This is a genomic window from Nannocystis pusilla, assembly GCF_026626665.1.
Lineage (GTDB): Bacteria > Myxococcota_A > Polyangia > Nannocystales > Nannocystaceae > Nannocystis > Nannocystis pusilla.
Genome location: NZ_JAPNKE010000002.1, coordinates 1,934,790 through 1,992,460, shown reverse-complemented (window position 1 = coordinate 1,992,460; position 57,671 = coordinate 1,934,790). Strand labels below are relative to the sequence as shown.

General features: G+C 73.1%; 40 protein-coding genes, 2 tRNA genes, 2 pseudogenes and 1 riboswitch (2 of these 45 cut by a window edge). Of the genes and pseudogenes, 26 read left to right on the top strand and 18 right to left on the bottom strand.

Going from position 1 to position 57,671, the window contains the following annotated elements; translation table 11 throughout:
* The 5 genes and pseudogenes from OV079_RS08810 to OV079_RS08790 form a co-directional block, all read left to right on the top strand.
* Positions 1–176, top strand: partial view of a RecQ family ATP-dependent DNA helicase gene (locus OV079_RS08810; protein WP_267767415.1) — the 3' portion only. 1,255 nt of this gene lie to the left of the window's left edge; only the last 176 of its 1,431 coding nucleotides appear in the window; its start codon lies beyond the left edge, outside the window; its stop codon occupies positions 174–176.
* Positions 65–403, top strand: a pseudogene (locus tag OV079_RS55675) (RQC domain-containing protein); the annotation flags it as partial. The gene OV079_RS08810 and the pseudogene OV079_RS55675, both read left to right, overlap by 112 nt.
* 94 nt (positions 404–497) lie before the next feature.
* Positions 498–800 (top strand): HRDC domain-containing protein, encoded by a 303-nt coding sequence (locus OV079_RS08800; protein WP_267767414.1) that lies wholly within the window; start codon positions 498–500, stop codon positions 798–800.
* 361 nt (positions 801–1,161) lie between these two features.
* Positions 1,162–1,398 carry a GIY-YIG nuclease family protein gene (locus OV079_RS08795; RefSeq protein ID WP_267767412.1) on the top strand — a complete coding sequence of 79 codons (237 nt, stop codon included), beginning with the start codon at positions 1,162–1,164 and terminating at the stop codon, positions 1,396–1,398.
* Positions 1,399–1,495: 97 nt separating this feature from the next.
* On the top strand, positions 1,496–2,119 hold the full coding sequence (locus OV079_RS08790; RefSeq protein WP_267778485.1) for a histidine phosphatase family protein: 624 nt from the start codon (positions 1,496–1,498) through the stop codon (positions 2,117–2,119).
* 51 nt (positions 2,120–2,170) lie between these two features.
* Here OV079_RS08790 and OV079_RS08785 read toward each other — a convergent pair whose 3' ends face one another.
* Both OV079_RS08785 and OV079_RS08780 read right to left on the bottom strand, forming a co-directional pair.
* Positions 2,171–3,295 (bottom strand): PAS domain S-box protein, encoded by a 1,125-nt coding sequence (locus OV079_RS08785; RefSeq protein WP_267767411.1) that lies wholly within the window; start codon positions 3,293–3,295, stop codon positions 2,171–2,173.
* 542 nt (positions 3,296–3,837) lie between these two features.
* The gene (locus OV079_RS08780) at positions 3,838–4,923 is read right to left on the bottom strand and encodes a hypothetical protein (protein WP_267767409.1); all 1,086 of its coding nucleotides are present in this window, start codon (positions 4,921–4,923) and stop codon (positions 3,838–3,840) included.
* A 364-nt stretch (positions 4,924–5,287) separates the two neighbouring features.
* Here OV079_RS08780 and OV079_RS08775 point away from each other — a divergent pair, with 364 nt between their 5' ends.
* Entirely contained in the window at positions 5,288–6,076 is a 789-nt protein-coding gene (locus OV079_RS08775; RefSeq protein ID WP_267767408.1) for a BtpA/SgcQ family protein, read from the top strand.
* A 37-nt stretch (positions 6,077–6,113) separates the two neighbouring features.
* Here OV079_RS08775 and OV079_RS08770 read toward each other — a convergent pair.
* The 5 genes from OV079_RS08770 to OV079_RS08750 form a co-directional block, all read right to left on the bottom strand.
* A tRNA-Arg gene (locus OV079_RS08770) sits at positions 6,114–6,187 on the bottom strand.
* A gap of 52 nt (positions 6,188–6,239) precedes the next feature.
* Positions 6,240–6,316: transfer RNA gene (locus OV079_RS08765), tRNA-Pro, on the bottom strand.
* Positions 6,317–6,588: 272 nt separating this feature from the next.
* Positions 6,589–7,239: a non-canonical purine NTP pyrophosphatase gene (locus OV079_RS08760; RefSeq protein WP_267767407.1), complete on the bottom strand. Its 651-nt coding sequence runs from the start codon at positions 7,237–7,239 to the stop codon at positions 6,589–6,591.
* A 32-nt stretch (positions 7,240–7,271) separates the two neighbouring features.
* Positions 7,272–8,018: a ribonuclease PH gene (rph, locus tag OV079_RS08755; protein WP_267767406.1), complete on the bottom strand. Its 747-nt coding sequence runs from the start codon at positions 8,016–8,018 to the stop codon at positions 7,272–7,274.
* 211 nt (positions 8,019–8,229) lie between these two features.
* Positions 8,230–8,562 carry a hypothetical protein gene (locus OV079_RS08750; protein WP_267767405.1) on the bottom strand — a complete coding sequence of 111 codons (333 nt, stop codon included), beginning with the start codon at positions 8,560–8,562 and terminating at the stop codon, positions 8,230–8,232.
* 282 nt (positions 8,563–8,844) lie between these two features.
* Between OV079_RS08750 and OV079_RS08745 the strand changes: the two genes are divergently transcribed.
* The 6 genes from OV079_RS08745 to OV079_RS08720 all read left to right on the top strand — a co-directional run bounded on the left by OV079_RS08745 (position 8,845) and on the right by OV079_RS08720 (position 16,019).
* Entirely contained in the window at positions 8,845–10,917 is a 2,073-nt protein-coding gene (locus OV079_RS08745) for an enoyl-CoA hydratase-related protein (RefSeq protein ID WP_267767404.1), read from the top strand.
* A gap of 403 nt (positions 10,918–11,320) precedes the next feature.
* On the top strand, positions 11,321–13,378 hold the full coding sequence (locus OV079_RS08740) for a TonB-dependent receptor (protein ID WP_267767403.1): 2,058 nt from the start codon (positions 11,321–11,323) through the stop codon (positions 13,376–13,378).
* 264 nt (positions 13,379–13,642) lie between these two features.
* On the top strand, positions 13,643–14,380 hold the full coding sequence (locus OV079_RS08735; protein ID WP_267767401.1) for a hypothetical protein: 738 nt from the start codon (positions 13,643–13,645) through the stop codon (positions 14,378–14,380).
* A 14-nt stretch (positions 14,381–14,394) separates the two neighbouring features.
* On the top strand, positions 14,395–15,165 hold the full coding sequence (locus OV079_RS08730) for a hypothetical protein (RefSeq protein WP_267767399.1): 771 nt from the start codon (positions 14,395–14,397) through the stop codon (positions 15,163–15,165).
* A gap of 336 nt (positions 15,166–15,501) precedes the next feature.
* The gene (locus OV079_RS08725; RefSeq protein ID WP_267767398.1) at positions 15,502–15,777 is read left to right on the top strand and encodes a hypothetical protein; all 276 of its coding nucleotides are present in this window, start codon (positions 15,502–15,504) and stop codon (positions 15,775–15,777) included.
* Positions 15,744–16,019: a hypothetical protein gene (locus tag OV079_RS08720; protein WP_267767396.1), complete on the top strand. Its 276-nt coding sequence runs from the start codon at positions 15,744–15,746 to the stop codon at positions 16,017–16,019. The genes OV079_RS08725 and OV079_RS08720 overlap by 34 nt, the downstream gene beginning before the upstream one ends.
* A 70-nt stretch (positions 16,020–16,089) precedes the next feature.
* On the opposite strand, the gene OV079_RS08715 is transcribed toward OV079_RS08720, so the two are convergent.
* Positions 16,090–17,154, bottom strand: coding sequence for a saccharopine dehydrogenase family protein (locus OV079_RS08715; protein WP_267767394.1), 1,065 nt, complete (start codon positions 17,152–17,154; stop codon positions 16,090–16,092).
* 138 nt (positions 17,155–17,292) lie between these two features.
* Between OV079_RS08715 and OV079_RS08710 the strand changes: the two genes are divergently transcribed.
* Positions 17,293–19,167: a GAF domain-containing protein gene (locus OV079_RS08710; RefSeq protein ID WP_267767391.1), complete on the top strand. Its 1,875-nt coding sequence runs from the start codon at positions 17,293–17,295 to the stop codon at positions 19,165–19,167.
* A 95-nt stretch (positions 19,168–19,262) separates the two neighbouring features.
* Here OV079_RS08710 and OV079_RS08705 read toward each other — a convergent pair whose 3' ends face one another.
* Complete coding sequence (locus tag OV079_RS08705) at positions 19,263–20,816, bottom strand: DUF4215 domain-containing protein (protein ID WP_267767390.1); 1,554 nt, start codon at positions 20,814–20,816, stop codon at positions 19,263–19,265.
* A gap of 366 nt (positions 20,817–21,182) precedes the next feature.
* Positions 21,183–21,275: riboswitch (TPP riboswitch) on the top strand.
* Between the two features lie 43 nt (positions 21,276–21,318).
* Here OV079_RS08705 and thiC point away from each other — a divergent pair.
* The 4 genes from thiC to OV079_RS08685 all read left to right on the top strand — a co-directional run bounded on the left by thiC (position 21,319) and on the right by OV079_RS08685 (position 30,073).
* Entirely contained in the window at positions 21,319–23,007 is a 1,689-nt protein-coding gene (gene thiC, locus OV079_RS08700; RefSeq protein WP_420829512.1) for a phosphomethylpyrimidine synthase ThiC, read from the top strand.
* Positions 23,004–25,418, top strand: a complete 2,415-nt coding sequence (locus OV079_RS08695; RefSeq protein ID WP_267767388.1) for a sulfatase-like hydrolase/transferase — start codon at positions 23,004–23,006, stop codon at positions 25,416–25,418. Before thiC ends, OV079_RS08695 begins: the two co-directional genes overlap by 4 nt.
* 566 nt (positions 25,419–25,984) lie before the next feature.
* Positions 25,985–26,749 carry a hypothetical protein gene (locus OV079_RS08690; protein WP_267767386.1) on the top strand — a complete coding sequence of 255 codons (765 nt, stop codon included), beginning with the start codon at positions 25,985–25,987 and terminating at the stop codon, positions 26,747–26,749.
* Between the two features lie 2,028 nt (positions 26,750–28,777).
* A complete protein-coding gene (locus OV079_RS08685) occupies positions 28,778–30,073 on the top strand; it encodes a hypothetical protein (RefSeq protein ID WP_267767384.1) in 1,296 nt (431 codons plus the stop codon).
* 327 nt (positions 30,074–30,400) lie between these two features.
* On the opposite strand, the gene OV079_RS08680 is transcribed toward OV079_RS08685, so the two are convergent.
* The 6 genes from OV079_RS08680 to OV079_RS08655 form a co-directional block, all read right to left on the bottom strand.
* Complete coding sequence (locus OV079_RS08680; protein ID WP_267767383.1) at positions 30,401–31,876, bottom strand: proton-conducting transporter transmembrane domain-containing protein; 1,476 nt, start codon at positions 31,874–31,876, stop codon at positions 30,401–30,403.
* On the bottom strand, positions 31,873–33,204 hold the full coding sequence (locus OV079_RS08675) for a proton-conducting transporter transmembrane domain-containing protein (RefSeq protein ID WP_267767381.1): 1,332 nt from the start codon (positions 33,202–33,204) through the stop codon (positions 31,873–31,875). The genes OV079_RS08680 and OV079_RS08675 overlap by 4 nt, the downstream gene beginning before the upstream one ends.
* Positions 33,205–33,227: 23 nt before the next feature.
* Entirely contained in the window at positions 33,228–35,822 is a 2,595-nt protein-coding gene (locus tag OV079_RS08670; RefSeq protein WP_267767378.1) for a DUF2309 domain-containing protein, read from the bottom strand.
* Positions 35,720–36,379: a putative inorganic carbon transporter subunit DabA gene (locus OV079_RS08665; RefSeq protein ID WP_267767376.1), complete on the bottom strand. Its 660-nt coding sequence runs from the start codon at positions 36,377–36,379 to the stop codon at positions 35,720–35,722. Before OV079_RS08665 ends, OV079_RS08670 begins: the two co-directional genes overlap by 103 nt.
* Before the next feature lie 243 nt (positions 36,380–36,622).
* Positions 36,623–37,516, bottom strand: coding sequence for a KPN_02809 family neutral zinc metallopeptidase (gene ypfJ / locus OV079_RS08660; protein WP_267767375.1), 894 nt, complete (start codon positions 37,514–37,516; stop codon positions 36,623–36,625).
* A 15-nt stretch (positions 37,517–37,531) separates the two neighbouring features.
* A complete protein-coding gene (locus OV079_RS08655; RefSeq protein ID WP_267767374.1) occupies positions 37,532–40,642 on the bottom strand; it encodes a hypothetical protein in 3,111 nt (1,036 codons plus the stop codon).
* A 211-nt stretch (positions 40,643–40,853) separates the two neighbouring features.
* On the opposite strand from OV079_RS08655, the gene OV079_RS08650 reads away from it, so the two are divergent.
* Positions 40,854–41,612 (top strand): NTP transferase domain-containing protein, encoded by a 759-nt coding sequence (locus tag OV079_RS08650; RefSeq protein WP_267767372.1) that lies wholly within the window; start codon positions 40,854–40,856, stop codon positions 41,610–41,612.
* 272 nt (positions 41,613–41,884) lie between these two features.
* Here the strand turns inward: OV079_RS08650 and OV079_RS08645 are convergent, their stop codons facing one another.
* Entirely contained in the window at positions 41,885–42,268 is a 384-nt protein-coding gene (locus tag OV079_RS08645; protein ID WP_267767371.1) for a response regulator, read from the bottom strand.
* A 61-nt stretch (positions 42,269–42,329) separates the two neighbouring features.
* On the opposite strand from OV079_RS08645, the gene OV079_RS08640 reads away from it, so the two are divergent.
* The 7 genes and pseudogenes from OV079_RS08640 to ggt all read left to right on the top strand — a co-directional run bounded on the left by OV079_RS08640 (position 42,330) and on the right by ggt (position 54,290).
* The gene (locus OV079_RS08640) at positions 42,330–43,901 is read left to right on the top strand and encodes a BamA/TamA family outer membrane protein (protein ID WP_267767369.1); all 1,572 of its coding nucleotides are present in this window, start codon (positions 42,330–42,332) and stop codon (positions 43,899–43,901) included.
* On the top strand, positions 43,898–44,542 hold the full coding sequence (locus OV079_RS08635; protein ID WP_267767366.1) for a DUF4390 domain-containing protein: 645 nt from the start codon (positions 43,898–43,900) through the stop codon (positions 44,540–44,542). The genes OV079_RS08640 and OV079_RS08635 overlap by 4 nt, the downstream gene beginning before the upstream one ends.
* A complete protein-coding gene (locus OV079_RS08630; RefSeq protein WP_267767364.1) occupies positions 44,539–46,668 on the top strand; it encodes a sensor histidine kinase in 2,130 nt (709 codons plus the stop codon). Before OV079_RS08635 ends, OV079_RS08630 begins: the two co-directional genes overlap by 4 nt.
* A 218-nt stretch (positions 46,669–46,886) precedes the next feature.
* Positions 46,887–47,363 (top strand): annotated as a pseudogene (locus tag OV079_RS57475) (DUF4388 domain-containing protein); the annotation flags it as partial.
* Between the two features lie 82 nt (positions 47,364–47,445).
* Positions 47,446–49,689 (top strand): tetratricopeptide repeat protein, encoded by a 2,244-nt coding sequence (locus OV079_RS08625; RefSeq protein ID WP_267767362.1) that lies wholly within the window; start codon positions 47,446–47,448, stop codon positions 49,687–49,689.
* Between the two features lie 719 nt (positions 49,690–50,408).
* Positions 50,409–51,878, top strand: a complete 1,470-nt coding sequence (locus tag OV079_RS08620) for a DUF1254 domain-containing protein (RefSeq protein ID WP_267767361.1) — start codon at positions 50,409–50,411, stop codon at positions 51,876–51,878.
* 567 nt (positions 51,879–52,445) lie between these two features.
* Positions 52,446–54,290, top strand: a complete 1,845-nt coding sequence (gene ggt, locus OV079_RS08615; RefSeq protein WP_267767359.1) for a gamma-glutamyltransferase — start codon at positions 52,446–52,448, stop codon at positions 54,288–54,290.
* A gap of 78 nt (positions 54,291–54,368) precedes the next feature.
* Here the strand turns inward: ggt and aac(3) are convergent, their stop codons facing one another.
* Positions 54,369–55,190, bottom strand: coding sequence for an aminoglycoside 3-N-acetyltransferase (aac(3), locus tag OV079_RS08610; protein ID WP_267767358.1), 822 nt, complete (start codon positions 55,188–55,190; stop codon positions 54,369–54,371).
* A 75-nt stretch (positions 55,191–55,265) separates the two neighbouring features.
* Here aac(3) and OV079_RS08605 point away from each other — a divergent pair, with 75 nt between their 5' ends.
* Positions 55,266–55,709: a hypothetical protein gene (locus tag OV079_RS08605; protein ID WP_267767356.1), complete on the top strand. Its 444-nt coding sequence runs from the start codon at positions 55,266–55,268 to the stop codon at positions 55,707–55,709.
* A gap of 62 nt (positions 55,710–55,771) precedes the next feature.
* Here the strand turns inward: OV079_RS08605 and OV079_RS08600 are convergent, their stop codons facing one another.
* On the bottom strand, positions 55,772–57,671 hold the 3' portion of the coding sequence (locus tag OV079_RS08600) for a S46 family peptidase (protein WP_267767355.1). It continues 374 nt past the right edge of the window; 1,900 of the gene's 2,274 nt are visible here — the last part of the coding sequence; its start codon lies off the right edge, out of view — the gene reads right to left on this strand; its stop codon occupies positions 55,772–55,774.

The following is a 57,671-nucleotide window of genomic DNA, read 5'->3' as shown; positions in this document are numbered from 1 at the left end:
ACAAGTGGAACACCTTCCTCGAGCTGATGCGCTGGGCCGAGGGGGCTCGTGCCGCCACGACGCGATCCTCCGCTACTTCGGCGACGAGGGCGAGGCGCTGGGCGGCTGCGGCCGCTGCGACGTGTGCCGCCAGCTCTCGGCCGACGCCGACGACGACCCCGAGGCCACCACCCTGATCGTCCGCAAGGCGCTCAGCGCGGTCGCCCGGATCCACCGCCGCTTCGGCCTGCAAGCGGCGGTCAGCCTGCTGCGCGGGGCCGCCGACGAGCGGCTCGAGCGCACCGGCCTCGTCAACACGCCCACCTTCGGCGCCCTGCGCGAGCACGACGGCACCTGGCTGCTCCGCCTGCTGCGCCGCTGCGTCGTCGCCGGCTGGGTCGACTTCACCGGCGACGACCGCCCCGTCGTGGTCCTCACCGACATCGGCCGCCGGGTGATGCGCGGCGAGCTGCCGGCGCGGCTGCTGCTGCCGCCGCGTCCGCCCTGCCTCCAAGGACATGCTCTCTGGGACAGGCTCTTCAGGACATGCCCCCAAAGCCAGCTCGCGCGCGAGCGCGCCCGAGGCCGTGCTCGACGCCGCCGCCCTGGCGCTGTTCGAGCGGCTCCGCGCCCACCGCATGCAGGTCGCCAGCCGCGAGGGGGTGCCGCCGTACGTCGTCGCCAGCGACCGCAGCCTGCGCGACCTCGCGCTGCTGCGCCCGCGGAACCGCGACCAGCTGCTCCTCGCCCACGGGATCGGCCCGGCCAAGGCCGACAAGTACGGCGCCGGCCTGCTCGAGGTGATCGCCGCCGCCGGCTGAGCCGCGAACGCCGAGGTCGGCGGTCGTCGCCGCGCGCCCGTGGCAGCAACCCGACCTCCCGCCGTGCTCACCGCAGGCCGCGCTCGTCCGTCCGCGGTGTGCGGCGACAGTCCCTGCTCACCACGGGGTCGCGCTCGTCCGCCGCGCCCCGCCGCTGCGAGCCGCGGCAGCCCCTGCTCTCGCCACGAGGCCGGTCTCGACCCTCCACTCTCCTCTGCGAGCAGCCTCCGTCACGCCCCGGTGAGCGAACCGGCGCGCCGGCCCGCCCGGCCTCGCGAGCGCCCGCTCGCCCGCGCGGCGCCCACGCCCGCTCGCGGCCTCGCTCCGCGCGCCGGGCGATTCGCGAGTATCGTCGGCGCCCGTGCCCGAGCGGCGCTACACCGTCTACCTCCTCCGCTGCGCCGACGGCTCGCTCTACGCCGGCATCACCGACGACCTCGCCCGGCGCCTGGCGACCCACAACGCCGGCAAGGGCGCCAAGTACACGCGGGCGCGGCTGCCGGTCGAGATCGCCTGGAAGCGCGGGCAGCTGCCGCGGCACGCCCGGCGCTGGAGTACGCCCTCAAGGCCCTCCGGCGGGCCGACAAGGAGCGGCTAGTGGCCGGGGACCTCGCCCTGTGGCGGCGGCTGCGGCGGCTCGCCGTGACTCCTTTGTGACCCTGCCGGCCCCGTGCTACAAAGCGCCGCCGCGCCCTATGAGCCTCGAAGTCGTCCACAGCCGGGTCATCCTCGTCCGGCACGGCCACTACGAGCGGATCGGCGACGAGGGCGACACCGTCTGGGGCCTCACGCCGCTGGGCCGGCGCCAGGCCGTGCGCACCGGTCGGCGCCTCGCGCAGATCCTCGACGCCGCCCAGGGCCGGTTCGAGGGCCTGTTCTCGAGCCCCTGGCCGCGCGCCCTGCAGACCGCCGAGATCGCCGCGCACGAGCTCCACATCGACCGGATCAAGGTCAAGCCGTACCTGCACGAGGTCCTGCCGATCGTCGACGCCAACCGGATCGCCGAGTTCGGCGTCCACCCCGGCCTGCCGTTCACCAGCGCCGAGGACCGGGCGATCACCGTCAAGCAGGTCGAGAAGGTCCGCGACCGCTTCTTCCGCACCCCGAAGCAGACGAACTTCGCGGTCATCTTCACCCACGGCAATTTGATCCGCTACCTCGTCGCCCACACCCTGCGCCTCCCCTACGAGGCCTGGAGCCGCTTCGACTGCTCGCACTGCGGGATCACGGAGCTCCGGATCTACCAGGAAGACTTCGAGGCGCTGATCAACTACAACGACACCGGCCACCTGCCGCCGTCGCTGATCACCACCGCCTGAGCGCGCCTGTCCGCTGGGACATGCCCGATCGAGCATGTCCCGGAGGCCATGTCACAGCCCCTTCCGGCCGAGGGCGTGGGCGATGCCGCTCTGCAGGGTCCCGCGGGTGATCAGGTTGGTGAAGTCGGCCTGGAGGTTCACCAGGGTCTGCGCGACCTCGGGGCGGATGCCGGTGAGGATGACCTCCGCGCCGAGCAAGCGGGCCGCCTGGGCCGCCCGCAGCAGCGCGTTGGCGACCGCGGTGTCGACCACCGGGACGCCGGTGATGTCGAGGATCACGAACTTGCCGCGCCCGTTCGCCAGCCCCGCGAGCATGCTCTGCATGACCTGCTGCGCGCGCATCGAGTCCAGCATCCCGATCAGCGGCATGACGAGGATCTCGTCGGTGATCGGGATCAGCGGCGTCGACAGCTCCGCGATGGCGACCGCCTGGGCGCGGATGATCTCGTCTTGCCGGCGCGCCTCGGCCTCCTCGGCCTGCTTGCGCGCGGTGATGTCGGTGTCGATCTTCAGCACCGCCAGGGCTCCGCCGGCGGGGTCGCGCTTGAGCACCCAGCGCGTCGCCACGATCACCTGCCGACCGTCGCGGCAGGTGTGCGTCAGCTCGCCGTCCCAGAAGCCGTCGGCCAGCAGCCGGCGCCGGCCCTCCTCCACCTCGCCGGCGGTGTGCAGGAGCGCGTGCAAGTCGCGACCGAGCGCCTCCTCGCGGGAGTAGCCGTAGGTCCGTTCGGCGCCGCGGTTCCAGTAGGTGATCGCGCCGTCGAGCCGCCGGACGATGATCGCGTCGTGGACCAGGTCCAGCAGCTCGGCCTGCTCGCGCAGCTCGGCCTGGCCGCGCAGGCGCTCGGTGATGTCGTGGGTCACGCCGATGACGCCGACCACGCCTTCGTCGGCGTCGCGGACCGGGACGAACCGCGACTCGAGGTCGTGGCCGTGATCGGAGTGTTGGACCACCAGCGTCTCGCCCGCGAGCGCCCGCTGCATGTTGTTCACCCCGTCGCTGCTCTCTCCGTACAGCGTGTAGAAGTTCTGTCCAACGATGGTGCCGGGCGGCAGACCCAGGGGCTTGAGCCCACCTCCCTCGGAGACGACGATCGTGCCGCCGCTGTCGACGGCCCAGACGATGACGTCCAGGTTGTTGAAGATCGCACGCACCGCATCGAGTCGCTCCAGCATCGCCATCGCTCGTCAGCCTTCGCGGCACGATACTGCGGAACGCGGTTACAACTGCGTTACGAGGCCCTTGCAGGCGCGCGCGCCAGAGCTCCGCGTCGTCCCTCGCGGCGCGTCGGAGCCGCCGACGCACGCGTGGACATGCCCCGCGATCGAGACCCGCGCTCACACGCCGATGCGTACAGGTGACCGGAGGTAAACGGCCTCGCAGGCGCACCTCGGCGGGCCATGGCGCGTCGACCGGAAAATCTTGCTGATGCGACAAACCTTCGACAGCCACCGCTCGCGCAGGCGAGCCCCGCGACGATCCTGGAGCACAGACGGGCCCCGCGAGAGCCCGCCATGACCGCAGGTGCAGGCGAGTCGACGAGGCCCGTCTGCGGCGAGATCGCAGCCTCGGGCGCCGTCGGCGGGCGTGGCGCGCGATGACTCGCGGCCCTGCCGCCGGGGACGAAGGCCGCGCCTGACGCGAGCATGTCCTTCGAGACAGCTCGCGCGCGTCGAGCAGCGACACGCGACCTGCCGCCGCGTCCCGACCGTATCGCCTAGAAGTGGTAGTCGAGGCGGTACGGCACGCAGGCCAGCATCTCCGGGTTGTCCACCTTGATCCACACCTTCGCCGAGTCGTCCAGGCCCGTGCAGTTCAGCCCCGGCGACACCGTCCCGAGCCCGCAGCAGCCCTTCTGACCCATCGGCGCGGTGTCGGGCGTGTCGTTGGCCCCGCACGTCACCGACGTCGTGCCGTTGTCGCACTGCATGTACACACACAGCCGACCGGCGTCGTTCTCGGCCACCAGAGTGCGCGACGGGTCGACCATGTTGAGGAACGCGTCGACCCCCGTGAACGTGAACCAGTCGACGTCGCCGGAGCCCTGGATCGTCCCGCACGCGAACGACCCGTTGGCGTCGGCGTCCGTGATCTCGCCCAGGCTGTGGGCGGTCGCCTGCGTCTCGTGCGGCTCCGCGCCGTAGTCCTCGCACGCGTCCGTGACCTCCTTGCACGCCTGGCAGCTCGCGTCGGAGTGGCAGAAGCTGGCGCCCATCGGTCCGCACGGGCTGTGCATCGGCTTGGCCGAGAACACCGGCTCGCCGGCCATGCACGTGTCGATCGTGCAGTCGTTGTCGTCGTTCGGCAGGTCGTCGTCGGCCGGCGTGTACTCGACCTGTCCCTGAAGACAGCCCGCCAGCTTGCAGTCCCCGGGCGCCTGCGGCGGCGGATCGTCGGTCGGGATCTCCTTCGTCCCGCCGCCGCCGTCGCACACCGTCGCCCGGCAGTCGCCCGGCAGATCGTCGACGGGTGTCCCTTCGGCCAGGTTCATCGTCCCGCACGTCCCGGCCTCGCAGGTCGGCGCCTGGCAGGTCGGCGCCTGGCAGTCTGCCGCCGTCTGGCACTCCGCCGGCGCGCCCGTCGTCGGCGACGTCGTCGTCGGCTCGCCCGTCGTCGGCGTCGCCGTCGTCCCGCTGGTCGGCTCCGGCGTCGTCGTCGTCGGCCCCGTCGTCATCGTCGCGCTCGCGTCGGTCGACGTCCCCGTCGTCGTCCCCTCGCTCGCTCCGCCGGTGCTCGCCCCCGGTCCGCTGTCGCCGCAACCTCCGAGCACCAGCGCCGCCGCGATCGTCCACGTCCCCCGCATGCCGAACACCTCCTGCGCCCGACGCTATCGCCGCCGCGTGTGCGCCTCGTGTGCGGGCGATCACCGGCGCCCCTCGGCGAACGCTTGCGCAGCACGCCGCGCTCGACCGCTCGCAGGCCCGCCACTTCGGCCGCGGCCTCGCGTGGAGGCGCCTCTGTCTCCATCACTGCGGCGCAGCTCGCTGCGCACGCGCACGATCGCCGCTCGTCGCCGTCCCGCGATGTCGCGCCGGCGCTCGTCGGATCCTCCGACCCGGCTCCCGCGCTCGCTTCGACCGTGAGCTCGCGGAGCACGTCGCAGATCGTTCCGCTCCTGCGGGCTCGCGGCTGCGCGCCCGCGGCGATCGCTGCTAACCTTCGCCGCCATGCGCAGCCTCGTCGGCGTCTTGCACCTCCCGCCGCTCCCCGGCAGCCCGCGCAGCAGCGAGCCCGTCGCCGCGCTCGCCCGCGCAGTCGCCCGCGACGCCCGGGCCCTCGCCGCGGCCGGCTTCGATCTCGCCGTCGTCGAGAACTTCGGCGACGTCCCCTTCTTCAAGGGACATGTCCCTCCGGTCAGCATCGCCGGCATCACCGCCTGCGCCCTCGCGGTGCGCGACGCCTGCCCCGACCTCGCGCTCGGCATCAACGTCCTGCGCAACGACGGCCTCGCCGCGGTCGCCATCGCCGTCGTCGTCGGCGCCGCGAGCGTGCGGATCAACGTCCTCTCCGGCGCGCGCGTCACCGATCAGGGCGTCGTCGAGGGTCAGGCCGCCGACGTCCTCCGTCTCCGCCGCGAGCTCGGGCGGCCCGACCTCCAGATCTGGGCCGACGTCGCGGTCAAGCACTCCGCCCCGCTCGCCGCCCGCGACCTCGCCGACGAGACCCGCGACCTCGTCCAGCGCAGCCTCGCCGACGCCGTCCTCGTCACCGGCAGCGGCACCGGCGAGGCCGTCGATCCCGACCACCTGCGCAGCGTACGGGCGGCCGCCGGCGGCGTCCCGCTCTACGTCGCCAGCGGCGCCACCGAGGCCGCCCTGCCCGTCCTCGCCGAGCTGTGCGACGGCGTCATCGTCGGCAGCGCTCTGCGAGCCGACGGCCGCGCCGGCGGCCCCGTCGACCCCGAGCGCGCCCGTCGCTTCGCCGACGCCTACCGGGCCGCCTGCGCCCGCGCCTGAGCTCTGCGGGCCTCGTCCCGACCGGGCGCGAACGCGGCGCGCCCACCAGGATTCGAACCTGGGACCCTCGGCTTAGAAGGCCGATGCTCTATCCAACTGAGCTATGGGCGCAGGGCCTCGGGAGGCCGTGGAACAGGCCGCGAACGGCCGTGGAACAAGAAATTGGTCGGGGCGAGAGGATTCGAACCTCCGGCATCCTGCACCCAAAGCAGGCGCGCTACCAGACTGCGCTACGCCCCGAGCGGCCCCGGACCATACACGACCCCTGGGCCGCGATCCAGCGCCACGACACCTCTTCGCCGCCCGCCCGCCGGCCTTCTGGACGCCGTCCTCTGCGCGCCCTCTCCCCGCCCTCGCGCTCAGGATCGGGCCGACACGGCCGCGCCGGCGCCACTGCACCCTCTCCGCAGCTCGCCCGGCCGCTCGGTCCTCGGCCCGCCGCCTGCCGGCCCTCGTGCCCCCGACCGTGCCCGTGCGGCCGCGATCCGCCGCCTCGCGGCCTCGCCGCCCGCTCAGCCCAGCACCGCCGGAAGCGCCGCCAGCAGCTCCGCCGTCGCCCGCCCGCGGTGGGACAGCGCGTTCTTCTCGGCCGGCGCCAGCTCGGCGGACGAGCGGGCGCTGCCGGTCGGCCAGAAGTACGGGTCGTAGCCGAACCCGCCCGAGCCGCGCGGCGACGTCCGCACCTCCCCGTCCCAGCGGCCCGTGAACAGCCGCACTCCCGCCTCCGCGCCCGCGATCGGCCCGCCGTCGACCCGCGTCAGCGCCAGCACGCACAGGTAATGCGCCGGCGAGCCCTCGAGCTTGCGGGCGCCCAGCTCGGCCACCAGGCGGGCGTTGTTGGCCGCGTCGTCCGCCTGCGGCCCCGCGAAGTACGCCGAATCGACCCCTGGCGCCCCGTCCAGCGCTTCCACGCAGATCCCCGAGTCGTCCGCCAGCACCAGCGTCGTCCCCGGCTCCCCGCGGCCTTTCAGCCAGCCTGCGATCCCCAGCGCCTTGAGGCGCGCGTGCGCCTCGAAGCTGCCCTGGTCCTCCGGGATCTCCGGCGCCGGCCCGAGCGAGCGCGCCGAGCAGACCGTCAGCGGCAGCCCGGCCGCGCGCACCATCGCCGCCAGCTCCGTCACCTTGTGCGGGTTGCCGGTCGCCAGCACCAGCCTTCGGGACATGTCCGAACCGTCCTGCGCGATCATCTACGAACTCACAATCCTGCCTGTTCAGACACCTTCGCCAGCGCCGCCCGCTGGCCGGCGAACAGCGACGCGATGCCCGACTCGGCCAGGTCGAGCATGCGCGACAGCGTCGGGCGGTCGAACCCGCCGCGCTCGCCGGTGCCCTGGACCTCCACCAGCCCGCCGCGCTCGAGCATCACCACGTTGCAGTCGACCACCGCCTGGCTGTCCTCCACATAAGCCAGGTCGAGCATCGGCACCTCGGCCCCGGCGGCCGGCAGCGGGCACACGCCGACCGAGACCGCCGCCACCAGCGCGCGCACCGGGTCCGCGGTCAGCACCCCCTCGCGCTGCAGCGCCCGCACGGCCAGCGCCAGCGCCACCATCCCGCCGGTGATCGCCGCCGTGCGCGTCCCGCCGTCGGCCTCGATCACGTCGCAGTCGACCGTCAGCGCCACCGGACCTTGCGGACCGACCAGCTTCTCGAGGTCGATCGCCGCCCGCAGCGAGCGGCCGATGAGCCGCTGGATCTCCTTCGCGCGGCCGTCCGGCTCGCGACGCCCGCGGGGCCGCACCGCGCCGGGCAGCATTGCGTACTCGGCCGTCACCCAGCCGCCCTGGGTCAGCCAGCCGGGCGCTTTGGCCTCGCGGCTGGCGGTGCAGATCACCCGCGTTCGGCCGGTCGCCACCAGCACCGAGCCGAGGGCCGAGCCGATGAAGCCGGGCTCGAGGGAGAAGGGTCGCAATTGATCGAGAGCACGGCCGTCGTGGCGCATGCCTCACCCTAGCAAAACCGAGCCGCGCCTCGCTGTGCAGTCGTCGACGCGGTCCCGTGTCGCGACGCGAGCGACCGAGGGCAAAACACCGGGCCTCGTCGTGGCGGGTGGCTCGCCGCGCTCGAGGGCAGAGCCCCGCGGATGACTCGCCTGCAAGTCGCCCCGCGAACGAGGGCAAAGACCCAGGCGGCCGGAGGACGAAGCGCCCTGATTAAAAAAACAAGGCGAGGTGCCATCGTGGCGCCTCGCCGTGTCTTGCTTGGTGGCTGAGAAGAGGACCGCTTACTTGCCGGCCTCGGGGGCGGGCGGCGGGCCGCGGCGCCACCGGGGGCGGGGCGGCCGGATCGGCCGGCTTGGCGTCCTCGGGCTTCACCTCGGGCTTCGCCTCGACCGGCTTCGGGGTCTCGACCGTCTTGGTAACCTCGGTCTTGGTCTCGACCTTCTTCTCTTCCTTCTTCTCTTCCTTCTTGGCGTCCCCGCCGCAAGCCGGGAGGGACAGGGACATCGCGGCGAGGGCCGCAAGGACGATCTTGGTGTGCTTCATGACGGGTTCTCCTACGTGCCTTGATCGTGGGTCGATCGAGTCGTGAACGGCACTGTAGTCCGAACGCCGCCAATTCGGCAACGATCGAGAGAAAACCGCGGCGCCTGCTGCGCAAGCGGGCGAACACCCGCTATATAGAAGGATCCATGGCGATCGCGGTGGATCGCCGCGAAGCGGCCGGCAGATGGCAGATGACGGCGAATACACATTCGCCCCGGTCGTGGGGAAGCTCAATCTGGGCCGCGTTCGGGCGGTCGCTGTCGCCTTTTATCCTCCCGGCCCATGGAAAACGCGCGCGATCCCTCGGTAGCAGCCATCTTTCAGCCTGACGGGGGTCCGCCGCGGGCCCTGCTCGTCGCCGGGTGTTGCGGCAACGTCGGCTTCGGCAAGCTCGGGCAGCTCGCGCGCATCCTCGCCCGCCACGGCGTCCCCGTGATCGCGCTCGATCTGTCGCCGGCCGTCGACCAGGTCGCCGCCAAGCTCGCCGAGCAGTTCGCCCCGCGCGTCTCGCCGGCCGAGATCGAGGCCATCACGAAGGCCATCATCCCGATCCGGGGCGGCATCGCCGACATCCCGGCCGAGCTCAAGATCGGCCTCGTGTTCGAGGCCGTCCCCGAGAGCCTCGCCATCAAGAAGCCGCTCTACGCCGCCATTCGCGCCCGCGACCCCGAGGCCCTGATCTTCTCGGCTACCAGCGGCTTCACCACCCGGCACCTCTTCGACGGCCTCCCCGGCGCCGACCGCTGCGGCGTCCTGCACCCCTTCTTCCCCCACCTCACCAACAAGCTGTGGAAGCTGCCCGAGCAGGGCGCCGTCACCGGCGCCGCCACGCTCAAGCAGATCAAGGCCTTCCTCGGCCGCGCCGGCATGACCCTGATCTCCGTCGGCGACGTGCCGAGCTTCGCCGCCGACCGCCTGTTCTGCGGGATGATGCTCGAGGCCGTGCGGATCCACGAGAGCACCGGCCTCAGCCCCGCGCAGATCGACGACGCCTGCAAGCAGCTGCTCGGCACCTCCCCCTTCTTCGTCCACAACCTGATCCGCGGCGCCAACGGCCTGTCGGCCCACTGCATGGAGCTCATGCGCGAGGAGGTCGACAGCAGCCTCTACGCCATCCCCGACGCCTGGAAGCCCTACATCGCCGACCCCGGCAAGCAGTGGCCCTACGAGCGCGGCCAGAAGTGCCCGCCGGAGGGCGTCGCGGTCGTCCGCGCGCGCATGTACGGCATGTTGTTCGCCCTCACCGCGCGCATGCTCGCCCACGAGATCGTCGCCGCCGACGCCCTCAACTACCTGGCCGAGAAAGCCCTCGCCTTCCGCGACGGCCCGCCCGCGCTGATCGCCGCCATGGGCCTCGAGCAGGCCGCCGCCCTGACCCGCGCCTTCCTCGTCGAGCAGCAGATCACCCGCGCCGACGAGGTCGCCCCGCTGGACGTGTTCTCGCGGACAGGTCTCGGCGAACATGTCGGATGGGACAGCATCTACGTCGGCCGCGGCGTCAGCGGCGGCGTCGGCCTGATCTCGCTCAAGCGCTCGACCCTCGGCCACACCTTGCTCGCCGAGTTCGGGCGGGCCGTCGACGCCCTGCAGGCCGACCCCGCGGTCGAGGCGATCGTCGTCGCCCCCGACGGCCTCTACAACCGCGACTTCGGCCACGGCGCCGACATCGGCGCCTTCGTCCCGGTCCTCGGCAAGCGGGACGCCGCGCTCGCCCTGATCCAGGGCTGGAAGGCCGCCCTGGCCAAGCTGCGGGCCGGCAAGCCGACCGTCGCCGCGATCGTCGGCCGCGCCCTCGGCGGCGGCATGGAGCTCGCGAGCTCCTGCCACGCCCGGATCGCCGGCGAGGGCGCCGTCATCGCCCAGCCCGAGCCCACCGTCGGCGTGATCCCCGGCCTCGGCGGCTGCCACCTGCTCCACCGCAGCAGCGCCCCCGAGCACTACGCCGCCCTCAACGAGCTGCTGCTGACCGGCAAGAGCATCCACGCCGCGCGCGCGCGCGAGCTCGGCCTCGTCAGCGGCGTCGTCCCGGTGCGCGACCTCCCGCGCGCCAGCGGCGAGCTCGCGCTCGGCCTGGCCCGAGGGACAGCTCCGTTCCCGCCCTTCCGCACCGGCCCCGCCGAGGTCGCCGTCGACCGCGCCGTCGATCCGCGCAACGAGCAGGGCGTCGTCCTCGACGCCGAGCTGCGCGACCTCCTCGCCCGCACCATCGAGGACGCCAACGCCCTCGACGTCGCCGCCGGCGGCGCCCTCGAGGAGCAGCGCGCCGCCGACAGCCTGAGCCAGTCGGCCGCCCGCGTCGGCGTCACCGCCATGAGCCGCGGCAAGCCGCCGGTGTTCGAGCACCCGCTCGCCTGACCGCTCGCGGAGCGCCCCGCCTCCGCGTCCTCCGTTGCACATGCACCGCCGCGAGCGCCCCTGCGCTCGCGGAGGCGACGCTACGACTGCAGCTCGCAGTCGACCTCGCTCGTGCACCTGCGACCGCGCCACGGACACGGAGCGCCCCTACGCTCGCGAAAGCGACGCTACGACCGCAGCTCGCAGTCGACCTCGCTCGTGCACCTGCGACCTCGCCACGGACACGGAGACCGGCCGCGCATGCACATGCACGCCGGGCGCCGCAGAAACTCGAGCCCCGCCGCGCGCGTGCATGACATGCGCACGAACCGGCCCGCGCGCTCGTGAGCGCCCGTGCGCCCGGCCTCGCCCCCGCCTTCGCCTCGATCCGCCGCCGGGCGCCTCGCGTATCCTGGCCCGACGCGTGCGCCGACCGAGCGAGCCCCTGCTGCGCGCCTTTGCGCTCCTCGCCGTCCTGGCGGCCCCTGCGGGCGCGGCGGCGCATGATGTCCCCAAGGACAGGCGGTACGCCACCGTCGTCGTCAGCGATCGCAGCCCGCGCACCGCCTCGCAGCGGACCGTCGGCCCGGCCGAGATCGCCGCCAGCCCGCGCCGGCGCAGCGCCGACGATCTCTTGCGGCTCATCCCCGGCGTCCTCCTGATCCAGCACGGCGCCGAGGGCAAGGGCCAGCAGATGTTCATGCGCGGCTTCGACGCGGCCCACGGCGCCGACATCGAGGTCAAGGTCGCCGGCGTCACCGTCAACGAGCTGTCCAACATCCACGGCCAGGGCTACGTCGACCTCGGCTTCGTCATCCCCGAGGTCGTCCGCCGCGTCACCGCCAACAAGGGCCCGTTCCTGCTCGACCAGGGCAACTTCGCCAACGCCGGCACGATCCGCTTCGACCTCGGCGTCGAGCCGGACGCCCGCGGCAGCCGGGTCGGCTACGAGTTCGGCAGCACCCTGCGCCACCGCGGCGTCTTCGTACATGCCCCGAAGAACATGGCCAAAGAGACATTCTTCGCCGTCGAGGCCATGACCGACAAGGGCTTCGCCGCCGCGCGCGCCGCCCGGCGGGCGACCTTCCTCGGCCAGATCCGCCTTCTCGACAGCAAGACCCATGGCGCCCTCGACCTGACCGCCGGCGTCTACGCGGCCAGGTTCGACGCCCCCGGGGCCGTGCGCGCCGACGACGTCGCCGCCGGGCGCGTCGACTTCGCCGGCGTCTACCGCGACGACGGCGGCGGCCGCTCGGGCCGCCTCTTCACCGCCCTGCGCCACCAGCTCGACCTCGGCGCCGGCAAGCTCGAGCAGCGGCTGCACGGCCAGCTGCGCGCCCTCGACCTCGTCGAGGACTTCACCGGCTACCTCCTCGATCCGCTCGCCGGCGATCGCCGCAACCAGCGGCACCGCTTCGCCAGCCTCGGCTATCAGCTCGAGTACCGGCGCCCGCTCCACCGCACCCTCGAGCTGCTGGCCGGCGGCGCCTGGCAGGGCGACGTCCTGCGCCTGCACGACGTCCGCGCCAGTGTCCGGCATGAGGTCGTCAGCCGCAACTGGGACCTCGGCGCCGGCCAGCACCAGGCCCACGCGCGCGCCGGCCTGCGCTGGCGACCCGTCGATCGCTTCGTCCTCGAGGCCGGCGCCCGCCTCGACCTCATGGCCTACAACGTCCGCGACCGCATCGATCCCGACCGGCGCGCGCGCAAGGTCCTCGCCCTGCCCTCGCCGCGGATCAACGCCAGCGTGCGCCTGGCCCCGTTCGCCACCCTCTTCCTCGCCTACGGCCGCGGCTTGCGGGCGCCCGAGGCCCGCGCCGTGCTCGGCGGCGGCGCCACCCCCGAGGACACCGCGCTCGATCGCTACCGCGGCGGCCCGGCGCGGATCGTCGCCTCCGACAGCGTCGAGGTCGGCACGCGGTTCCAGCACCGCGAGCTGGTCAGCGCCGGCCTGTCGCTGTTCGGCACGTGGATCGATCGTGAGCTCGTCTTCGATCACGTGTCCGCGGTCAACATCGAGCTCAACCGCACGCGCCGGCTCGGCGTCGACTTCGACCTCGCCGTGTGGCCGCGGCGATGGTTGCAGCTGCGCCAGGACGTGAGCCTCGTGCAGGCCCGCTTCGTCGACTCGGGCGCCCCCGTCCCGCTCGCGCCGCCCTTCATGTCGGCGACCGGCCTCACCCTCGTCCACCCCTCGGGCTTCCGCGCCGGCGCTCGCTTCCTCGTCGTCGGCAGCCGCGCCCTCCCGCACGGCGCCCGCACCTCGGCCTACGCCCTCCTCGACCTCAGCCTCGGCTACCGCGTCGGTCCGCTGCAGCTCGACCTGCAGATCGACAACGTCACCAACGCCCGGTGGAAAGAGGGCGAGTACCACTTCGCCTCGTGGTGGGATCGCAGCGAGCCGCGCAGCACGATCCCCACCCTGCACTTCCTCGCCGGCCCGCCGCTGACCGCCCGGATCGGCGCGACCCTGTGGCTGTGACGTCATGAAGCTACCTGTCCTGAACGACCTGTCCTCTCCGACCTGTCTGTCCGATCCTCTCCAGGGCGGTGACCCGTACGCCGGCGCCGCGCGAGGCTCCGTCGGACCGCGCGTGTCTCGACCTGCTCTTTCCACGATGTTTCAGCCGACCTGTCCCGTGGAGCGCCGCGAGGAGACCCTCCGTGGTGCCCCCCGCGGTCCGCCGGTCCCAGGCAGACCCGCGGTTCGGTCGGTCCGGGCACATCACGGCATGTCCTCTCCGCCATGTCCCTTGCGACATGTCTCGCGCTCGCCTGCGCGCCCAGCCAGGAGGCGGCCCGGGTCGAGCTCCCGGTCGTCGTCGATGCCAGCCGGCTCGTCGACGCCACCACCGACCTCGGCTGGAGCATCCACCTCGAGACCGCGCGGATCGCCACGGGAGACCTCGAATTCACGATTCAGGGCGAGATGCACGCCCTCGCGCGGCTGTGGGATCTGCTCGTCCCGCCGGCCGTCGCCCACCCTGGCCACTACGCCGGCGGCGACGTCACCGGCGCCTTGCCGGGCAGCTTCGTGCTCGACTGGATCGTCGGCGACGGCGACGAGCTCGGGCGCGCCGAGCTGCTCGCCGGCAACTACCACGGCTGCAACATCGCCTTCCGCCGCGCCGACGAGTTGCCGGCCGACGACCCGCTCGCCGGGCACACCGCGCAGTTCGTCGGCACCGCCAGCAAGGACGGCCAGGAGCTCGCCTTCGCGGCGGTCCTCGACCTCGACCTCGGCGCCGCGGTCATCGGCGCCCCGTTCGACCTCGACATCGACGAGGCCAGCGCCGGCACGCTCGGCGTGCAGCTGCGGCTCCGCGACGACACCAGCGGCGCCGCCTTGTTCGACGGCGTCGACTTTGCCGCCCTCGATCCGGGCGCCGGCACCCCGGTGAGCATCGGCCCCGGCGACCCCGCGCACAACCTCGTCCGGCGCGCATTGCAGTCGCACGTGTTCTACACTGTCGCTCCTCTCTGATCCCGAGAACCGCCATGCGTACCGTCCTGCTCCCGCTCCTGCTCGCCTGCGCCTGCACAGGCGCCCCCGAGCGCACCTACGAGGCCTCCATCTACGGCGAAGAGTTCATCGAGGAGGGCATCCCCGCCACGATCTTCGCCGACAACTGGGCCGTCAGCTTCGACAAGTTCTTGATCAGCGTCGGCGGCATCGAGGTCGACGGCCAGGCGCTCGGCGAGGACGGTGAGTCGTACCGGATCTTCGACCTCGCCCAGGCCAGCGACGGCGACGGCTTCCCGATCTCGGCGGGTCCGATCGCCGCCGAGAACCCGCTGGCCACGTACGTCGTCGGCCCGAGCAGCGACGCGGTCGCCGGCAACGCGACCGACGAGGACGTCGCGCTGATGAAGGACGGCGGCCACTCGATCTACGTCCAGGGCACCGCCACCCGCGGCGGCGAGGCGCTCACCTTCATCTGGGGCTTCTCCACCCGCACGATCTACAGCGACTGCGAGCTGGCCGGCGACACCGACGTGCAGCTCACGATCCACGCCGATCACCTGTTCTACGACGACCTGTTCTCCGAGAACCCGAAGGTCACGTTCGACCTGATCGCCGCCAGCGACGACGGCGACGGCGAGCTCACGGCCGACGACCTGCGCGCCGTCGACATCACCACCCAGGAGCGCTACCAGGTCGGCGACCTGACGAACATCACCGACCTGTGGTCGTTCGTCGAGCAGCTCACCACCACCCTCGGCCACATCAACGGCGAGGGCCACTGCACGGCCGTCCGCACCGACTGACGCCCCCGCTTGCGCCCGCCCTTCCCCTCGGGGCATGCCCTGAAAAACATGTTTTGAAGAGCATGCTCGATAGGGCATGCTCTTCGGGCCATGTCGGTGAAGACGCCCCGCGCCGGCCTCCGCTCGTGGGTCCCGGCGCGCTCGCAGGGGCGTTGCCTGCCCGGGAGCCGACCGCCTGCCGTCGCTCGAAGGCCCCCACCCAGCGTCCCGCCGCGGGATCCTCGAGCATCGGCCAGCCCCCGGGCGCGCGCCGTCCTTGGGGCCGGCGCCTCGTGTCCGGCGCTCGACGACGCGCGCGACGTGCACGGCCCTCACCGCCGCGCTAGGCTCGGCGCCATGTTCACCCGCCCCGTCCTCGCGTTCGCGGCGCTGCTTCTCGTGTCACCCGGTTGTGGTCCCGAGGACGAGGCGCTCCCGCCGAGCGGCATCTACCGCATGACCGCCGTCACCCTCGAGAACGACTGCCATCCGAAGCTCGACGATGATCACACCGGCGAGGAAGTCGTCCACGTCACGCCCGAGTGGATCAAGGTGCCCCTCGTCCAATCCTCGGCATCTCCGAGACCTGTGAGGCGTGCGTGGCCCTCACCGGCTACCTCTTCATGCAGGTGAACCTCGACCCGGAGGCCGGCGGGTACGCCCTCGAGTGGCAAGGAAGCGGGTGCTTGCAGAGCGAGCGCATCGAGGTCGAGCCCGTCGACGGCGAGTCGGTGCGCAGCCGGATCACCGACGACTGGCGCGACGACGGCAACTGCGCCTGGGCCGGCGAGGGCTGCACCGTGGTCCGCGAGTACACCTACGAGCTCGTCGAGCCCTGCGACGACTGCGAGTTCCCGCTGCACCTCGACGAGTGAACCGTCGCGCCGCTCCAATCTACCTGCCCTCTCGGGCATGTCCTCGGGGACATGCCCGAGCGCCCATGTCCTAAGCGCCAGCCGTGTCGGGCACCGTGAGCGAGCAGCCCGGCAGCGTGGCCACGAAGTCGCCGCCGAACGCCGTCGCCGGCGTCTGGTAGCCGGCCGCAGGGGGCGCTTCGAGCATGCGGCGGACGATCGCCAGCGACGCGATCACCGTGAACTTGTAGCCCTCGGGCGCGCGCACGCGGCCCTCGACCGCGCGGCCGTCGGGCGCCTCGACGCGGCCCCAGATCTCGCTCGACCCGGCCTCGCGGACCTGTTCGTTCGGCCCGGTGACGCGACGGTCGACCAGCGTCTGCAGGGCCCGGATCACGGCCTTGCGGCGCAGGAGCGGCCCCAGCAGGCCGAGCAGCCGCATCCCGCGGACCTGCGCCTTCGGGAAGCTCATCCAGGTGGTGATGTTCTCGATCCCGGTCGACGCGTACGCGGTCGCCAGGTCGCCCCACGGCACCGCCACCACCAAACGCTCGCGCCCGCCGAGGCGGACGGTGCGGGTGCGCGAGCCGGCGGGGATCCGCACCAGGCGGCCGCGCTCGCGCACGGCGCCGCCCTCGCCGAGGTGCTCGATCATCGTTTTGGTGGTGCCACGGCTGAGCTCGCCGAGCGCCAGGATCGCCAGCTCGAGCCGCGTCGCGCCCGGCAGCGCCTCGGCCAGGGACTTCGCCAGGCAGTCCGACGGCACCACGTCGAAGCCGACCCCGGGCATCAGGACCACGCCGCGCTCGCGCGCGCTGGCGCCTTGCGCCCGACAGGCCTCGAACACCGGGATCTCGCCGGTGATGTCGAGATAATGAATTTTGCTTTCGAGACAGGCCGCGACCATCGGCGCGCTGGTCCGCGAGAACGGGCCGGCGGCGTGGAGCACCAGGGCGGCGCCCGCGATCCCGTCTGTCAGCGCGGCCGGGTCGTCGAGCCCGAACACCCGCGATTCGAGCCCGAGCTCCGCGGCGAGGCGCCGGATCGCCGACGCGTCGCGGCCCGCCAAGATCGGGCGTAGACCCTCGGAGACCGCCTGACGGGCGATGAGCTCGCCGGTGTAGCCGTTCGCACCGTACAGCACCCATTCGCGCATGGCCGGCGCTATAGCGCGGGTGCGGGGGTCCCCGCCACAGAAAGCGCTTGTACTCGGCGGCCGCTCGGCTCATCGTCTCTAGCGGCTCTCATGATCCCAGACCCGCGCGCCGAAGCAGGTTTCCACGGCCCCCAGGGCGTGGAACTGGCCACGACCTTCGCCCGGGCCCTCCTCGCCCTCGTCGAGGCCGACACCGACGACGCCGTCCTGCGCGCGGTGGCCTCCGCGGTGAGCAGCTACGGCCCGTCGCTGATCCGCTTCTACACCCTGCGCGACGACCCGGGCGACCTCGGCTCGCACGATCCGCGCTTCATCGATCGGAGCGGCCCGCGCCCGGCCCAGACCGACGCCAGCGTCCCGACCCACGCCGAGCTGTCGAGCGTGTGGCAGGCCGGCATCTGCCCCGCCACCGACCCGCTGCTCGGCCGGCCGTTCGCGCTCGCCGATCACCCGGTGCTGGCGCGCTGGCTGGCGGCGCCGCGGCAGGCCCTCGTGGTGCACGACCTCTCGGCCGACCCGCGGCCGGCGGCGCACCCGAGCGAGCGCAGCGCCCAGGCCCTGGTCGTCCTGCCGCTCACCACCGGCGGCCCGGACGCGCGCTGGCCCGGCGTTTTGGTGCTGTCGTGGAAGATCGTCCACATCCCGAGCCCGCGCGAGCGGCTCGTCTACGACATGCTCGGCGCCGCCGTCGCCTCGCAGTTGGTCGCCCGCGACGCCCTGCGCGACCACCAGCGCGCCATCGACGAGGCCAACACCATGTACGTCGCCGCGCTCGCGCTGGCCGAGGCCGCGACGCTCGAGGAGACGCTGGCGGCCCTCGCCGAGCCCGCCCAGGCGATCGAGGCCTCGACCGCCGCGCTGTGGCTGCGCGACCCGACCGACCCGACGCGCCTGGTGCTGCGCGCCGGCGGCGAGCCGGCCACCCGCCCGCTCGCCGACCTGGCTGGCCTGTTCGCCAGGCCCAACGAGCCATGGCTGTTCGAACAGGTCCGTTCGGACACCCCGACCGAGATCGAGCCCGGCGCGCCCACGCCGCGGCTGGCGGAGCCCACCGGTCCCGACGGGTCGGCCCACGGGGCCACCCTGCTGCTGCCGCTCGCCTGGGGCGGCCGCGAGGTCGCCCTGCTCGAGCTCGGCTGGTCCTCGCCGCGCCCGCTGCCGACCGCCCTGCGCCGCCTCTACGCCGCGCTCGCCGGCCCCGCCGCGGTCAGCCTGGCCGGCCGCGCCCTGCTCGCCGACGCCGCCGCGGCCGCGCCCACGGGCGAGCCGACCGGCCTCGAGGCCCTGCCCGTCGCCGCCGTGGTCGGCACCGGCGAAGCCCTGCGCGGCAACTCGCGCTGGACGGCGCTCGGCCTGACGGGCGGCGCCCACCTCCCGGTCGCCTGCGCCCTCGCCGACGCCCTCAGCGCCGGCGTCGAGCTGCGGCGCGACCTCGTCGGCGAGCCCGCGCTGGCCGTGTTCGCCGCCCCGCTGGTCGGCGCCGCCGGCACCGCCGTCGGCGTCCTGCTCGACACCTCCGAGGACGCCCGCGCCGAGCGCCAGCGCCTCGAGGGCCGCGACGTCCTGCTCGAGCGCCAGGGCGCCCTGCTGGCCCGCCGCGCCGTGCCCGTGCTGGCGATCGTCGACGAGCTCGCGGTCATCCCGGTGACCGGCGCCCTCGACGACGCGCGCGCAGCAGCTGCTCGAGGTCGTCGCCGAGGTCCCTCGCGGCCCGCGGACCCTGATCCTCGACTTCACCGGCGTCACCGGCGTCGACCCCGGCACCGCCACCGTCGTCCACGAGGCCGCCCGCGCCCTGGTCGCCCGCGGCGCCAGCGTCATCTTCTCCGCCGCCCCGGCGACCCTGGCCGACGCCCTGGCCGGCGAGCACATCGACGCCCTCGGCGACGCCCTCGCCAGCGCCCTCGTCAACCCGCGCGCCTGAGCGCCCGTGCTCGCGCCCGGTCGGCCCCCGGGGCCGGCTGCTCGGGGGGACATGTCGCGCAGCACATGTCCCCCGGCACATGTCGCTGAAGACATGTCCTCGAGATCCACGCCGCGCGGCTCGGCTATCCCTTGGGGCATGTCCGAACAGACATGCCCTCAAGCTCCTCCGCCAGGCGCCCGGCTCAGCGCACGTAGATCGTGTAGCGCCAGCCCGGCACCTCGATCGCCTCGACGTTGCCGGCCTTGCAGCACATGTTCTGGTCGTTCCAGTTGGCCCAGTTGCTGAAGATCGACGCCTGGCGGTCGTAGCCCCACACCATGATCTGCTCGTCGTAGCCGAGGCCGACGTGGGGGAAGTCGTCGCCGTCGCCGGTGCGGAGCGTGCGGGTGTTGCCGGTGGGCACGATGTCGAACTCGCCGACCTCGATCCCCGCGCCGCAGTAGCCGTCGAGGTAGCACACCCCGGCCAGGCCGGCGGGTGACTCGAGGCGGCCGTAGCGGGCCACGTCGCTGCCGCTGGTCGGCGCCCAGCCGAACACCACCTCGGTGAAGTCGGCCAGCACGAGGCCCTCGGTGAGGACCGCCGGGCTGTTCGAGTCGGGCAGCACCGGGCCGGCCGGGCCGTTGGCGCTCAGGCTGTCGAGCATCGCCTGGGCCGCGGCCTCGCCGATCGGCTTGTCCATCATGTTGTACACGGCCTGCCAGCCGCCGCCGTTGAACGTCATCTCGCAGAACACCTGCGCCGGCGGTAGCGGCCCGTCCGGGCCGTCGGGGTCGACGCCGTACACCCCGTCCTCCGTCTCGAGGCCGAAGTCGCGGAGGTCGCGGCAGTGGCGGGGCGTCACGCACAGGCCCTCGTGACAGTAGCTCGACATGCAGTCGGCGTTGTTGTCGCAGACCTGCGCGTCGAGGCAGCCGAAGCAGTGCAGGCCGCCGCAGTCGACGTCGCTCTCGCCGCCGTTCTGCTCGCCGTCGACGCAGCTGGCCGGCGCGCTGCAGTCGTTTTTGCACAGGTCGTTGTCGATCTCGTTGCCGTCGTCGCAGGCCTCGGCGCCCTCCTGCACGAAGCCGTCGCCGCAGCGGGCCTGCTGACAGTTGTTGAGGCACTCGTCGCCGTTGTCGCTGTCGCCGTCGTCGCAGATCTCGACCTCCTCGTGGAGGAAGCCGTCGCCGCACTTGGCGACCTCGCAGGTGTCGAGGCAGCCGTCGCCGTTGTCGTCGTCGCCGTCGTCGCACGGCTCGGTGCCGCTGTAGACGTAGCCGTCGCCGCAGCTGGCCAGCTGACAGCTGTTGAGGCAGCCGTCGCTGTTGTCGGTGTTCATGTCGTCGCACTCTTCGCCGACGCTGACCACCCCGTCGCCGCAGCCGGGGGCCTGGCACGCGCTCGTACACGAGTCGCCGTCGAGCGAGTTGCCGTCGTCGCAGCCCTCGCCCGGGCCCTGGAAGCCGTCGCCGCAGGCCACCTTCGTGCACTTCGGGGTGCAGGGGCGATCGGCCCCGTTGTCCGCGCCGTCGTCGCACTCCTCGCCGGCGTCCTGCACGCCGTCGCCGCAGGAGGCCGGGCCGCCTTCGGTCACGCCGCTCGTGCCGGTCGGCGCGTCGGTGGTCGCGCCGGTCGACGTCGACGGGTCGCCGTCGGTGTCTTGACCCGGCGCGTCGGCGGTGCCGCACCCGAGGAGGGCGAGGGCCACGGCGGTCGCGCAGAAGGGGATGAGAGCGGGCTTGTGGAAGTGCATAAAGGTCCTGCGTGGTGCGAGTTCGGTGGCGCGAGCCCCGACCGGCGTACGTGCCGGGCGAGGCGTTCGCGTCGCGTCGCTCAGGGCCGGCGCGAACGGGGGAGACGCGCGGGCGGAGTGCCGATTTGCAACGGGAAATGCTCCGATCCCCGAGGCTGTGATCCAACCCCTCGCGGGCGGACCATGAGCGGACGAAACGCACAATAAACGGTGTTCTGCGCGATTTTGTGCCCTCCGGGGCGAGCCGCGCCGAAGCCGGGGTCTACAGACCTCGGCCTTGCCGTTCGTTGCGCAGAAACACTAGCGCACGGGCTTTTTCTCGCGCAGATCACGTGCCGGCCGCCGCCAACTGCCGTATCGTCCCCGTCTCTCGCCTGGGGGTGGCCATACGGCCTGAGAACATACCCCTCGAACCTGATCCGGATAATTCCGGCGGAGGAAAGTGCGAATGGACCGTCAAGACGACACATCCGACAGCTCTGCGCGGCGCGCAGGATTGCCCATCGCGGGCCCCGACGTACACCCGCTGCGTCCCGTCCCTCCCCTTCAAGCCAGCTTCCCGAGCTCGACCAAGATCGAGGTCGGCGACCTCAAGGTCCCGTTCCGCAGCATCCAGCAGACCGGCGACAACCCGGACGTGGTCGTCTACGACACCACCGGTCCTCAGGGACATGACCCGAGAGACGGGTTGCCCCCGCGGCGCAAGGACTGGATCGCGGCCCGCCTCGCCAAGAGCGACGGCAACCACACCCAGATGCACTACGCCCGCCAGGGCGTCGTCACCGAGGAGATGCGGTTCGTCGCCATCCGCGAGCAGGTCGACCCCGAGTTCGTGCGCAGCGAGGTCGCGCGCGGGCGGGCCATCATCCCCGCCAACATCAAGCACCCCGAGCTCGAGCCGATGATCATCGGCCGCAATTTCCTGGTCAAGATCAACGCCAACATCGGCAACAGCGCCGTGTCGAGCAAGATCGAGGACGAGGTCGAGAAGCTGCAGTGGTCGACGCGCTGGGGCGCCGACACGGTGATGGACCTGTCGACCGGCAAGCAGATCAAGGAGACGCGGGAGTGGATCCTGCGCAACGCGCCGGTCCCGATCGGCACGGTGCCGATCTATCAGGCGCTCGAGAAGGTCAAGGGCAAGGCCGAGGACCTCGACATCGACATCTTCATGGAGACGCTGCAGGAGCAGGCCGAGCAGGGCGTCGACTACTTCACGATCCACGCCGGCGTGCTGCTGCGCTACGTCCCGCTGACGGCGCGGCGCGTCACCGGCATCGTCTCGCGCGGCGGCTCGATCATGGCCAAGTGGTGCCTGCACCACCACAAGGAGAACTTCCTCTACACCGAGTTCGAGCGGATCTGCGAGCTGATGAAGAAGTACGACATCAGCTTCTCGCTCGGCGACGGCCTGCGCCCCGGGTGCATCGCCGACGCCAACGACGCGGCCCAGTTCGGCGAGCTGAAGACCCTCGGCGAGCTGACGGAGATCGCGTGGCGCCACGACGTCCAGGTCATGATCGAGGGGCCCGGCCACGTGCCGATGCACAAGATCAAGGAGAACATGGACGAGCAGCTGCGCCTGTGCCACGAGGCGCCGTTCTACACGCTCGGCCCGCTGACCACCGACATCGCGCCCGGCTACGACCACATCACCTCGGCGATCGGCGCGGCGATGATCGGCTGGTACGGCACGGCGATGCTCTGCTACGTCACCCCGAAGGAGCACCTCGGCCTGCCCGACCGCGACGACGTCAAGGCCGGCGTCATCGCCTACAAGATCGCCGCCCACGCCGCCGACCTGGCCAAGGGCCATCCCGGCGCCCAGGCCCGCGACGACGCGCTCAGCAAGGCCCGCTTCGAGTTCCGCTGGCGCGATCAGTTCCACCTCTCGCTCGACCCCGAGACCGCGCAGAGCTTCCACGACGAGACCTTGCCGGCCGAGCCGGCCAAGGACGCCCACTTCTGCTCGATGTGCGGCCCGCACTTCTGCTCGATGAAGCTGACCCAGGACCTGCGCGACCTCAGCGAGGCCGCTGACGTGTCCTCGGGGACAGGTCTCGACGAGGCCGCGATCGCCCGCGGCATGCAGGAGAAGGCCGAGGAGTTCCGCGCCGGCGGCGGCGACCTGTACGTCCGCGTGCGCGAGGACCTGCTGCCCGGCCAGGCCACCACCCAGGGCGCGGATTGAGCGACGACGATCGCATCACGCCCCTGCCTGACGGCGACGAGGACCTCTCGTCGCCTGCGGCCGCGCCGCCCGCGGCCGACCAAGAGGCCCTGCGCGCCACCGTGCGCGACCTGCCCGAGGTGCGCAGCGGCCTGCGGGCCCGGCGTCCGCGCGTCCAGCCGTCACGCGGCGTGATCGCGGGCCTCGCCGTCGGTCTGCTCGGCGCCGTCGCCGTCGCCCCGATCGAGCACCGCGCGCTCGGGGGCAGCGCCGACCTCGGCGCGATCTGGGCCGCGTGGTCGCTGCTCCTCGCGCTCGGGGCCGCCATCGGCTGCGTCCTCGCGCTCGCCGAGTGGCTGGTCGCCCGCCTGCGCTCGCGCCCGCTGGTGACCGCCGCGGTGCGGGCCGCCTGCTGCCTGCCGGTGCTGATTCCGGTCGCGCGCCACCTGTTCGACGGCGCCTTCGCCAGCACCTTGCCCGGCGCGAGCACGGCCTTCATCTGGGTCCCGCTGCTCGGCTGGGCCGGCCTCACTCTGGCCTTTTGGCCAGGTGGCAGATGGCTGCAGTACCCGCGGCCCGACACCGTCGGGCGGGCCCCGCCGAAGGGCGCCGCGCTGCCGCTGTTCATCCGCCGCCGGCGCGTGATCGCCTTCGCCCTGGGCCTCGGCGCCGTCGCCTGCGAGTACGTCAACCGCACCTTCCTGCGCAGCGAGTACCCCGACCTCCACACCATGCTGGTCGTCGGCGCCTGCGGGGCCGCCGGCCTGTCGCTGTGGCTCGGCTTCACCCGCCCCTGGCGTTACGACCAGGTCGAGCGCCGCGCCCCGGTCGCCCAGGGCCGCGCGCTCGCGCTGGCCGGCCTCATCAGCGCCGTCATGGCCGTGGTCGCCAACCTCGTCGCCTGCGTCCAGCTCGGCCTGCGCGACCCCGACACCCGCTTCGTCGTCGCCACCCAGGGCATGCACACCCGCCTGCTCGCGCGGGTCGTCCGCGGCCTCGTCGACGGCGACGGCGACGGCCACTCGCCCGCGCTCGGCGGCGCCGACTGCGACGACACCGACCCGCAGGTCCACCCCGAGGCGCGCGAGATCATCGGCAACGACGTCGACGAGGACTGCGACGGCTACGTCGCCCGCGAGGATCTCGCGGCCGCGCTGGCCCAGGCCGACGAGGTCGCCGCGCGCAAGCAGGGCCAGTGGCGCGACGAGCCCGAGGTGCGCGAGTTCCTGCGCCGCACCGCGCCGATGAACCTCGTCCTGATCAGCATCGACGCCCTGCGCGCGGATGTCCTCGCGGACAGCCCCGAGAACCGCGCCGAGTACCCGCGGCTGTTCCAGCTGTTCGGCGAGTCGACCGTGTTCACCCGCGCCTTCGCGCCGTCGGCCGGCACCGACCTGTCGCTCTCGGGCATCCTCACCGGCCGCATCGACCCGTTCACCCACGTCGACAAGACCCTCGCCGAGGCCTTGCACGACGCCGGCCGCGTCGCCCACGGCGTCATCCCCAGCGAGGTGCTGCGCTACGCCGGCAAGACCCTGCTGACCCGCGGCCTGCACAGCCACGATCGCCTGGTCAACGACGCCGGCCAGCGCGACATCGGCTCGTACAGCACCTCCGCGCGGACCACCAGCCTCGGCCTCGCCTTCCTCGACCAGCGCCAGCAGGCCGCCGACCAGGGCGGCGCGTCCCCGTTCTACCTGTGGCTGCACTACTTCGACGTCCACGAGCACGACGAGGTCGACGGCGGCGACCGCAGCCTGCGGCGCGTGCTCGCCAACCCGAACCCGCGGCTCGGCCGGCGCGAGAAGTACCGCGCCATGCTGCGCCTCGTCGACGAGCAGATCGGCGCTCTCGTCGACGATCTCGTCCGGCGCCAGCTGTGGGACAAGACCCTCGTCGTCATCGTCAGCGATCACGGCGAGGGCCTCGGCGAAGATCCGCGCCTGCCCGACAACCACGGCCGCGTCCTCTACAACCCGCTGATCCACGTCCCGCTGGTCATCCGGATCCCCGGCGCCCCCGGCGGCCTCGCCACCGACCCCGTCTCGGTCCTCGACGTCACCCCCACCCTCCTCGACCTCGCCGGCGCCGAGCCGCTCGCCGGCGCCGACGGCCGCAGCCTCCTGCCGCACCTCGTGCCCGGCGCCCCCGACGAGCTGCGCCCGCGCGGCCGCCCGCTGATCCTCAACGAGAGCGACCAGTACGGCGTCATCGCCTGGCCCTACAAGCTGCTCGTCCGCCCGGGCGACAACCTCACCGAGCTGTACGACCTCAGCGGCGACTTCGGCGAGCGCAACAACCTCGCCGAGTCGGCGCCCCGCCGCGTCGGCGAGCTGATGCAGTACTACCACGCCGCGCCTCACGTCGAGCTCGACCGCTCCAGCCGCGGCCGCCGCCTCCGCGAGCGCAACGCCGCCACGCCCGGCGAGTGAACCTGTTCGCCGGGACATGCCCGCAGAGGCATGTTCTACCACACATGCTCCTCGAGACATGTGCGAAAGGACTTCTCGCGCGGCCTCGTCCGACGACGCGAGCCTGCTCGGCGCGTCACGTGCTGCGAGTCGACCTCGGCGACGCCGCCGCGGGCTCAGAGCGACGCGCGCAGCCGACCTCTCGATGTGCGTCGACCGGAGCGACGGCGCCGCGCTCGTGGCTCGCGGGCTTGAAGCGTCGCGCGCAGCCGACCTCTCGATGTGCGTCGACGCGGAGCGACGGCGCGACGCTCCTGGCTCCCGCGCCTGATGCACCGGCGCTCGCCAGCCACCCGCCCGACCGGACGAAGCGCCTGCGTCGCCTGCACGCCCGGCGGCCCCCCTGACGTCGTCGCCGCTCCTGCGCGAAAAAATGAGCCGTCGCCCGGCGCCCGTGCGACCTCTTCACATGCGCCTTTCATCGCGATCACCCCTCGTCCTCGCCCTCTCTCGCCGGCTGCGACCTCCTCGATCCGCTCCTCACCAGCGGCCACTCCGGCGACGACTCGGAGTCCGGCCCGCCGGCCATGACCTCGACCGGCACCTCCGGCACCTCCGACACGACCGGCTTCTCCAGCGAGACCTGCACCACCTGCGACAGCGCCACCGAGGCGGTGTTCGTCATCCCGCCCGATCCGCCGCCCGCCTGCGACGTCTACGCGCAGGACTGCCCCAGCGGCTTCAAGTGCAGCGCCGAGGGTCCACCGCCGCTCGGCAGCGACAACATCACCTGCTCGCCCATCGTCCCCGAGCCCGACCAGGCCGGCGAATCGTGCCAGCGTCTCGTCCAGGGTCACCTCGGCCCCGACACCTGCGACCTCGGTCTCTTCTGCGACGACGTCGACCCGCAGACCGCCATCGGCACTTGCGCGGTGATCTGCCAGGGCAGCGACCAGCAGCCGATCTGCGGCGCCGGCGAGGAGTGCCTCGGCTACCACCAGATGCCGCTGTGCGTGCCGCACTGCGATCCGCTGGTGCAGGACTGCCCCGCCGGCGACAGCTGCCAGTACGCCGGCGTCGACTTCGTGTGCCTGGAGGTCTCCGGCTTGCCCGCCAACCAGCTGTTCGAGGGCTGCGGCGACGACCGGTCCTGCGCGCCCGGCCTGAGCTGCGTCGACGGCGGCGCGGCCACGGAGTGCGTGATGGGCGACGACGGCCCGGGCTGCTGCTCGCCGTACTGCGACCTGAGCGCGCCTGCGTGCCCGGGCGTCGGTCAGCAGTGCCGGCCCTACTACGAGCCCGGCGAAGCCCCGTCCGGGCTCGAGAACGTCGGTGTCTGCGCCCTGCCGTGAACGGCCAGCAGCGCCGGCCCCACGACGAGCCCGGCGAAGCTCCGTCCGGGCTCGAGAACATCGATGCCTGCGCCTTGCTCGCGCGGCGACGATGACTGCATGTTGCGAGACATCGCGGAGCCTCGCGCCCGTTCTCCGCTCGCATACGAGCCCATCAACGTCCTCCGCAGCGACGCCGCGGCCGCGGAACTCCGGTGCCACGCCGAGCTCGGCCTCCTCCGAATGCCGAGTCGCACGCCCCCGCTCACGCTTCTCCGCGCCGCGAGATGCCATGCCGCCGACAGCCGAGAAAATCGGCGCTGTGGCAGCCCCACAGCCCTGCTGAGCGACTTCTGCCGCCTGTCCCGACCCGAGACCCACGACGCGCGGAGAGCTCCGTGGAGGCCGTCTCGACGCCGAGGACGCTCATGCATGCGCAGCCCATTCGAGCGCTCCTCGGCGCGTTGCGACGCGTCCCGAAGGACTTCCATGGCGCGAGTGCATCGACGATCATGCATGGCGATGCAGTCCCGACGCCGCGTAGTCGTCGTTCACGCCTCCGAACCTGCGCGTTCCGCCGTCTTCGACGCCGCATGGCGCTCGGGACATGTCCCAATGGACCCGTCCGAAGAGACAGCGCATGGCGAGGACGTCCTGGTCGTCCGCGTGGGCGTCGACCCCGGCCCCGCCGACCTGCGCCTCCCGGACGACGCAAACGTCGGCCCCGCCGCCTACGCCGAGCTACGCCTGCTCGCGCTGCCCGCCGAAGAGGACGACGAGGAGGACGACAAGGGAAAGACACCGACAAGGGCGAAGCCGAGCTCGACGAAAAAGACCACGACGCCCTCCCCGTCCCGCCGGCCCTGCCCGCCCCTTACCTCGTCCACCCGTACTTCCAGCCGCGGATCTTCACCGGCCGCGCCGCCGACCTCGCCGAGCTCGACGCCTGGCTCGCGCACGGCCAGCCCGCGCGGGTGCTCGCAGCGCTCGGCGGCATCGGCAAGAGCGCCCTCGCCTGGGCCTGGGTGCAACGGCGGCTCACCGACCCCCGTGGGCCGGCTGCATGTGGTGGAGCTTCTACGAGGGAGGCGCCACTTTCGACCTCATGCTCCGCCACCTCGCCGCCTACGCGACCGGGATGGCGCCCGCGGAGGCCATGCGCGCCGATCGACTCGATCTCGAGCGGCGGATCCTCGCGGCCCTGCGAGCGCGCCCGTTCCTGCTCATGCTCGACGGCCTCGAGCGCGTCCTCGTCGCCTACCACCGACTCGACGCCGCGCGCCTGCCGGACGACCTCGCCGACGCCGCCATCGACCTGCAAGCCTGCACCGATCCACGAGACGGCCGGTTCCTGCGCGCGCTCGTGCGAGCGAGCCCGTCGCGGCTGCTGGCGACCTCGCGGATCTTCCCCAGCGACCTGCGCGACGGCGACGCGCTGGTGCCCGGCGTCGAGCTGTCCGCCGCGCAGGGCCTCGACCCCGCCGACATCCCCGAGCTCCTGCGCGCCGTCGGCCTCGACCCCGAGGCCTGGTGGGTCGCACCGACCACGCACGCCATGGCCAAGCTCGGTCACTCCAGCCTGCTGTGGCGCCTGATCGCCGGCTGCGCGCACGACCACGCCAGGCCCTCGACCTTCACCGGCCACGACGACCCCGAGCCCGCAGCCCTGCGCGCGCACATCCTCACCACCGCCTTCGAGCACTTGCCGGCCCGCGCCGCGCGACTGCTGTCGCGGATCGCCGCCCTGCGCTCGCCCGTCGGCATCGACACCGTGCTCGCGCTGGCCGATCCGCCCCCGCTCGGCCTGCGACGCCCGCCCCACCAGCCCCTCGCGCCGCTACGCCAGCTCGAGCAGATCCTCGCTGAAGATCACTATCCGAGCACCCGCACGCACTTGCAGGACAACTACGACAAGCTCCGCGCCCGCCGCGACGCCTGGGACGTCTATCGCGCGCTCGCGGGCCCGTACGCCCGCCTGCCCGAGGTCCTCGCCCACTACGCCCGCATCCACGTCGACCTGTGCCTGCTCGAGGCTCGCGGCTTCCTGCTGTGGGACCGCGGCAGCAACCGCCACGACCTCCACCCGGTCGTCCGCGCCTACGCCTTCGAGCGCCTCGAGGGCGAAGGCCGCACCGCCGCGTTCGTGGCGATCCGCGACCACTTCGAGCAGCTCCGCCCGAGCCCGCGGCCCCCGTCCGCAGCATCGCCGACCTCCAGCGCACCATCGAGGTCTACAGCGCCCTCGTCGGTGCCGGCGACTTCTACGCCGCCTTCCGCCTGTACTGCGACCGCCTGGCCGACCCGCTCTACGGCCGCCTCTCGGCGTACACGACGATCGTCGAGCTCCTGATCCCGCTGTTCCCCGCCGGCCTGCGCGAGCTCCCGCGCCTGTCCGACCCTTACGACCAGAGCAGGGCGCTCACCAGCCTGGCGAACGCGCTCGCGCTGGTCGGCCGGGGCGACGACGCCGCCGCCTTGCGCGAGCTCGACATCCGCCTCGGCCTCCAGCAACGCGATCCGAGCGGCCTGGTGATCAGCCTCGTCAACTGGGCCCTGTCGATCGAGGCCGAGGACCACAACTACACCGCGCTGCGGACCTTCACCCTCGCCCACCGCCTCGCCGTCGCCGCCGGCGGCAGGCAGACCCTACCGCTGCGCCACCGCGCCCGGCTGGCGATCGAGCTCGGCCGGTGGGACGAGGCCGAGGCCGACCACGCGGCGATCGCCGCGCGCGAGCTCGACGCGCACGACCGCCTCACCCTCGCCCGCGACCGCGTCACCCTCGCCATCTACCGCGACGCGGATCCGGCGCCGTGGCTCGCCGCCGCGTGGCGCGAGCACCAGCGGACGCCGCGCCTGTTCGACCTCGCCGAGCTGCACGCCCTCGAGGCCCGCGTCGCCGCCGCCGCCGGTGCCTGGGCCGCCGCCGAGACCCACCTGTGCGAGGCGCTGCAGCTCGCGCGCCGCATGGGCGCGAGCGTCGCCCGCTTCTCCGCCAGGCTCGCCACCTGCCTCGCGCACCTCGATCGACCTGACGAAGCCCGCCGGGCGCTCGCCGACGCCCGCGACGCCTCCGATCGGAGCCTCGCCGACGCCCACCTCGCCCTCGGCGAGCGCGACCTCGCCGGGCCGCTGGCGCTCGCCGCCTACCGCGACGCCTGGGGCGAGGGCCCGCCGTGGGCCTGCGTCGACGGGCTGCGCGAGTGCGCTGGCCTGCTCGATCGGCTCGGCCTGCCGCCCCCGGAGCTGCCGCCGTTCGACCCGGCTCGCTCGCCGCAGATCGCCTGCGAGGCCGAGATCGAGGCCTTCATCGCCGAGCTCGCGGCCGGCCGCGCCGACCCATGACCCGCCCGCTCCGCAGAAGAGAGCATGTCTTCTCGAACATGCCCCTCATCACATGTCCATAAGAACATTCTCTGGAGGACATGTCGCCAAGTTCTCGGCCGGCCGCGCCGGCCTCTGAGCCGCCCGAATGCCGCTCCCGGCGGACACGAAGCATGTCTTCACGGACATGCCCATCAGGACATGCATGAAAGGACATTCCCCGGAGGACATGCTCCGAAGGCGTCCTCCGACGGTCCGCGCCCACGCCGCTCGCGCCGCGTCGCTGCGCCCCCGCCGGCGCGGCGGCCTCGACCGTCGCCCGCCCTGCGCGCTCGTTCGTCGCGGGCCTCAGTGCCGCTCGACGCTCGCCGGCGCCTCGACGCGGCCGATCTTGTCGACCACCCCGCGGCGGACCGCCAGCAGCGGCTCCGGCAGGAACCCGCCGAGCAGCAGCGTCCCTACCATCCCCCAGATCGCGTACGACTCCCAGCGGCGCAGGTCTTCGAACCCGCGCAGGTCGTCCGCGTGGGGCGACGGCGGCCCGAGGAACGTGCGCTTGAACGCCCGCCACAGCGTGATCCCGTTGACCGCGGTGACGATGAACAGGAGCCCCACCACGAACGGGTGCTCGCGCAGGAGCCCCTGCCCGACCAGGTCCTCGGCCACGAACGAGATCGTGCCGGGGAAGCCGACCGCCGCGGCCGCCAGGATCAGGTACGCGGTCGCCATGCGCGGCGCGTTGTGGGCCAGCCCGCCGAGCTTGCGCAGGTCCGTCGTGTTCGCGCGCACCTCGACCGCCAGCGTCAGCAGCATCAGCCCGCCGCACTCGACCACCGTCGACATCGCCTGCAGCAGCGCCCCCGACACGCTCGCGTCGTCGAGCCCGGCGAAGCCGGCCAGCACCAGGCCCGACTGGCTGACCCAGAACCACGCCACGATCCGGCGCAGGTCGAATTGCCCGACCGCCAGGAACGCCCCGTACAGCGCCGTGAACACCCCCACCGCCATCAGCAGCGGCGCCGCCGGCCCGAGCACCCGCGGGAAGATCGCCAGCGCCAGGCGAGCCAGCATGAACGACCCGAGCGGCGTCAGACACGTCACCAGGGCCAGGTGCGGCGTGCTGTGCTGCGCCGTCGCCGGGAACCACAGGTGCAGCGGCACGATGCCCATGCGCAGCAGCGCCACCGCCAACACCAGCGTCCCGATCCACGGCGACGGCGAGTAGGCGCTCTTCGTCAGCTCGACCAGGTCGAGCGGGTTTTGCACCCCCGCCGCCGACGCCTCGAACGCCAGCCCGATCATCGCCACCGCCAGCGCCAGCCCCGTCGCCACCACCAGCGACTTCATGATCACCTGCAGCGGCCGCGACCCGCGGTGCCTGGCGTCGAACCACAGCGGCAGCAGCGACAGCACCACGAAGCTCGACAGCACCCCGGCGTCGAGCGCGAGGAAGCTGCCCATCAGCGCCCCCTCGACCACCATGATCTTGGCCGCCAGGCCCGCGCGCATGTCGGCGCGCGGCGTCATCAGCAGCGCCACCAACACCAGGCCGGCCGTCAACGGCAGCAGCACCGCGTTGAGGCCGTCGACCGCGAAGTGGCTGTGCAACCAGCCCAGGCCCTGCTCGAGGTGGTCCTCCTTGTACGCGTGGCGCGTGCCCTCGTGGACGAACAGCGCGCACGCGACCAGGAAGATCGGCAGCGCGAAGCCCAGCGCCAGCGCCCGCTGCTTGGTCGCCCCGCGCACGCCCCAGCGCAGCGCCGCGGCCGCCAGCAGCGGCGTCAGCCACAGGAAGATCAGCGAGTACTGCACCCACGCGCTCATCGCCGGCCTCCCTTCGCGCGCCGCTCCGACTCGCCGTGCAGCGCCAGCAGCCGCGACTCGAGGCGGTCGAGCCGGCGCGACAGCGCCATCACCGGGCGCACCACGTAGCGCTCGAGCGCGATCTCGACGTCGAAGCGCTCGATCGCCATGCGGTACACGTACCGGCGCGTGCGCAGGCCGAGCTCCTCCCAGCGGACCGCGCCCTCGTCGGCCTCGGTGCGGCCGAGCGCCGCGCGGCGGGCCAGCGCGTCCTGCAGCGCCGACGGCGTGCGCAGGAACTGGTAGTAGCGCAGCACCGCGTGGGCCACGAGGTGCACGGTGGCCAGCGTGTACAGCCCGAACCCGATCTCGACGAACATCAGGCCGACCTGGCTGGCCGTCGCGTACGACAGCGCCGACTTGGCGTCCGGGCTGGCCTGGCTGCTCATCGCCGAGATGACCGCGGTGATCGCCCCGACCGCGATCATCATCGTCTGCGCCGCCAGCGAGTGCTCGAGCAGCGGCGCCGCGCGCAGCAGCAGGTACACCCCGGCGTGCACCGACAGGCTGCCGTAGAACACCGCGGACGAGGCCGTCGGCCCCTCCATCGCCCGCGGCAGCCAGCCGCCGAGGGGGAACTGGGCCGACTTGCCCATCGCCGCGAACACCAGCGACAGGCCGACGAACGTCGACGGCCACGGGCTCGTCAGCGCCGCCTGCTCCGCCGCCAGCCAGTCGCTCGTGTGCAGCCAGCGGTGCAGCGACACCCCGGCGGTGAGCAGCCCGATGTCGCACAGGCGGTACGTCACCAGCACGCGGGTCGCCGCCTTCACCGGCCCCAGGCGCTCGTGGAAGAACCCGACCAGCAGCACCGACGTCATGCCGACGATCTCCCAGCCGACGAACAGCAGCTCCAAGTTGCCGGCCAGCACCAGCGCCTGCATGCCGGCGCCGAACAGCAGCATCAGCAGGAAGAACCGGTTGAAGCCGGGCTCGCGGTGCAGGTACGCGATCGAGAACTGACTGGTCGCCGCCAGCAGCAGCGACACCAGGGCCGACACCGCCGCCGAGCGGCCGTCGACGAGCAGGTCGATGCGGAAGTCGTAGCCCGCGCCCGAGTACCACGAGCCGAAGCCGAGCTGGAGCGGCCCCGCGGGCCCCGCCGCCCAGCCGACGAGGCCGACCAACAGGCCGAGGAAGCCGAGGCCGATCGCCGTCTGGGCCACGGACGCCACCACGCGCTCGCTGGCCAGCCGGGCCGCCAGCAGCAGCGCGATGATGACGGCCCCCAGCGCCGGCGCGGCCGGGGCCAGCGCGATCACGTGAGCGAGCGAGTTCGAGTCGAGCATGACGCGAAGACCATGTCCGAAGGTCAGGGCCGGATCAGCGCCGGCGGCAGGAATTGATCGCGCCCGGCGTACCAGTCGCTCGAGCTGCGCACGCGCGGCAGCCCGGCGCTGAGCGGGGTGTAGGGGCGGAAGCCGAAGCGCGCGTCGAAGGTCTGGATCGCCCGGGTCTCGGGATCGACCGAGACCAGCCGCAGCCACTCGTTGGTCACCAGCTCGGCGACGGCCGGCTGGCGCCCGGCGATCGCCAGCAGCGTCGCCGGCGACGCCTCGACCACCAGGTGCAGGCGCACCGGCTCGTGGACCTCCGTCATCTGCTTGGGCAAGCCGGTCCGCAGGTCGCTGCTGGCCCCGTTCATCACCCCGAACAGGCCGGTGACGTTGTGCGGCAGCTTGGTGCCGGCGCCGAGGCGCTCCATGTCGACGGTGGAGAAGAAGTACTCGAGGTTGATGCCGGCGCCGACCGGGCCGACGGCGAGCAAGATCCGCTCGAGGATCGCGCCCTTCGGATCTTGCTCCGGATCGTACGAGACGAGGAAGGCCCGCCGGTCGAGGAACAGGCCCGCGGTCAGCTCGCGCCGACCGACGAAGCAGGCCGCGTTGGTCGCGTGGCCGAGCTCCGGCCGCGCCTGCGCCAGGTCGAACGCGCGCCCCTCGACGTGCCGCAAGGCCCGCTCCGACGTCGACCGCCGCGGCGCCGACGCGAACCGGCGGCAGCGCTCGTGCGCGTTGCGGCGGCACATCTCCTCGAGCTGCGGCGACAGCACGCGCAGCTCGTGCAGCGCCGCGTCGGGCAGGTCCTCGGCGTCGTAGAGGCGGATCATGTCGTTGGCGGTGTCGTACAGCCCGCCGACGAACACGGTGTCCTCGGGGATGACGATTCCGCGGGCCACCAGTCGCTCGCGCACCCCCGGTTGATTGGCCATGCGCGCGAACAGGCGCGCGTTGGGCCCGCCCGAGCGCCCGCCGCACGCGCCGCACGAGTACGCCGGGAAGTACGGGTTGTTGACGCTCGACGAGTCGTGGCCGAGCACCACCACCAGCTTCCCGAAGCGCTGGACGATGCCCATGTTCTCGAGCAGCGCCGCCACCCGCGTCGCCATCTCGTCGAGGGTGAAGCCCGACATCACCTGCGCCGTGCGGGTGCCGTCCTGCTCGGCGCGCAGCTCCGTCAGCCGCGTCATCGGCTCGGGCAGCCACCAGCGCGCGATCGCCTTGCGCACCCGCCCGGCCGCGCGCGGCGAGAACACGTTGGCCAGCAGCGGGATCGCGGCGAAGAACCCGGCGATGGCCGTCACGATCGATCCGAGCAGCAGCGAGCGCGACATCCGGCCCCACGCCGTCTCGATCTCGCCGAGCTGACGGCGCCGGCTCGCGCGCAGCTCGGCGACGCTGAACTGGCGCGTCAGCGCCTGCTCCTCGATCCGGTGCTGCGGCTCGACCACCACCGGGCACAGCGGGAACGTGCTCGGATCGTCGATGCCCTGGTACGCGATCGCCAGGCCGAAGAACCCCGCCGCGCCGAGGGTCTCGCACTCGGGCGCGAGCTCCTCGAGGTGGCGGCGCGACGACTCGAAGCGGTCGTCGATGCAGAACACCACCTGATGCCGCGGCCGCGACGCCACCGGCGGCGGCGCGGCCAGGTTGGCCGCCAGCGCGTCGAGCAGCTCGATCCGGTAGCGGCGCTCGTAGGCCTCGTGCAGCACCCGCAGGCGCGTCCCCTCGTCGAGCTCGTCGAGGAACGAAAGCACCGCCTCGACGTCGGCGCGGCTGGCCGAATCGATCGTCGCCGCCGACACCCCCGCGAGCTGACACAGACGGAACAGCGGCCACGACGTGTCGTGACGGCCGCGCTGCTGCGGCCCCGCGATCTGCGGCAGCGCGGCGCAGGCCGCCCGGATCGCGCCGGCCCGGCCGCGGACGCCGAGGCGCGCCGCGACGTCGCGGTACGCGAACAGGTCGAGCACGAGCCGCACCGCCAGGTAGTCGATCAGGCGGACCTGCGCGCGCGTGCGGCCGATCGGCCCCGGCGCGCGCTCGAGGCGGTGGAACATCCCCGCCCACCCCGGCAGCTGCAGCAGCGTGTGCTCGACGAACGCCTCGAGCTCGTCGTCCGCGATCCCGAGCTCGGCCAGCAGCTCGATCACCACGTCCTCGGCGCCGAGCTTGCGCGCGTCCCAGTCGCGCAGCCGCTCGCCCAGGCCCGCCAGCCAGGCCGGGCGCACGCCGAGCCCCGACGACAGCACCTTCGCCCACGCGCGGAAGAACCCGCGCTCGCGGTCCGGCATCGTCCAGTACGACTGCCCGCGGTCGAGGAACGCCGCGCACAACGGGATCAGGTGCGCGTGGACCATCTCGTTCGGGTCCTCGCCGCTGGTGCGCAGCAAGAGGTCGCGGTGGAACACCGCCGGCGTGGCCTGCGGGCACGGCTGGCCCTCGAGGTGCTCGCACGCGCGGACGCACGCGGTCCACAGCGCGCGCACCGAGAACAGCTCGGGGTCGCAGGCGAACGCCGCCATCATGTCGCGCGGGTCGACGCGGCGGCCGAGCAGCGCGCCGAGCTTGAGCAGCGGATCGAGCGCGCGCTCGCCGGGCGTCGGGCTGACGACCTTGGCCGCCACCTCGCGCGCGCCCGCGGGCCGCCGGCGGCCGCCACCTCCTGCTCGAGCCAGGCCCGCGTGCTGCGGACGATCGCGTCGCGCGGCCCCTGGCGGATGTCGCCGTCGAAGCGGTTGGCCGCGTCCTTCTCGACCAGGTTCCAGCGCAGGTGGGCGATCGTCTCGGCGCCCACGCCGTGGCGGATCACCAGCCCCGCCGCGACGTCGCGGCTCGGGAAGCCCGGCGCGATCGGCTCGGCCGAGAACTGCTCGTCGGCCAGCACCGCGTCGAGGTCGTCGTCGCGGATCCGTCCGCGCGCCAGCAGATCGCGGTATGTCTCTTTGGTCAGGTACCCGCGCACCCGCAGCTTGCTCTGCGCCTCGCGGATGGCCGCGTGGAACGGCAGGTGCTGGAACGCGTGCAGCGTGTTGTGATGGACGAACACCTCGAGCGGCGCCTGGGCCGGCAGGTAGTGCGAGGCGTGCTCCAGCGCCGCCCGCACGCGCGCGTGCATGTCGGGCGCGTCGGCGACCTCGGGCTGCGCGTCGTGGAAGAGCTGGTGGGCCGTTGCGGTCGACATGGGAACCCGCGCGCGAGCACCTCGCGGCCCGGCCAGGATGAACGCCGGTGTCGAGGCACGCGCTGAACCACCGGTTAAGCTGTGTTCATAAAGCCGGCCGCGACGGCCTCAGACGGCTCGCGGACGAATGCCCGCCTCGCCCCGCCTTGCGGTCGCATTCGATGGGTCGCGCCGCTCGCGACGTTTCAGTCGTGGCTCTCGGGACATGTCCCATGGAACATGTCCTCTGGCACATCCTCCGACTCACAGCGCGGCGGCGCCGAACGTGTCGCACTGGGCCGGGTCGTGCGAGTCGTGGCCGCGGGCGAACCACCGCGCCCGCTGCTGCGACGTGCCGTGGCTGAACGACTCCGGCTGCACCGTGCCGCGGGCCATCTTCTGCAGGCGGTCGTCGCCGATCGCCTCCGCCGCCCGCATCGCCTCCTCGATGTCGCCGGGGTCGAGCTTGCCGCGCAGCTCGGCGTCGCGCGCCCACACCCCCGCGAGACAGTCGGCCTGCAGCTCGAGCCGCACCGACAGCCCGCCCGCGCCCTGCAGCTGGCGCGGCGAGGCGGCGTGGACCTTGTCGGACAGCCCGAGCAGGTTCTGCACGTGGTGGGCGACCTCGTGGGCGATCACATAGGCCTGGGCGAAGTCGCCGGTGGCGCCGAGGCGCTCGCGCAGCTCGCGGTAGAAGCCGAGGTCGATGTACACGCGCTGATCGGCCGGGCAGTAGAACGGCCCCGAGGCGGCGTCGCCGTAGCCGCAGCCGGTCGGCGTGCGGTCGGTGAACAGCACCAGCTTGGCCTTGTGATACGGCGTCGGCCCGGCCCCCGACACCGAGATCGGCGAGCGGGCCAGCCACGAGCCCTGCACGTCGTCGAGCGCGTAGGCCACGTAGCTCGACAGGTCGTCGGCCTTGTCGGCGGCGACCGGCGCGTCCTGTTGCTCGGTCAGGTACGCGCCCTGCTGCTCACAGCGACCCATCGTCGCGTACAGCACGAGCGTGATGATCACGCCGATCCAGCCGAAGCGCGAGCGGAGCAGCACGCCGACGAGGCCGAGGATCGCCCCGCCGCCGCCGCCCCCGCCGCCGAAGCTCCGCTGGCCCCGGCGGTCGATGACGTCGTCGCTGCGGTAGCCCTTCTCGAAGCGCATGCCTCGAGCCTGATCCTATTTGCCGGCCGGCGCCAGCGAGGCGACCGCGCCCTGGCTGGGGTCGGTCGGCGCCAGCGGGCCCGTCAGCGCCCCGAGGTCGACGTAACCGCGCTGCTTCAGCACCACGAACGGCCGCTCGTCGAAGTACAGCTGGCCCGCCCCGTCGTGCTCGACGATCTGGACCTTGCCCGCCCCGTAGTCGGCGTTGCGGCCGTAGTAGCCGACCTCGAGGCGGTACGGGTAGGCCGAGGCCGTCCCGTCGATCACGAACGCCTCGAGCCCGTAGCCCGCGTCCATGTCGTCGAGCAGGCGGCCGCCGGACTCGAGCGCCTTCTCGCGGTAGAACGCGTGCCAGCCGTGGCCGTCGCGCACGTGCAGGTCGAGGTCGCCCTGCGCGTTGTCCCAGCTGAGCACGAACCGCAGCGACGGCTGCTCGGCCAGCTCGGCCTCCTGCACGCGCAGCGACTCCATCACGTAGTCGCGCTGGTCGGGCCAGCGGCGGATCCACGCCGCCGCGACCAGGCCGAGGTCGTCCTTGAACACCCGCTCGAGCCCGCGGGTCTTCGGCTCGACGCGGGCCCACGCCATGCCGTCGAGCAGCGCCGCCCAGGCCTCGCCGAAGTAGCCGGCCCGCAGCAGCGCGTAGGCGTACAGCCGGTAGCCGGCCGGGTCCTCGTAGCGCTGCTCGATGGCGCGGCTGTAGGCGTCGAGGACCAGCCAGTTGGCGGCCTCGCCGGTGCGCTCGAGCCGGCCCGCCGCGGTGCGCCGCACGTCGGCGCGGCCGGGGTACAGGTCGATGAGCGAGCCGTAGGCGCGGGCCGCCAGGTCGTCGCGGCCGTTGGCCTCGAGCGCCTCGCCGAACGCCAAGAGCGCCATCACGTCGGCCGGCGCCGCCCGCTGCCACCGCTCGGCCACCCCGAGCGCGTTGCGCTTGTCGTCCCACGCGCCCAGCAGGTTCATCACCGCCAGGAAGTTGCCCTCGTAGGCGTCGGCCGGGGTGCGCTGGGGCCCGAAGCGCAGCCCGGCGTCCTTGTCGCGCAGGCGGTCGCGCGCGTCCTCGCGGGCCAGCTCGGCCGCGGCGTCGGCCCGGCTGTTCTCGCGGACAGGTCCCTTTGGACCTTGCCTTTGGGACCTGCGCGAACGGACAGGCGGCACCGGCGGCGGCGGCGCGGCGCTGACCGCCGGCGGCGCCGCGTCGAAGCTGGTCATGCGCAGCTCGGCCAGCAGCGCGTGCGACGGCGGCGCGACGCGCTCGTCGGGCAGCGACACCGGGGCCGCCTCGCGCCACTCGGCGCCGAACTTGCCGACCGCCAGCACGTCGCGCAGCGAGGTGCCGTCGAGGCCGAAGCGCGCGTAGTCGTGGGCCGAGCCGATCACCACCATCGCCGTGGCGTCGTTGACGATCCGGTTCGACAGCGAGAACTCGACCGCGCGCTCGCGGAACTTGTCGCAGGTGTCGTCGGGCCCGCGGGCGCACGAGCGGGCCTGGTCGATGAGCCAGGCGGCGCGGGCCCCCGCCCACGCGTCCTGCAGCAGCGGCGACGGCGAGCGCGTCAGGGCCACGCCGTGGCGGGCCGCGACCTCGTGCCCGACGAGCTCCACCTCGAGCTCGTCCTCGGCGTACTCGGCGTAGACCAGCACGTCGTCGCCGGCCTGCACGCTCTCGAGCTTCTGCGGGTAGACCCAGCCGCTGCCGGGCACGCGCACCTCGACGTCGCGGACCACCGTGCGGGTCATGCGGTGGGCCGCGACCCGCGGCGTCACCCCGCTGCGCAGCACCAGCCCCGGCCGCGCCGCCGCCAGCTCGTGGCCCATCGCCTTCATCGTCTCCGGCCGCGCGCCGAGCTGCGTCAGCGTCGTCAGCCCGCGCAGCAGCGCCGGGTCGGCCGCCCCGCCCTCGACCATCACGTCGAGCCGCGCCACCCCGAGCTTGCGCAGCCGCTCCGCCTCGCTGACGAGCGCCGCCTCGGTGTGCGCCCCGGCGGTCACGAGCCCGTCGGTCATCACCAGCATGCGCCGCGCCGGCCGCTCGCCGCCGCGGGCCGCGAAGCGCAGCGCCCCGAGCAGGTTCGACGCGCCGAGCGCCCGCCGCGAGCGGATCGCCGCCAGCTCGGCCTCGCCGAACCCGCGGATCGGGCCCTCGTAGGCCACCTCGGCGCCCTGGTCGAACGCCACCACGCGCAGCGGGATGTCCTCCAGGACACGTGCGCCGAGCTCTTGAATCACCTGGCCCAGGCGGTCGACGTGGGTGTCCCAGCCGAGCCCCTGCGAGGCGCTGGTGTCGAACAGGATCGCCAGGCTCTCGACCGGATCGGGGTGGTCGTGGGGGATCGGCGAGATCCGGGCCACCACCATGTTGTCGTGGCGCAGGCCCAGCTCGCGCGGCCCGTGCGGCTGCACGACGATGTCGCCGGTCGGTCGCACGTCGGCGAAGCGGTAGAACTCGCCGTCGCCGCGGACCCCGGCGAACAGCGGGTCGCCGCCCATCACCAGCGGCGCGCGCGAGCGCAGCGCCACCGCCAGCTCGCGCAGCGGCGCCAGGCCGGCCACCGGCACGCGGTACGGCTCGCTGCGCCCCCGCATCTCCTGCGTGTAGGCCACGATCAGCCGCGTCTGTTGCCGCGCCGCGATCGGCTCGACCCGCGCCACGAAGCGCTCGCCCTCCGGCGCGCCGACCAGCTGCGGCTCCTGCGGCGCGTGGTCCAGCGCCAGCTGCTGGATCGCCGTGCGCCGCGGCACCACCTCGGCCTCTTGCCACGCGCCGTCGCGGAACGCCGCGAAGCGGGTCACGCGGGCGCCCGGCGGGATCGCCAGCGCCAGGCGGCCGGCCAGCGTGCGGCCCTCCGGGTTGTCGAACGCCAGCTCGAGCTCCGTGAACGCCAGCGGCTGATCGAGCACCGCCCGCACTCGCAGCACGCGCAGCGGCAGCTCGGCGCCGTCGGCCGCGGTCAGCGAGATCGGCGGCTCGCGGCGGATCGGCTCGTCGACGCCGGTCTTCGCGGCCAGGTTGGCCAGATCGGGCCCCGACTCGGAGCGAGCGCCGGGACCGCCGCACGCGAGCGCCAGCACCGCCACGGCGATCGGCGCCGAGCTCCAACCAGCCAACCTGTTGCTACGGAGTGCCATCCCGATCGCGCGGACCGACACCAACGGTCGCACAGGGGACCTTGCGGCGCAACCTGGCGGCCCAAAGCCTCGCTTTGTCGCGGGGGTGACGGCCGCCGCCGGGGTCCCACCTTGTCCCACGCGAGCGCGAGCGCCCCTGCGCGGCGCACGACGCCGGTCGCCGGCTGACCCGAACGCCAGGTCGCGGCGATTTTGCTAACGTCCGCCGCGCGTGCCAGCCGATTTCGTCCCTGCCTCGCCCCCGCTCGCCGTCGTCCTCGCCGCGGGCAAGGGCACGCGCATGCGCTCCGACCTGCCCAAGGTCCTGCACCCGCTGGCCGGCGAGCCGCTGGCCGTGCACGTCCTGCGCAGCGCCCGGGCGGCCGGCGTCGCCGGGCTGGTCGTCGTCGTCGGTCACGGGGCCGAGCAGGTCGAGGCGGCCCTGCGGCCCGTGTTCGCCGACCTGCGGTTCGCGCTGCAAGCCCAGCAGCTCGGCACCGGGCACGCGGTCCAGTGCGCACTACCCGCGATCGGCGATCACGAAGGCCCGGTGCTCATCCTCTCCGGCGACGTCCCGCTGCTCAGGCCGGCCACCCTCGCCGGCCTGCTCGACGCCTGCGCGACCAGCGGGGCCGGCCTGGCGCTCGCCACCTTCGAGCCCGCCGACCCGCACGGCTACGGCCGGATCGTCCGCGACGACCACGGGCGGATCCAAGCCATCGTCGAGGAGCGCGACGCCGACGCGGCCACGCGCGCGATCCGGGAGTGCAACGCCGGGGTCTACTGCGCCGCCGCCGAGCTCCTGCGCAGCGAGTTGCCGGCCCTCGGGCGGGCCAACGCGCAGGGGGAGATCTACCTGACGGACCTCGTGGCCCGGGCGGCCGGCCGCGGCGTCCACACCCTGAAGGTCCCCGCCGACGAGGTCGCCGGCGTCAACACGCCCGAGCAGCTGGCCGCCCTCGGCGAGCTGCTGGCCGCCCGCACCGGCTGACCCTTCGGGCATGTTTTCAAGAGCATGCCCGAACGCGCATGCCCTCGAAGACATGTTCTTCAAAACATGTCCTCTCGAACCTGCTCCAGCGGAACCCTGCGCCCGGTGCGGGCTCCCGAGTCCCCGCGCCTCTGCTGCCCCGACGAGACCCGCGGCCTGCCCCGGCCTCGCTCCGACCGCGTGGCGAAGATCCCACGCCTTCGACGCGCCCTCGCTGCTCCCTCACTCCGACCGCGCGGCCAAGATCCCGCGCCCTTGGTCGCGCCCCCGCCTCAGCGCTGGATCGCCGCGACCTCGTCGACCCGGCTGCGCAGCTCGTGGATGTCGAACGGCTTCTCGATGAAGCGATCGCAGCCCGCGTCCATCGCCTGGCGGCGCTCGCGTTTCATCACGCTGGCCGTCACGGCGAGGACCGGCGTCGCGGCGATGTCGGGGGTCGCGCGGATCCGCTGGACCACCTCGATCCCGCTGATCCCCGGCAGGTCGAGGTCGAGCAGCACGACGTCGGGTCGCCGGTCGCGCACCAGGGCCAGGCCGGACACCCCGTCCTTGGCGCCGATGACCTCGTACTCGCCGGACAGCTCGAGGATCTTGCGGGCCAGAGCGAAGTTGCTCGGGTTGTCCTCGATGTAGACGACGAGCTTGCGGCCCTCCACGGGCTGCAGTCTAGCGGACAACGGCGCGGCGCGGGCGCGCCTTGCGTTACACTCGCGGCCGATGCACGCCCCTGACGCCCGCGCAGGCGACCGCCGATCCCGGCGGCCTGCTCCGAGTCGGTGGTCGTGCGGCCCCGCGTGGGGTCTCTTCGCGGCAGGGGTCTTGCCGCTGACCGCCGCGGCCGCCGGTCCGGCCGTGCCTGCGAGCGCGGCCAGCACGGCGAGCCCGACCGCGAGCTCCAGCGCAGGGCCCGCGGGCCCCGCCGCGCAGGAGCGGCGCAGCGTCACCATCGCCGCGCTCGAGGTCCGCGGCACCGAGCAGACCCCGTCGGCGCGGGTCCTCGAGATCCTCGCCGCCGAGGGCCTGCGCCAGGGCGAGACCTTGCTGTGGCCCGAGGACGCGCGGGTCCAGCGGGCGCGCCTGCGCCTGCTCCAGACCGACGCCTTCGAGCGCGTCACCCTGCGCCTGCGCCCGCTCGCCGGCGAGCCGGGCAGCGTCACCTTGACCGTCGACGTCGAGGAGCGCAGCTCGCTCGAGGTCACCGACCTGTACCTCGGGACATCTCGCTTCACCCCCTTCCGCGGCGGCGTCCAGGCGCTCGAGCGCAACTTCCTCGGCCGCGCCCTCCACCTCGGCGGCGGCTTCGTGTGGGGCAGCTTGCCGCGGCAGGTCCCGCGCAGCCGGCGGCAGCAGGCCTTCCGCCTCCACCTCGCCGCCCCGCGCCTGCGCGGCAGCCGGTTCGGCCTCGCCGGCACCGTCTACGTCACCTCTGCGAGCGAGCCGTACCGGATCGCCGGCCGCACCGACGATCCCGACCCGTCCCTGTTCCGCACCGTCGACTACGGCCGGATCGGCGGCATCCTCGGCACCACCTTCAACGCCGGTAACCGCCTCGTCTTCGGCCTCGACTACCGCTTCGAGCGCGTGGGCGCCCAGCTCCCCGTCGACCCGACCTACACCTCGCCGCTCGGCGAGTCGCGGCCGATCGACCTCGAGCTGCACGCCGGCGTCCACCGCCTCACCTCCTTCAACTTCGGCCTCAACTACGACGGCCGCGACGAGGCCGCGCGGTTCGGCAAGGGCGCGCGGGTCGCCCTCGACCTCCAGCTCAGCTCTCCGCTGGTCGGCAGCGAGTACGAGTACATCAAGCTGGTCGCCGGCGGCGCCTACAGCTTCCGCCTGCCCTGGGGCCACTGGATCACCCCCAGCGTCGTCGCCGGGCAGATCGCCGGGCGGGCCCCGCGGTTCGAGCGCTTCTTCGCCGGCGACCTGAGCGACTGGACCCCCGGACGCGAGCTGGGTCTCATCTACACCACCCGCAGCCCGGTCGACGTCTTCAATACCGGCGTCGACCGCCGCGTCCTCGGCTCGTTGTTCGCCCGCTTCGACCTCGAGTACGTGTGGCCGCTGTTTCAGCGCAACCGCGTGCGCGGGATCAAGGCCGGCTACCTCGTGTGGTCGACCGGCATCTTCACCTTCGCCGGCGACGCCGCCGAGCGGGCCCTTCACCGCGCCGCCGGCGAGTGGGCCGCCCCGATCGGCTTCAACGCCAACTTCGGCCTGCGCCTCGAGACCGTCGTCGGCGCGCTCGAGTTCAGCGTCGGCAACGTCCTGCGGAGGACCCCGCTGTGAGACGGCGCGCCCTCCTCCTCGCCGGCCTCTCGCTGCCGCTGCTGGGCGCCAGCGGCCTCGAGCTGCTGCGCAACCGCCGGGCCAAGTTCGAGGAGGTCGGCGACGGCGTGCTCATGACCGTCGCCATGCCGGAGCTCTTGCCCACGCGCGACGTCGACGCCATGGCCTCGCTCGAGTCGGCGTTCGCCACCACCCTCGTGTTCGAGATCGTCCTCTACCGCGCCGGTCACAGCGTCCCGGTCGACCAGCGCTCGCGCGTCGTCAAGATCCAGTACAACCCCTGGAAAGAGCGCTACGTCGTCACCACCAGCGATCCGGGGCGGGCCCTGCAGATCCGCTACTACACCGAGCGCGACGAGGCCATCGCCCGCGCCACCACCCTCGACCGCGTCCGCGTCGGCCGCGTCAGCGCCCTCCAGCGCGGCCCCGACGCCGTGTACTTCGCCACCGTCGTCGGCCAGCGCAACCCGATCGACCGCGACCTGCTCGCCCCGCAGTCGGGCGACGAGTGGGACCGCGGCCAGGGCCGCGACCTCTCGGTCTTCTCGCGCTGGGTCGGCATCTTCGTCCGCGCCACCCAGAGCGCCGAGCAGACCTTCGCAATAAAAACCGTCCCCGGCTTCTATCTGGTGTCGTCATGAGTCCGCGCGGCCCCAGCGACGACGACGCCCCGCGCCCGCGGCCGGCAGACGCCCCACCGGGCGACCGCGCCGCCGATCCGTCGCGCCCGACCCCGGGTGCGCACGACGACCTCGCAGGATCCCCCGCCCGCGACGACCTCGCAGGATCCTCCGCTCGCGGCAACCGCGACGCCCTCGCAGGATCCCCGGCCCGCGACGACTTCGCAGGATCCTCCGCTCGCCGCAACCGCGACGCCCTCGCCGGAACCTCCGCTCGCGGCGCCCCCGACGACCTCGCAGGATCCTCGTCGTCCTCCCCGCAGCAGGGCCCGCGCTCTGCCGCCCGCGAGTCCTCGCGCCCGCTCGGCAAGCGCGAGCCCTCGCGCCCGCTCGCGCGGCCCGCCGGGCGCCCGCCCTCCGCCGTCACGGCCGCCGCGCGGCCCGAGTCTGCCGCGCACAAGTCCTCGACCGACGCCCCGCAGAAGTCGTTCGCCTCGTTCGCCCGCTTCTCGGTCCCTGACTCGCGGCCCTCCGATCTCTCGCGGATCCGCATGACCCGGATCGGCCAGCGGATCGTCGCCGCCCCGCGGGTCCCGTGGTGGGGCCGGCTCGAGTCGCGGGTGATCACCGCCCTCGTGTGCCTCGGCATCCTCTGCGTCGGCGCCTCGGCCTACCTCGTCGCCCTCACCGTGCAGTACTTCGAGGGCATCGTCGGCTCGGCCACGCAGAAGAGCGACGACGCGGTCGCCCTCGCGCTGCCCTTCTACGACGGCTACGTCAAGGCCCGCAAGGAGACCTACCGCGCCCGGCTCGAGGCCATGGCCCGCGAGGTCGAGCTGGCGTCCGCGCGCGGCGAGATCGCGGCCGACGACCCCGCCGCCCTGCGCGAGCTCCTGCACGAGCTCCTGCGCCGCGAGGCCGACCTCGTCGAGCTGCAGGCCCAGGGCCCGCCCTCGGCCCTGGCCGAGCGGCGCGCCCTCCTGCCCGAGGACGAGGGCGCGCGGATCTGGGTCATGTCGGGCCCTGTCCCCTTGAACATGTCCTCTCCGACAGGCCCGATCGACCAGGCCAGCCTGGCCGCCATCTTCGCCCTCGACCCGGCGCTCGACCGCGACTACCAGTCGCTCGGCATGATCAAGCGCGGCCTCGACTACGTCACCGTCGACGGCAACGTCGTCGATCGCGGCGAGCTCGAGCGGGCCGTCTACCGCGCGATCGGGGCCGCCAGCGCCCTCGTGCTGATGGTCGCCTTCATCGCCGGCTTTTTGCTCGCGCGGGCCACCACGCGCAAGCTCAGCATGCTCAGCGACGCCATGCTGCGGGTCGCCGGCGGCGATCTCCTGGCGCGGGTGCCCGAGCTCGGCAACGACGAGCTCGGCCAGCTCGGCGCCGCCTTCAACGGCATGCTCGACGAGCTCGCCTCGGCCCAGCGCAAGCTCTCGTACCTGCAGCGGGTCGGCGCCTGGCAGGAGATGGCGCGGCGGATCGCCCACGAGATCAAGAACCCGCTCACCCCGATCCAGCTGGCCGCCCAGCAGCTGCGCGAGAAGGACCCCGGCACCGACGAGAACTTCTCGCGCCTGCTCCGCTCCTCGGTCGAGATCGTCGAGGACGAGATCGAGTCGCTGCGGCGCATGGTCACCAGCTTCTCGCGCTTCGCCAAGGTCCCCGAGGCCCAGCTCGAGCCGACCGTGGTCGCGCGGATCCTCGCCGAGTTCGAGCGCGCCTACGGCCACCTCACCGAGCGCGAATCGGATGTCCTCGAGGTCATGCCGGCCCCGCCGTCGCTCGTCATCCTCGGCGATCGCCAGCTGCTCAAGCAGTGCCTGGTCAACCTGGTCGAGAACGCGGTGCTGTCGCAGCGGCAGCGCGGCCCGGTCCACGTGCGGGTCACCGCGCGCCCGGCCGAGGGCGAGCCCGGGTTCGTCGAGCTGCGGGTCGACGACAACGGCCCCGGCATCGAGCCCGAGCGGCGCGAGCGGGTGTTCGAGCCCTACGAGTCGACCCGCAAGGAGGGCACCGGCCTCGGCCTGGCGATCGTCAAGAAGGTCGTCCTCGATCACAACGGCGAGGTGCGGGTCGAGGACAGCGAGCTCGGCGGCGCCGCCGTGGTGATCCGGCTGCCGCTCCATGAGCCTCCCGGGTGACCGCGGGCGGCTCCGCGGCGAGGGGCAGATCTGCGCAGCGCGCCGGCCCCTTCGGCCGCGCAAACAGCGCGGCGCGCGGACCGACTCTGACACCGCCCGGGCGCGGGCGTACGCGCCTCGTCCGGCGCCCGATCCGGCGCAGACTCCACGCGGACTGGACTGCCCGGCTTGTGGCCGCCGGGGTATCGTAGGCCCGCTCGGCTCCAGAGCTCTCGCGCATGACCTCCGCTGACACCGATCTCGGGTTCCCGACCAAGGGCTCGCTCAAGCGCGTGCCGTTCTCCAGCTTGCTGCGCGACATCGGCGGCGCCGGCGTCACCGGCAGCCTCTACCTGATGAGCGGGGACACCAAGAAGGTGGTGTTCTTCGTCGACGGTCGGCCCACCGTCGTCCGCAGCAACCTCGCCAGCGAGTTCCTCGGCCAGGTCCTGACCGATCAGGGCCTCATCACCCAGGAGCAGTGCGACAACACCCTCGAGGCCATCCGCCGCACCGGCAAGAAGCAGGGCGAGCTGCTCGTCGAGATGGGCATCCTCTCCGAGCACAACCTGCGCTACGGCCTCGAGGAGCAGCTGCGGCGCAAGCTGTTCGAGATCTTCGCCTGGGAGGAGGGCCGCTTCCAGTTCAAGGAAGGGGCCGAGCCCGGGCTCACCGGCACCCCGCCCGCCGGCACCACCGAGGCGCTGATCCTCGCCGCGATCCAGGAGCGCTTCACCGACGAGCGCGCGCGGAGGCCCTGCGCCCGTACGCCGACAGGTACCCGACCCAGAGCCCGAAGTGGACCGGCGACGCGGCCGGCCTCGAGCTCTTGCCGGAGGAGCTTACTTCCTGCGCTGCATCGACGGCAGCCGGACCACCGACGAGCTGCTGTCGCGCCGGCCCGACCTCGAGGTCCCGCAGCTGTCGACCTTGTTGCTCGGCCTCATCAGCGCCGGCGTCGTCGACGCCCTCGAGACCAAATCGCCGCGCCGCCTGGCGCCCCTGCGGCCCAACCTGACCCCGCCGACCGTGCCCGAAGAGCAGCTCGCGCCCGGCTTCGAGGTCCTCTCGACCATCGGCGAGTACGAGGACACCCCGCTGCCGAGCCGCCTCCCGGTCGACCTCGGCGCCTCCTCGAGCCGCAACCCTCGCGTCCCGCTGCTGCCGACCGAGGACGAGGAGATGTTCCGCGGCCTCAACGTCGACGAGAGCATCGTCACCGACCCGCGCAACCTGCGGGCCAAGCTGCAGGCCGCCGCCAGCCGCGAGATCATCCCCCGCCCCGCGCCCGCCGTTGCGCCGGTGCTCACCCCCGCCCCCGCCGCGGCCGACGTCTCGGGCTCGTTCGACTCCGAGACCGACTTCAGCGACCTGCGCGACGGCCCCGAGGACTCGGTCCGCGCCGCCGTCCCCGCGCCCGCCCCCGCGCCCGCCCCTGCCCCCGCGCACAAGCTCGGCCCGCCGCCCGGCCTCTCCTCGCTGCTGCGCAAGGACACCCCGGCACCCGTCCCGCCGGCCGAGGCCGCCGACGTCTCGCACACCTCCGCGGTCATCGCCCTGCTCGACGACCCCGAGCTGCCCGACGACCTGCCCGACCCCGACGACCTCCTCGGCGACGAGTCGCTCGCCGGCGTCGCCCTCCCCGACGAGCCCCTCCCCGACGAGTCCCTCGCCGGCATCGCCATCCCCGACGAGCCCCTCCCCGAGGAGTCCCTCGCCGGCCTCGCCATCCCCGACGAGCCGCTCCCCGAAGAGTCCCTCGCCGGCCTCGCCATCCCCGACGAGCCGCTCCCCGACGAGTCCCTCGCCGGCCTCGCCATCCCCGACGAGCCCCTCCCCGAGGAGTCCCTCGTCGGCGTCGCCCTCCCCGACGAGCCGCAGGAGTCGGCCGACGGCGACGAGCCGCTCGAGGACATCGAGGAGCTCGAGGAGCTCGACGACGACGAGATGATCGAGGACGAGGACGCGGCCGACGAGGACGCGTCGGCCGAGCCGCCAGTGGCCGCCGCCGCCGACGCCGACGAGCCGAGCGGCGAGACCGACGACGCCCTCGCCGACCTCGCGGGCCTCGCCGGCGAGCAGGACGCCGAGCCGCCCCCCACTCTGGCGCCCGTCAGCCTCGCCCCCGAGTCCCTCGCAGACCTGCCCGAAGAGCCAGGTGACCTCGGCGACCTCGCCGGCGACAGCGCCCTCCAGGCCCCCGCGCCCGTCAGCCCCGACGCCGGCCTCGCCGCCGACGCCGGCCTCGATCCCGACGACCTGCTCGGCGGCGTCGACGACGACCTCCTGCTCGGCGACGCCGACGAGCCGCTGCCCGACCTCGACGACCTCGACGGCCTCGACCTCGGCGACGACCTCGGCGATCTCGCCGGCGACCTCGGCGACGACCTCGACGGCGCCCCGCTCGATCCCAACGTCTCCGGCGATCTCTCCCTGTCGGTCGACCTCGCCGACCTCGGCGATCCCAACGTCTCCGGCGATCTCTCGGCCGAGATCGGCGAGGACGAGGACGAGGACGAGGACGAGGCCGAGGCCGAGGAGCTCGACCCGCTCGACGAAGAGCCCGAGCTCGGCGACCTCGGCGGCGACGCCGGTTACGCCGACGAGCCGATGCTCGCCAGCGGCGAGAACACCTTCGTCGGGGCGAGCGACGAGGGCGGCGGCGCCGACGGCGGCGCCGAGGCCTACGCGGCCATGCGCTACGGCGAGGCCGAGGTCGCCATGCGCGAGGGCGACTACGACACCGCGGTCGCCCTGTTCGAGGACGCGTACAACACCGGCTTCGACACCGCCGACCTGCACGCCCACCTCGCCTTCGCCCGCTACCGGGCCAGCGGCGGCGACCCCGAGATCGCCCAGAACTCGCTCGACTTGCTCGACTACGCCGAGGGCATCAACCCCAGCCTGGCGATCCTCCACGCCTACCGTGGCGCGATCTACGTCGGCATGGGCTCCCCCGACAGCGCCCGCGAGTGCTTCGAGCGCGCGCTCTACCTCGACCCGTACTGCGAGCTCGCGCTCGAGTACCGCGACGCCGAGTAAGCCGGCGCGACCGCCCAGGTCGCCTCGTCCGCGGAGTCGTCCCCAGGGACGGCCCCGCGGAACCACATGTCTCTCGAGACATCCGCGTCGCTCGCCCGCACATGTCCCTTCGGACATCCCTTCGACATGCCCGGCACATGTCCCGCGAGACATCCTCGTCGGGGCTTCCCGATCGTCGGGGCGCAACATGTCCCCGGGTCATCCCCCCGGCACATGTCCCTTCGGACATCCCATCGACACCCCCGGCACATGTCCCGCGAGACATCCTTGTCGGGGCCCCCCGATCGTCGGGGCGCAACCTGTCCCCGGGTCATCCCCCGGACATGTCCCTTCGGACACCCCATCAACCCGCACGGCACACGTCCCGCGAGACATCCTCGTCGGGGCACCCCGATCGTCGGGGCGCAACATGTCCCCGGGTCATCCGCCCGGCACATGTCCCTTCGGGCATCCAAGCGACACGCCCGGCACATGTCCCGCGAGACATCCTCGTCGGGGCACCCCGATCGTCGGGGCGCAACATGTCCCCGGGTCATCCGCCCGGCACATGTCTCTTCGGACATCCTCCCCGCCCGGCCGCCGCGTCTCTCTCGGCTGTCCCTCCCCGGGCGCTCCACGCCCGCCCGCCCCGTGTCCCTCGTCGCGCCTCGTCGGGCCCGGCGTGGCCTCGCGCCGCGCCGCTCGCTTGCGCCGCGGCGCGCCTCGGCCAGCCTGGCCCGATGCACCGGAGCTCGTCCTGCTGCTCGCTCGTCCCGCTCCTCCCCGCCGCCCTCCTCGCGCTCGCGTGTCACCGCAGCGAGCAGGTCGCCCTCGCGCCCGCGCAGGAGGTGGCAGCGCCGGTCGAGCCCGTCCCCCAGCCGCAGCCTGCCCCGCCGCCGCCCGCACCGACCGCCGATCCGCGGCTGCGCAAGATCGCCGAGCAGGTCTACACCTTCGCTTACCCGCTCGTGCTCATGGACCTCACGCGCCAGGTGATGACCGTCCAGACCCCCATCAACACCTTCCAGCACCTGCGCGCCTACCCCAGCGCCAAGTTCCGCGAGGTCGTCAGCCCCAACGCCGACACCCTCTACTCCTCTGCCTGGCTCGACCTCGCCAAGGAGCCGATCGTCCTGAGCATCCCCGACATGGGCAAGCGCTACTGGCTCATGCCCATGCTCGACGCCTGGACCCGAGTATTCGCCTCGCCGGGCACGCGCACCACCGGCAACAAGGTCCAGCACTACGCCGTCGCCGGGCCCGACTGGCAGGGCGAGCTGCCCGAGGGCCTCGCTCTGCTGCGCGCGCCGACCGACACCGTCTGGATCATCGGCCGCACCCGGGTCACCAGCGAGCTCGACACCCTCGCCGTCCACAAGCTGCAGGATCAGTTCAAGCTCACCCCGCTGTCGGGTTGGGGACCGATGGCCGTCGCGCCCGAGCCGCCGCCGTTGACCTCCGGCGTCGACATCGGCACCCCGCCGCCGCAGCAGGTCGCCGCGATGCCCCCCGAGCAGTTTTTCGCCCGCGTCGCCGAGCTCTTGCCCGAGAACCCGCCGAGCGACGCCGACGCTCCCATGGTCGAGAAGATGCGCGAGCTCAAGCTCGTCCGGGGCACCCCGTTCGACGCCGAGGCCCTCGGACCCGCGGAGCTGCTCGCCCTGCGCGAGGGCGTCGCGGACGCCCGCGCCGAGCTGGCGGCGGCCGCTCGCCACTTGCCCGGCGAGAAGGTCAACGGCTGGCGGATCTTCACCGACACCGGCCAGTACGGCGTCGACTACGCGCGGCGGGCCCTCGTCGCCGAGATCGGCCTCGGCGCCAACCTCCCGCAGGACGCCCTCTACCCCGCCACCAACGTCGACGGCAACGGCGAACCGCTGACCGGCGCCCACCGCTACGTCCTCCACTTCGACAAGGGCGAGACCCCGCCCGTCGAGGGCTTCTGGTCGCTCACCCTCTACGACGAGCACCACTTCTTCGTCGACAACCCGCTCGACCGCTACGCCCTCGGTGACCGCAGCAAGCTGCGGCGCAACAAGGACGGCTCGCTCGACATCTATATCCAGCAAGAGACGCCCGGCAAGGCCCGCGAGGCCAACTGGCTGCCCGCCCCCGCCGGCCACTTCAACCTGATCATGCGCCTCTACTGGCCCAAGGAGCCGGCCCTGCGCGGCGATTGGGTCCCGCCCCCGGTCGCGCGCATGCCGTGAGCACGGCCCGTCCCGAGAGACACCTCGCCGCTCCTCGGCCCGCCTGTCCCGAGAGACACCTCGCCGCTCCTGTCCCGAGAGACACCCCGCCGCACCTCCTCGGACCTGTCCCGAGAGACACATCGCTGCGCCTCGGCCCGCCTGTCCCGAGAGACACCCCCGCCGCGCCTCGGCCCGCCTGTCCCGAGAGACACCCCGCCGCGCCTCATCCGCGGCCGGAGACAGACATCGCTTCCCGCGAGCGACACGAGGCTGCGCGCACGGGCAAGGCTGCGCGGGAGCGATCGGAGCCCGCGCCGCGCGGCCGTCTGCTCGCCTGTCCCGAAGGACACCCGCTCACGGTCGCCGCGGTCGCGCGCCGGTTCGCTGCTGCAACCCCAGCAACGGCTTCTCGCCTGCGTCGGTGCCCGCGCCGGCCCGCCTCGCCTGCCGCTCTCAGACGCGAGCCTCCGCGCGCGAGCGCCCTCGCCCGGGCGCGACGCGTGAGAGCCCGCCTCGCTCCGCGTACACCCGCCGAGGACCGCAACAACAGGCCGCGCTCGAGCTCGGCCGGGAGCGTCGATGATCATGACCCGACACCTTGCGACCCTCGCCGTCCTCCTCGCCGTCGCCGGCGCCTGTCCCTCTCCCTCCAAGCCGGCAGCCGGCGGCGACCCGCTCTTGCCCGCCGGCGACATGCAGGACGGCCCGCCCGGAGGCTTCGACAAGGGCGTCGTCACGGCCACCTCGGAGGTCGCGGCCGACGCCGGCCGCCAGATGTTGCGGCTCGGCGGCAACGCCGTCGACGCCGCGGCCGCCGTCCAGTTCATGCTCAACGTCGTCGAGCCGCAGGCGTCCGGCCTCGGCGGCGGCGGCTTCCTCCTCGTCTACATCGCCGCCGAGGACAAGACCTACGTCCTCGACGCCTCCGAGCGGGCCCCCGCCGGCGCCGCCCCGGACATGTTCGTCAGCCAGCCCGACGCCGAGGTGCGCGGCTCGTCCGGCTACATCGTCGGCGTCCCCGGCACCCTCAAGGGCATCGCCACCGCCCTCGATCGCTGGGGCACCCTGCGGATCCCCTCCGTCATCGGGCCTGCGCTCGCCGCCGCCAAGAACGGCGTGCGCGTGCACCCGCTGCTGGCCGAGGACATCCGCAGCGGCCGGCTCGACCACGAGCTCGGCGACCCCGCCTACGACGAGGCGCGCGCGGCGTTCCGCCCCGAGAACACCCCGCTCGTCGACGGCGACACCCTGATCCAGGGCGACCTCGCCCGCACCTTCGAGATCATCGCCGCCGGCGGCACGACCGCCTTCTACGACTGCGACGACGACTCGGGGCTCGCCCAGGCCATCGTCGAGGCCCAGCGAGCCACCCGCGAGGCCAACCCCGACGGCGTCGGCAGCATGACCTGCGACGACCTGCGGACCTACGAGGTGGTGATCCGCAGCCCGCTCAGCCGGCCGTACCGCGACTTCACCGTCGTCACCACCCCGCCGCCCTCGGCCGGCGGCGTCGCCCTCCTGCAGATGCTCGGCGTCCTCGAGCGCTTCCCGATCGGCGGCGAGGACATGGGCCCGAGGGACAGCCAGACCCTCAACCTCGAGCAGGAGGCGATGCGCCAGGCCTACGCCGACCGGGCGCTGTGGATCGGCGATCCCGACGTCGTCCGCGTGCCCGTCGCCGGCCTGGTGTCGACCGCCTACATCGATCAGCGCTCGCAGTCGATCGAGCTCGGCGTCCGCATGCCGGAGATCGTCGCGGGCGACCCGCGGCAGTTCGACCCGACCATCCGCCCCGACGGCATGATCGCCCCCGTCACCGGCGGCCCGCGCGACGTCGGCGGCCACACCACCCACTTCAACGTCATCGACAGCGCCGGCAACATGGTCGCCTGGACCAGCACCCTGTCGTCGGCGTGGGGCTCGGGCCTGATGGTCCCCAAGTTCGGCTTCATGCTCAACGACTCGCTGGCGAATTTCAACCACCGCCCGACCCGCAGCAACGATCCCGCGGCCATCGACCCCGGCGCCAACGACCCCGCGCCCAACAAGCGCCCGCTCAGCAGCGTGGCGCCGACCCTGCTGTTCGCCGACGGCCGCCCCGTCGCCGCCTACGGCGCGGCCGGCGGCTCCACCATCCCCAGCACCATGCTGACCCTCACCCTCGGCCTCGTCGACCACCGCGAGACCTTGACCGAGGCGATCGCCGCCCCGCGCCTCACCCTGCAGAACGGCAGCAGCACCGCGGTCACCGGCGTCGAGCCCGGCCTGATGCTCGACACCCTCGAGCCCCTGCGCAAGCTCGGCTACTCGTTCGACCTCGTGTTCAAGCTCGGCGCCGCCCAGATCGCCGTGCGGTTCCCGGAGACCGGCGAGACCTACGGCGCCGCCGACCCCCGCCGCGTCGGCGGGGTCGCCGGCCTCGGGCGCTGACCCTCGGGGCATGTCTTTCCAGACATGTCCACAAACACATGTCCGCACGGACATGCCCTTCGGGGCATGTCCGCTCGCTCAGGCGAGCTGCGCCGCGGTCGCGGTCATGATCGGCACCGCGAAGTCGACCAGCGCCCGGGCCGGCAGCAGGTGGCAGGTCGCCTGACCGATCGGCCCGCTGCGCCCCAGCCCGGCCGCGAGGAAGCCCTCCACGATCGTGCCGAAGAACCGCTCGGGCCAGTCCTTGATGCCGTTGTTGGTGTCGAACTCCTCGACGTCGAGCCACACCCGCGCCCCGCCCTGCAGCACCGGCACGCGCACGTGGGCCAGTCGCTTGCCCTCCATCGGCGCGACCGCCTCGGCGTAGTGCAGCAGCGTCACTTGGTCGAGGTCGGACCCGACCAGCAGCACCTTGCCGTCCACGTCGCACAGGCGCGCCAGCGGCGAGCCCTCGCCGAGCCCGTAGTTCGGCCCGTGATCGCGGGTCAGGAAGTCCGCGCGCGCCCCCACGGCCCCCATGCGCATGCCGGCGTTGGCGCTGCAGCGCACCCGCGGATGGCCGCGGAAGAACTCGGGCAGGACGCCGAAGTCGCGGCTGGCTCGCGTCAGGTAGGGATCGAACGGCGGACAGTGCTCCTCGATGAAGCGCTCGTCCTCGGGCGGATACAGCCCCCGGCCGAGGTCGTCGTACGGCGACGGGCAGCCGAGATACACCATCATCGTGCCCGCCTCGCCGAGGCTCTGCAGGATCGCCGCGATCAGCGTATCGGGCCCGCCGAGCAGCGGTCCGACCGCGCGCAGCGACGCGTGGACCATCACGGTGTCGCCCGGCACGACGCCGAGCGCCGCGCAGTCGCGCGCGAGCGTCTCCTGGGTGATCCGCGGACAGACGAGGTTCACGGCCGCTCCTGTGCGCCGACGATAGGCCGGACCCGCGCCGGCGACAAGCGCAGGGCCCGGGTGTTACAAGCAGACATGGACCCGCACGTCCTCGATCTCGGGACCCACGTCGGCCCGACCCTCGTGCGGCGACAGTTCCTCGACGCCCACCCGCGCGTCGGCGACGCGCTCGAGCAGGCCCACGCGCGCATCGTCGTGTTCGAGCCGGACGAGCGCGCCCCGCCCTTCTTCCCCGCCGTCCAGCGCGCCCTCGACGTCGCGCGCACGGCGGTCCCCGCCGACATCTTGCCGCTGTTCGTCGCCCTCGTGGTCCTGCCCGACCTCGTCGAAGCCTGCGGCTACGACTTCTCGCGCGCCCACGCGGCCCTGCCCGCGCTCGCGTGCCCGCGCGGGGCCTTCCTCGGCTACATCGCCCTCGGCGAGGGCGGCGGCCTGTTCTTCGCCGCCGACGGCCGCCTCGGCACGCCCACGCCCGACGCCGTGCTCGCCGTCCTCGCGCGCGCGTCCGCGGCCCCGTAAAAAAGCGACGACCTCGGGAGCCGCGCCCTCGAGGTCGCCCTCGCCTCACCGCGTCTGCGGCCTCAGATCGTCGGCGTCACGCCGAGCTCGGTCAGCAGGTGGTCGGCGCCGTCGACCGCGTCCATCACCCACAGCACGTAGCGGATGTCGACGTGGATCGAGCGGGTGATCGGCGGCATGAACACCCAGTCGCTGGCCATCGCCTCGATGTTGCCGTCGAACACCAGGCCGGTGAGCTCGCCCTTGGCGTTGAGCGTGGCCGAGCCGGAGTTGCCGCCGGTGATGTCGAGGTCGGCGAGGAAGTTGACGGGCACCTCGCTGAGCTCCGGGGCCACGTAGGGCCCGAACTTGCGCGCCGCGATCGCGTCGAGGGCCGCCTTCGGGGCCGCGAACGGCTCCTCGCCGGTGTTCTTGCGCACCATCTCGGACACCGTCGTGAACGGCTTGTAGACCGTCGCGCCGGCCGACGGCGAGTAGCCGCGGATCGTCCCGAAGGTCACGCGCAGCGTCGAGTTGGCGTCGGGCGCCAGCGAGCCGTTGTGGTAGGCCCGCAGCGCCTCGATGTAGCGCGGACGCAGGGCCGCCATCGCCCCGGTCGTGGCCTCGCCCTGCTTCTTGTGCGCGTCGACCATCGGCTTGAGCTTGAGCGCCAGCTTGACGAACGGGTCGCTGCTGGCCTTGACCGTCTTGGCGCTGGCCGCCCGCAGGGCCTCGAGCCGGACCACCGCGTCGCCGAGCTTGGTGCCCTTGTAGAGCTTGTCGAGCGCGCGATCGATGTCGTTGTCGGTGATCGTGCCCTTCTTGCCGACGATCGCGGTCAGCACCTCGGGGCGCTCGGCCTCCGGCAGCTTGGCCGCGCGCTGCAGGTACAGGCGGAACACCGCGCGATCGAGGTCGGGGTGGTAGTTGGCCTGCAGCGCCTGCATCGCCTGCTCGAGGTCCCGCTCGTCGCGGGTCTGCATGCCGAGCTTGCGCTGATCGTCGGGCTTGGCCCGCTCGTCGGCCAGGCGCACGATCGTGTCGGCAGCGCCGAGCAGCAGCGAGCCGCGCACCAGCTCGTCGTGGGCCGCGTCGCGCTCGCGCGTCTTGGCCTTCTCGCTCGTCAGCGTCGCCATCTGCGCCAGCACGTCGCCGTACTTGGCCTTGCGCGCCTCGTCGCCCTCGATCCACTTCTGCAGCTCGCCCTCGATGCGGGCCTTGTCGGCCGCGACCCCGCCCTTGACCAGGCCGTCGCGCATGCCGCGGAAGTTGAGCAGGTAGTTGTGGAGCCCGCGCAGGCGCGACGCCCCGGCGATCTGCGCCTTCGGGTCCTGCTTGCCGATGCCCTCCATCACCGCGATCAGATCCTCGTAGAGCTGGATCTGCCGGCTGTAGTACCAGTCGGCCGCCTGCTGCGCCTCGGCGGCGGTCTTGAGCCGCTGCGTGCGGCCCGGATAGCCCGCCACCATCACCAGGCTGCCCTCGGTCGCCTTGTCGGTCGCCACCTTCAGGTGGTGCTTCGGCTTGAACGGCACGTTGTCCGGCGAGTAATCGGCCGGCTGCCCGTCCTTGCCGACGTACGCGCGCAGGAACGAGAAGTCGCCGGTGTGTCGCGGCCAGCGCCAGTTGTCGATGTCGCCGCCGAACACCCCGATGCCCTCGTGCGGCGCGTACACCAGGCGCACGTCGCGGAGCTCGGTCTGCTCGATCTGGAAGAACTGCGCCCCCTCGTAGAAGCTCGCCACCGTGCAGCGCACGCCGGTGCGGCCGCCCTCGCACGCGCCCACCAGCTGCTTGCGGCGATCCTCGATCTGGCCCGCACGCTTGTCGTCGCCCACGCCCTCGAGCCCGCCGAGCACCTTGTCGCTTACGTCCGTGAACGCCGTGGTCACGAACACGCGCGCCGCCGGGCCGCCCGACTTCTCGTCGGCGCGGGTCTTGGCCAGGTAGCCGTTGTCGAGCAGGTTGTTCTCCGGCGTCGAG

What these genes read in the sequence shown, in the direction of transcription:
- OV079_RS08800 (WP_267767414.1), top strand. Translation starts at nt 498, where the DNA reads ATGCTCTCTGGGACAGGCTCTTCAGGACATGCCCCCAAAGCCAGCTCG.
- OV079_RS08790 (WP_267778485.1), top strand. Translation starts at nt 1,496, where the DNA reads ATGAGCCTCGAAGTCGTCCACAGCCGGGTCATCCTCGTCCGGCACGGC.
- OV079_RS08785 (WP_267767411.1), bottom strand. Translation starts at nt 3,295, where the DNA reads ATGCTGGAGCGACTCGATGCGGTGCGTGCGATCTTCAACAACCTGGAC.
- OV079_RS08780 (WP_267767409.1), bottom strand. Translation starts at nt 4,923, where the DNA reads ATGCGGGGGACGTGGACGATCGCGGCGGCGCTGGTGCTCGGAGGTTGC.
- OV079_RS08775 (WP_267767408.1), top strand. Translation starts at nt 5,288, where the DNA reads ATGCGCAGCCTCGTCGGCGTCTTGCACCTCCCGCCGCTCCCCGGCAGC.
- OV079_RS08760 (WP_267767407.1), bottom strand. Translation starts at nt 7,239, where the DNA reads ATGTCCCGAAGGCTGGTGCTGGCGACCGGCAACCCGCACAAGGTGACG.
- rph (WP_267767406.1), bottom strand. Translation starts at nt 8,018, where the DNA reads ATGCGCCACGACGGCCGTGCTCTCGATCAATTGCGACCCTTCTCCCTC.
- OV079_RS08750 (WP_267767405.1), bottom strand. Translation starts at nt 8,562, where the DNA reads ATGAAGCACACCAAGATCGTCCTTGCGGCCCTCGCCGCGATGTCCCTG.
- OV079_RS08745 (WP_267767404.1), top strand. Translation starts at nt 8,845, where the DNA reads ATGGAAAACGCGCGCGATCCCTCGGTAGCAGCCATCTTTCAGCCTGAC.
- OV079_RS08735 (WP_267767401.1), top strand. Translation starts at nt 13,643, where the DNA reads ATGTCCCTTGCGACATGTCTCGCGCTCGCCTGCGCGCCCAGCCAGGAG.
- OV079_RS08730 (WP_267767399.1), top strand. Translation starts at nt 14,395, where the DNA reads ATGCGTACCGTCCTGCTCCCGCTCCTGCTCGCCTGCGCCTGCACAGGC.
- OV079_RS08725 (WP_267767398.1), top strand. Translation starts at nt 15,502, where the DNA reads ATGTTCACCCGCCCCGTCCTCGCGTTCGCGGCGCTGCTTCTCGTGTCA.
- OV079_RS08715 (WP_267767394.1), bottom strand. Translation starts at nt 17,154, where the DNA reads ATGCGCGAATGGGTGCTGTACGGTGCGAACGGCTACACCGGCGAGCTC.
- OV079_RS08705 (WP_267767390.1), bottom strand. Translation starts at nt 20,816, where the DNA reads ATGCACTTCCACAAGCCCGCTCTCATCCCCTTCTGCGCGACCGCCGTG.
- OV079_RS08690 (WP_267767386.1), top strand. Translation starts at nt 25,985, where the DNA reads ATGACCTCGACCGGCACCTCCGGCACCTCCGACACGACCGGCTTCTCC.
- OV079_RS08680 (WP_267767383.1), bottom strand. Translation starts at nt 31,876, where the DNA reads ATGAGCGCGTGGGTGCAGTACTCGCTGATCTTCCTGTGGCTGACGCCG.
- OV079_RS08675 (WP_267767381.1), bottom strand. Translation starts at nt 33,204, where the DNA reads ATGCTCGACTCGAACTCGCTCGCTCACGTGATCGCGCTGGCCCCGGCC.
- OV079_RS08665 (WP_267767376.1), bottom strand. Translation starts at nt 36,379, where the DNA reads ATGTCGACCGCAACGGCCCACCAGCTCTTCCACGACGCGCAGCCCGAG.
- ypfJ (WP_267767375.1), bottom strand. Translation starts at nt 37,516, where the DNA reads ATGCGCTTCGAGAAGGGCTACCGCAGCGACGACGTCATCGACCGCCGG.
- OV079_RS08655 (WP_267767374.1), bottom strand. Translation starts at nt 40,642, where the DNA reads ATGGCACTCCGTAGCAACAGGTTGGCTGGTTGGAGCTCGGCGCCGATC.
- OV079_RS08640 (WP_267767369.1), top strand. Translation starts at nt 42,330, where the DNA reads ATGCACGCCCCTGACGCCCGCGCAGGCGACCGCCGATCCCGGCGGCCT.
- OV079_RS08630 (WP_267767364.1), top strand. Translation starts at nt 44,539, where the DNA reads ATGAGTCCGCGCGGCCCCAGCGACGACGACGCCCCGCGCCCGCGGCCG.
- OV079_RS08620 (WP_267767361.1), top strand. Translation starts at nt 50,409, where the DNA reads ATGCACCGGAGCTCGTCCTGCTGCTCGCTCGTCCCGCTCCTCCCCGCC.
- ggt (WP_267767359.1), top strand. Translation starts at nt 52,446, where the DNA reads ATGACCCGACACCTTGCGACCCTCGCCGTCCTCCTCGCCGTCGCCGGC.
- OV079_RS08605 (WP_267767356.1), top strand. Translation starts at nt 55,266, where the DNA reads ATGGACCCGCACGTCCTCGATCTCGGGACCCACGTCGGCCCGACCCTC.